Origin of the sequence: Gordonia sp. UCD-TK1, assembly GCF_001691435.1 — a bacterium.
Taxonomy (GTDB): Bacteria; Actinomycetota; Actinomycetes; order Mycobacteriales; family Mycobacteriaceae; genus Gordonia; species Gordonia hongkongensis.
Genome location: NZ_LZMP01000004.1, coordinates 1 through 57,671 on the forward strand (window position 1 = coordinate 1; position 57,671 = coordinate 57,671).

51 protein-coding genes and 1 pseudogene (1 of these 52 running past the window's edge) are annotated in these 57,671 nt (G+C 67.8%); 20 read left to right on the forward strand and 32 right to left on the reverse strand.

Going from position 1 to position 57,671, the window contains the following annotated elements:
• Window positions 1–297 precede the first annotated feature (297 nt).
• On the reverse strand, window positions 298–870 hold the full coding sequence (locus tag A9310_RS03705) for a YdeI family protein (protein WP_065629427.1): 573 nt from the start codon (window positions 868–870) through the stop codon (window positions 298–300).
• 45 nt (window positions 871–915) lie between these two features.
• Here A9310_RS03705 and A9310_RS03710 point away from each other — a divergent pair, with 45 nt between their 5' ends.
• Entirely contained in the window at window positions 916–1,614 is a 699-nt protein-coding gene (locus A9310_RS03710; protein WP_065629428.1) for a hypothetical protein, read from the forward strand.
• A gap of 14 nt (window positions 1,615–1,628) precedes the next feature.
• On the opposite strand, the gene A9310_RS03715 is transcribed toward A9310_RS03710, so the two are convergent.
• From A9310_RS03715 to rnhA, 3 genes are all read right to left on the reverse strand, one after another.
• A complete protein-coding gene (locus A9310_RS03715; protein WP_065629429.1) occupies window positions 1,629–2,420 on the reverse strand; it encodes an SDR family oxidoreductase in 792 nt (263 codons plus the stop codon).
• 76 nt (window positions 2,421–2,496) lie between these two features.
• Window positions 2,497–3,408 carry a D-isomer specific 2-hydroxyacid dehydrogenase family protein gene (locus tag A9310_RS03720; protein ID WP_065629430.1) on the reverse strand — a complete coding sequence of 304 codons (912 nt, stop codon included), beginning with the start codon at window positions 3,406–3,408 and terminating at the stop codon, window positions 2,497–2,499.
• Complete coding sequence (rnhA, locus tag A9310_RS03725) at window positions 3,405–3,899, reverse strand: ribonuclease HI (protein WP_065629431.1); 495 nt, start codon at window positions 3,897–3,899, stop codon at window positions 3,405–3,407. Before rnhA ends, A9310_RS03720 begins: the two co-directional genes overlap by 4 nt.
• Window positions 3,900–3,958: 59 nt before the next feature.
• On the opposite strand from rnhA, the gene A9310_RS03730 reads away from it, so the two are divergent.
• The 3 genes from A9310_RS03730 (at window position 3,959) to A9310_RS03740 (ending at window position 6,740) form a co-directional block, all read left to right on the forward strand.
• On the forward strand, window positions 3,959–4,726 hold the full coding sequence (locus A9310_RS03730; protein WP_065629432.1) for a methyltransferase domain-containing protein: 768 nt from the start codon (window positions 3,959–3,961) through the stop codon (window positions 4,724–4,726).
• A 200-nt stretch (window positions 4,727–4,926) separates the two neighbouring features.
• A complete protein-coding gene (locus A9310_RS03735) occupies window positions 4,927–6,216 on the forward strand; it encodes a DUF4185 domain-containing protein (protein ID WP_065629433.1) in 1,290 nt (429 codons plus the stop codon).
• A complete protein-coding gene (locus A9310_RS03740) occupies window positions 6,213–6,740 on the forward strand; it encodes a DUF1697 domain-containing protein (RefSeq protein ID WP_065629434.1) in 528 nt (175 codons plus the stop codon). The genes A9310_RS03735 and A9310_RS03740 overlap by 4 nt, the downstream gene beginning before the upstream one ends.
• A gap of 284 nt (window positions 6,741–7,024) precedes the next feature.
• Here A9310_RS03740 and A9310_RS03745 read toward each other — a convergent pair whose 3' ends face one another.
• The 4 genes from A9310_RS03745 to A9310_RS03760 form a co-directional block, all read right to left on the reverse strand.
• A complete protein-coding gene (locus tag A9310_RS03745; protein WP_065629435.1) occupies window positions 7,025–7,501 on the reverse strand; it encodes a hypothetical protein in 477 nt (158 codons plus the stop codon).
• A gap of 13 nt (window positions 7,502–7,514) precedes the next feature.
• Window positions 7,515–8,786 (reverse strand): acyl-CoA dehydrogenase family protein, encoded by a 1,272-nt coding sequence (locus tag A9310_RS03750; protein WP_065629436.1) that lies wholly within the window; start codon window positions 8,784–8,786, stop codon window positions 7,515–7,517.
• Window positions 8,787–8,823: 37 nt separating this feature from the next.
• Window positions 8,824–10,224, reverse strand: a complete 1,401-nt coding sequence (locus A9310_RS03755) for a phosphotransferase family protein (RefSeq protein WP_065629437.1) — start codon at window positions 10,222–10,224, stop codon at window positions 8,824–8,826.
• A gap of 103 nt (window positions 10,225–10,327) precedes the next feature.
• Window positions 10,328–10,696, reverse strand: coding sequence for a nuclear transport factor 2 family protein (locus tag A9310_RS03760; RefSeq protein ID WP_065629438.1), 369 nt, complete (start codon window positions 10,694–10,696; stop codon window positions 10,328–10,330).
• Between the two features lie 93 nt (window positions 10,697–10,789).
• On the opposite strand from A9310_RS03760, the gene A9310_RS03765 reads away from it, so the two are divergent.
• Entirely contained in the window at window positions 10,790–11,668 is an 879-nt protein-coding gene (locus tag A9310_RS03765; protein WP_065629439.1) for a LysR family transcriptional regulator, read from the forward strand.
• Between the two features lie 194 nt (window positions 11,669–11,862).
• Here the strand turns inward: A9310_RS03765 and A9310_RS03770 are convergent, their stop codons facing one another.
• From A9310_RS03770 to A9310_RS03780, 3 genes are read right to left on the reverse strand one after another with little or no spacing between them, the layout of a single operon-like run.
• On the reverse strand, window positions 11,863–12,648 hold the full coding sequence (locus tag A9310_RS03770; RefSeq protein WP_065629440.1) for a hypothetical protein: 786 nt from the start codon (window positions 12,646–12,648) through the stop codon (window positions 11,863–11,865).
• A 16-nt stretch (window positions 12,649–12,664) separates the two neighbouring features.
• Window positions 12,665–13,090: a CoA-binding protein gene (locus A9310_RS03775; RefSeq protein ID WP_058252786.1), complete on the reverse strand. Its 426-nt coding sequence runs from the start codon at window positions 13,088–13,090 to the stop codon at window positions 12,665–12,667.
• A gap of 28 nt (window positions 13,091–13,118) precedes the next feature.
• Window positions 13,119–13,706 (reverse strand): TetR/AcrR family transcriptional regulator, encoded by a 588-nt coding sequence (locus tag A9310_RS03780; RefSeq protein ID WP_065629441.1) that lies wholly within the window; start codon window positions 13,704–13,706, stop codon window positions 13,119–13,121.
• A 117-nt stretch (window positions 13,707–13,823) separates the two neighbouring features.
• On the opposite strand from A9310_RS03780, the gene A9310_RS03785 reads away from it, so the two are divergent.
• Together A9310_RS03785 and A9310_RS03790 are read left to right on the forward strand one after the other, a co-directional pair.
• Window positions 13,824–14,957, forward strand: a complete 1,134-nt coding sequence (locus A9310_RS03785) for a phosphotransferase family protein (protein WP_065629442.1) — start codon at window positions 13,824–13,826, stop codon at window positions 14,955–14,957.
• 4 nt (window positions 14,958–14,961) lie between these two features.
• The gene (locus A9310_RS03790; RefSeq protein ID WP_065629443.1) at window positions 14,962–16,107 is read left to right on the forward strand and encodes a hypothetical protein; all 1,146 of its coding nucleotides are present in this window, start codon (window positions 14,962–14,964) and stop codon (window positions 16,105–16,107) included.
• 7 nt (window positions 16,108–16,114) lie between these two features.
• Here A9310_RS03790 and A9310_RS03795 read toward each other — a convergent pair whose 3' ends face one another.
• The 4 genes from A9310_RS03795 to A9310_RS03810 are packed head-to-tail and all read right to left on the reverse strand — an operon-like array spanning window position 16,115 to window position 19,879.
• Window positions 16,115–16,783: a response regulator transcription factor gene (locus A9310_RS03795; protein WP_065629444.1), complete on the reverse strand. Its 669-nt coding sequence runs from the start codon at window positions 16,781–16,783 to the stop codon at window positions 16,115–16,117.
• Window positions 16,780–18,276 carry a cell wall metabolism sensor histidine kinase WalK gene (locus A9310_RS03800; RefSeq protein WP_254661167.1) on the reverse strand — a complete coding sequence of 499 codons (1,497 nt, stop codon included), beginning with the start codon at window positions 18,274–18,276 and terminating at the stop codon, window positions 16,780–16,782. The genes A9310_RS03795 and A9310_RS03800 overlap by 4 nt, the downstream gene beginning before the upstream one ends.
• A 34-nt stretch (window positions 18,277–18,310) precedes the next feature.
• Entirely contained in the window at window positions 18,311–18,718 is a 408-nt protein-coding gene (locus tag A9310_RS03805; protein ID WP_254661168.1) for a hypothetical protein, read from the reverse strand.
• A 57-nt stretch (window positions 18,719–18,775) separates the two neighbouring features.
• Complete coding sequence (locus A9310_RS03810; protein WP_083207253.1) at window positions 18,776–19,879, reverse strand: alpha/beta hydrolase; 1,104 nt, start codon at window positions 19,877–19,879, stop codon at window positions 18,776–18,778.
• A 153-nt stretch (window positions 19,880–20,032) separates the two neighbouring features.
• On the opposite strand from A9310_RS03810, the gene A9310_RS03815 reads away from it, so the two are divergent.
• Window positions 20,033–20,602 (forward strand): type 1 glutamine amidotransferase domain-containing protein, encoded by a 570-nt coding sequence (locus tag A9310_RS03815; RefSeq protein ID WP_058252794.1) that lies wholly within the window; start codon window positions 20,033–20,035, stop codon window positions 20,600–20,602.
• A 17-nt stretch (window positions 20,603–20,619) separates the two neighbouring features.
• On the opposite strand, the gene A9310_RS03820 is transcribed toward A9310_RS03815, so the two are convergent.
• Window positions 20,620–21,231, reverse strand: coding sequence for a maleylpyruvate isomerase family mycothiol-dependent enzyme (locus A9310_RS03820; RefSeq protein WP_065629448.1), 612 nt, complete (start codon window positions 21,229–21,231; stop codon window positions 20,620–20,622).
• A gap of 1 nt (window position 21,232) precedes the next feature.
• Entirely contained in the window at window positions 21,233–23,227 is a 1,995-nt protein-coding gene (locus tag A9310_RS03825) for an OPT family oligopeptide transporter (protein ID WP_065629512.1), read from the reverse strand.
• 247 nt (window positions 23,228–23,474) lie between these two features.
• On the opposite strand from A9310_RS03825, the gene A9310_RS03830 reads away from it, so the two are divergent.
• Window positions 23,475–24,113 carry a TetR/AcrR family transcriptional regulator gene (locus tag A9310_RS03830; protein WP_058252797.1) on the forward strand — a complete coding sequence of 213 codons (639 nt, stop codon included), beginning with the start codon at window positions 23,475–23,477 and terminating at the stop codon, window positions 24,111–24,113.
• Here the strand turns inward: A9310_RS03830 and A9310_RS03835 are convergent, their stop codons facing one another.
• Complete coding sequence (locus A9310_RS03835) at window positions 24,114–25,715, reverse strand: GMC oxidoreductase (protein WP_065629449.1); 1,602 nt, start codon at window positions 25,713–25,715, stop codon at window positions 24,114–24,116.
• 433 nt (window positions 25,716–26,148) lie between these two features.
• On the opposite strand from A9310_RS03835, the gene A9310_RS03840 reads away from it, so the two are divergent.
• Complete coding sequence (locus A9310_RS03840; protein ID WP_065629450.1) at window positions 26,149–26,985, forward strand: SDR family oxidoreductase; 837 nt, start codon at window positions 26,149–26,151, stop codon at window positions 26,983–26,985.
• Between the two features lie 19 nt (window positions 26,986–27,004).
• Here the strand turns inward: A9310_RS03840 and A9310_RS03845 are convergent, their stop codons facing one another.
• Window positions 27,005–27,427 (reverse strand): DUF5313 domain-containing protein, encoded by a 423-nt coding sequence (locus A9310_RS03845; protein WP_065629513.1) that lies wholly within the window; start codon window positions 27,425–27,427, stop codon window positions 27,005–27,007.
• A gap of 55 nt (window positions 27,428–27,482) precedes the next feature.
• Between A9310_RS03845 and A9310_RS03850 the strand changes: the two genes are divergently transcribed.
• The 4 genes from A9310_RS03850 (at window position 27,483) to A9310_RS03865 (ending at window position 32,162) form a co-directional block, all read left to right on the forward strand.
• The gene (locus tag A9310_RS03850) at window positions 27,483–27,977 is read left to right on the forward strand and encodes a MarR family winged helix-turn-helix transcriptional regulator (RefSeq protein ID WP_065629451.1); all 495 of its coding nucleotides are present in this window, start codon (window positions 27,483–27,485) and stop codon (window positions 27,975–27,977) included.
• A 32-nt stretch (window positions 27,978–28,009) separates the two neighbouring features.
• Window positions 28,010–29,188, forward strand: coding sequence for a CaiB/BaiF CoA-transferase family protein (locus A9310_RS03855; RefSeq protein ID WP_065629514.1), 1,179 nt, complete (start codon window positions 28,010–28,012; stop codon window positions 29,186–29,188).
• A gap of 73 nt (window positions 29,189–29,261) precedes the next feature.
• Window positions 29,262–30,794 (forward strand): catalase, encoded by a 1,533-nt coding sequence (locus A9310_RS03860; RefSeq protein ID WP_065629452.1) that lies wholly within the window; start codon window positions 29,262–29,264, stop codon window positions 30,792–30,794.
• Window positions 30,795–30,881: 87 nt separating this feature from the next.
• On the forward strand, window positions 30,882–32,162 hold the full coding sequence (locus A9310_RS03865; protein ID WP_065629453.1) for a competence/damage-inducible protein A: 1,281 nt from the start codon (window positions 30,882–30,884) through the stop codon (window positions 32,160–32,162).
• Between the two features lie 59 nt (window positions 32,163–32,221).
• Here the strand turns inward: A9310_RS03865 and A9310_RS03870 are convergent, their stop codons facing one another.
• The 5 genes from A9310_RS03870 to A9310_RS03890 all read right to left on the reverse strand — a co-directional run bounded on the left by A9310_RS03870 (window position 32,222) and on the right by A9310_RS03890 (window position 40,258).
• Window positions 32,222–33,868 (reverse strand): acyl-CoA synthetase, encoded by a 1,647-nt coding sequence (locus A9310_RS03870; RefSeq protein WP_065629515.1) that lies wholly within the window; start codon window positions 33,866–33,868, stop codon window positions 32,222–32,224.
• Between the two features lie 296 nt (window positions 33,869–34,164).
• Window positions 34,165–35,838, reverse strand: a complete 1,674-nt coding sequence (locus tag A9310_RS03875) for an HNH endonuclease signature motif containing protein (protein ID WP_065629516.1) — start codon at window positions 35,836–35,838, stop codon at window positions 34,165–34,167.
• 406 nt (window positions 35,839–36,244) lie between these two features.
• Window positions 36,245–37,321: an acyl-CoA dehydrogenase family protein gene (locus A9310_RS03880; protein WP_065629454.1), complete on the reverse strand. Its 1,077-nt coding sequence runs from the start codon at window positions 37,319–37,321 to the stop codon at window positions 36,245–36,247.
• A gap of 8 nt (window positions 37,322–37,329) precedes the next feature.
• Complete coding sequence (locus tag A9310_RS03885; protein WP_065629455.1) at window positions 37,330–38,535, reverse strand: acyl-CoA dehydrogenase family protein; 1,206 nt, start codon at window positions 38,533–38,535, stop codon at window positions 37,330–37,332.
• 46 nt (window positions 38,536–38,581) lie between these two features.
• The gene (locus A9310_RS03890) at window positions 38,582–40,258 is read right to left on the reverse strand and encodes an AMP-binding protein (RefSeq protein ID WP_065629456.1); all 1,677 of its coding nucleotides are present in this window, start codon (window positions 40,256–40,258) and stop codon (window positions 38,582–38,584) included.
• A 115-nt stretch (window positions 40,259–40,373) separates the two neighbouring features.
• Between A9310_RS03890 and A9310_RS03895 the strand changes: the two genes are divergently transcribed.
• Complete coding sequence (locus tag A9310_RS03895) at window positions 40,374–41,693, forward strand: MFS transporter (RefSeq protein WP_065629457.1); 1,320 nt, start codon at window positions 40,374–40,376, stop codon at window positions 41,691–41,693.
• A gap of 133 nt (window positions 41,694–41,826) precedes the next feature.
• Window positions 41,827–42,780 (forward strand): DUF808 domain-containing protein, encoded by a 954-nt coding sequence (locus tag A9310_RS03900; RefSeq protein ID WP_065629517.1) that lies wholly within the window; start codon window positions 41,827–41,829, stop codon window positions 42,778–42,780.
• 51 nt (window positions 42,781–42,831) lie between these two features.
• Here the strand turns inward: A9310_RS03900 and A9310_RS03905 are convergent, their stop codons facing one another.
• From A9310_RS03905 to A9310_RS03930, 6 genes are all read right to left on the reverse strand, one after another.
• The gene (locus A9310_RS03905) at window positions 42,832–43,614 is read right to left on the reverse strand and encodes a sulfite exporter TauE/SafE family protein (protein WP_058252811.1); all 783 of its coding nucleotides are present in this window, start codon (window positions 43,612–43,614) and stop codon (window positions 42,832–42,834) included.
• Window positions 43,615–43,768: 154 nt separating this feature from the next.
• Window positions 43,769–44,875 (reverse strand): ABC transporter ATP-binding protein, encoded by a 1,107-nt coding sequence (locus tag A9310_RS03910; RefSeq protein WP_058252812.1) that lies wholly within the window; start codon window positions 44,873–44,875, stop codon window positions 43,769–43,771.
• 106 nt (window positions 44,876–44,981) lie between these two features.
• Entirely contained in the window at window positions 44,982–45,869 is an 888-nt protein-coding gene (locus A9310_RS03915) for a carbohydrate ABC transporter permease (protein ID WP_065629458.1), read from the reverse strand.
• Window positions 45,869–46,822 (reverse strand): carbohydrate ABC transporter permease, encoded by a 954-nt coding sequence (locus A9310_RS03920; RefSeq protein WP_065629518.1) that lies wholly within the window; start codon window positions 46,820–46,822, stop codon window positions 45,869–45,871. Before A9310_RS03920 ends, A9310_RS03915 begins: the two co-directional genes overlap by 1 nt.
• A 2-nt stretch (window positions 46,823–46,824) precedes the next feature.
• Complete coding sequence (locus A9310_RS03925) at window positions 46,825–48,183, reverse strand: sugar ABC transporter substrate-binding protein (protein WP_065629459.1); 1,359 nt, start codon at window positions 48,181–48,183, stop codon at window positions 46,825–46,827.
• Window positions 48,180–49,220, reverse strand: coding sequence for a sugar-binding transcriptional regulator (locus tag A9310_RS03930; protein ID WP_065629460.1), 1,041 nt, complete (start codon window positions 49,218–49,220; stop codon window positions 48,180–48,182). The genes A9310_RS03925 and A9310_RS03930 overlap by 4 nt, the downstream gene beginning before the upstream one ends.
• A 150-nt stretch (window positions 49,221–49,370) precedes the next feature.
• On the opposite strand from A9310_RS03930, the gene A9310_RS03935 reads away from it, so the two are divergent.
• From A9310_RS03935 to A9310_RS03950, 4 genes are all read left to right on the forward strand, one after another.
• Complete coding sequence (locus A9310_RS03935; protein WP_065629461.1) at window positions 49,371–50,426, forward strand: NAD(P)-dependent alcohol dehydrogenase; 1,056 nt, start codon at window positions 49,371–49,373, stop codon at window positions 50,424–50,426.
• The gene (locus A9310_RS03940; RefSeq protein WP_065629462.1) at window positions 50,423–51,898 is read left to right on the forward strand and encodes a mannitol dehydrogenase family protein; all 1,476 of its coding nucleotides are present in this window, start codon (window positions 50,423–50,425) and stop codon (window positions 51,896–51,898) included. Before A9310_RS03935 ends, A9310_RS03940 begins: the two co-directional genes overlap by 4 nt.
• Window positions 51,895–53,295: a xylulokinase gene (gene xylB, locus A9310_RS03945; protein ID WP_065629463.1), complete on the forward strand. Its 1,401-nt coding sequence runs from the start codon at window positions 51,895–51,897 to the stop codon at window positions 53,293–53,295. The genes A9310_RS03940 and xylB overlap by 4 nt, the downstream gene beginning before the upstream one ends.
• A 93-nt stretch (window positions 53,296–53,388) precedes the next feature.
• Window positions 53,389–54,183 (forward strand): trans-aconitate 2-methyltransferase, encoded by a 795-nt coding sequence (locus A9310_RS03950; protein WP_065629464.1) that lies wholly within the window; start codon window positions 53,389–53,391, stop codon window positions 54,181–54,183.
• Between the two features lie 440 nt (window positions 54,184–54,623).
• Here A9310_RS03950 and A9310_RS03955 read toward each other — a convergent pair whose 3' ends face one another.
• Together A9310_RS03955 and A9310_RS03960 are read right to left on the reverse strand one after the other, a co-directional pair.
• Entirely contained in the window at window positions 54,624–55,457 is an 834-nt protein-coding gene (locus A9310_RS03955; RefSeq protein WP_065629465.1) for an aldo/keto reductase, read from the reverse strand.
• Window positions 55,458–55,572: 115 nt separating this feature from the next.
• Window positions 55,573–57,671 (reverse strand): annotated as a pseudogene (locus A9310_RS03960) (protein kinase) (it continues 1,346 nt past the right edge of the window).

Sequence of the window (57,671 nt, forward strand, 5' to 3'; positions counted from 1 at the left end):
TTCTGCGCGCCACGATGCGGGAGTCGTGATCGACCACAGCGACAACTTGCTTTTTCGACGCCAGATCAATCGCTGCGACCGCGTAGTCACGGCGCACGATGCCCCGGAACTTGCTCAACCGATCGTTGCGACGCTTGTCTCCACGACTCAAACGACTAGCCTTAGACATTGACATCCTCCTTTTGTGGTTGGGATAACCAAGCCCCTTATGACCACATCAGGAGGATGTCCCAGTTACCAGCCCTTCCAGCTATTACTAGGAGCGCCCGGAGCTTGCGGAGGGCGCGTCACGAAGGGTCACGCCGGCCGCTCGTTGCGCGCCGCCCGTTCGACGATGGTGGCGATGCGTTTGGTCTTGGTCTCCGGCCGCTTCGCCAGGGCGAGCTGCGACAGTCCGAACTTGCGCGCGCTGGGCGGGAACGCGTCCCAGTTGGCACGCGCGACGGGATCGGCGTCGAGGGCGGCGGTGAGTTCGGGGGACTCGATGAGCGCCTCGGCGTCGTCGAACAGCGTCCACAGGCCGCGGGCCTGGGCGTCGTCGATGACGGCCTGCCCGGCGGGCTGAATGCGGCCGGCGGCCGCGAGGTCGGCGACCCGCGCCTTGTTCGACGCCGACCATCCGCTGTTGCGACCGCGCCGGGTGAACCACATGCCGCGGCGGTCGGAGTCGATGACGCGGGTGTGACCGTCTATCCACCCCCAGCACAGCGCTTCGCGCACGCACTCGTCGTAGTCGAGCGGTTCCCGGCCCGAACCCTTGCGCCAGAACACAAGCCACACCCCCGGCGAGGTCTCATGGTTGTCGCGCAACCACTCTCGCCAGGCCTCGACGGTGTCGAGGCTGAGCTTCGGCGCGTCCGGGTCGGCCATGTGTTCACCCTAATGACCTCGACCTTCTCTCGGTACAGTTGAGCCGTGAACGAGATCGTCGACTTCGCCGAGAGCTACTGGTGGCTGATCTTCCCGGTCGGCGCGGTCGTCGGCGGGTGGGCCGGTTCGATCGGCAAGTACAACGAGAAGCGACGCAAGGACAAGATCGAGCTCGCCCGGATCAAGGCGAACGCCCAGACCGAGCAGCTGAAGCTCACGACGACCTCGGCAGACCAGTTACGCCGGGTCCGCAAGCAGCACGACGCGCTCAACGAGAAGTGGTTCGCCTACGAACTCGATCTCGCGACTCTGATCGAGTTCCCGCTGATGACCGACATGCGCGAACCGTTGACGCTGGCCTTCCACCGGGCCCGGGTCCGCGCGGATGATCTACGGCCCGAATCGGATTCCGCCGCCGTCGGCACGGCCGAGACCTCCATGTCGCCAGCCGACTTCGCCGAGTACCGCGATGCGGTCGGCGACTACGCCGCCGCCTTCGACGCCGCCGAGCGAGAGGCGCGGCGTCGCAAGCAGACCGGGTTCTCCCCAATCGAACGCGAGGCGCTCGATCGGGCGCGCAAACTCATCAACGTCGCCGCCGACACCGGCGCCACGCCGGCCGAGAGGCAGGCCGCCTACAAGAAGGTCCGTGCCGAGCTCGACGGCATCATCGACGTTCCCCGGGTGGCGGCCGCACATCTCGAACAGCAGATCGCCGGCGCGCTGGAGCGCGGCTCGGACTGAACGTTCCGGGTCGATCAGAGGTCCGGGATCGGGAGATCCAGGTTGGGCGCGATGATTCCGCCGTCGACCTCGAGGATCTTGCCGGTGACGTACGCACCGGCGGGCGACGCCAGGTAGAGCGCCGCCGCGGCGATGTCCTCCGGATCACCGAGGCGGTGCAACGGCGTGGAGGTCTCGACCTCGGTGCGCATCCCTTCGTCGCCGGCGACGATCTCCAAAGCCGAGGTCAGGATGGCACCCGGCGCGATGCCGTTGACCCTGATCTTCGGGTTCAGATCCATCGCCGCGATGCGGGTGTAGTGCGCGAGAGCGGCTTTCGCGGTGCCGTAGGCGGCATAGGCGCGTCCGGGCACGCGGCCGACCGCGGAGGTGATGTTGATGATCGACCCTTGGCCCGTGGTCGCGAGGATCTGCTTGGCGCCGGCGACGACCAGCGCGTGCGCGTTGCCGACGTTGAAGTCGAAGGCGTCCCGGAGGTGTTTGGGACTGGTGTCGAACAGCGGCCGCGGCATGGCACCGCCGACGTTGTTGACCACGGTGTCGAGGCGGCCGAACGCGTCGACGGCGGTCTGGGCGAGTGCCGCCGCGGCGTCGGGATCGGCGAGGTCGACGGCGACGGCGTGCGCCCGTCGGCCGGCCGCACGGATCCGGTCGGCGACCTGCGCGAGGTCGGACTCACTGCGGGCCGCGATCACCACGTCGCCGCCTGCCTCGGCGAAGGCGACCGCGATCGCCGCCCCGAGTCCCCGGCTCGCGCCGGTCACGATGGCCACCTGGTCGTCTATCCGGAATCTATCGAGAATCACCCGTTGACCATGCCACGGCGAGGCACGAAACGAGAACGTGTTCTAGAAATCGGCTGAAACCGGCAGGTCACCGGGCTCAGTAGTCGCGGTTCGTGGTCACCACGGACAGGAGTTCCTCATTCGCGACGAATCGGCGCAGGTTCTCGGCGACCCACGGCGCGAGCTCGCGCGTCAGCCCCGATGCCGGGTTGGCGACGTGCGGGGTGATGATCACGTTCGGAAGCGACCAGAGTGGATGGTCGTCGGCGGGCGGTTCCGGATCGGTCACGTCGAGCGCCGCCCCCGCGATCTGCCCGTCGACCAGCGCGCGGTGCAGCGCCTCCTCGTCGACAAGGGGCCCGCGCGCGACGTTCACCACCCACGCGTGTGCGGGTAGTGCGGCGAGGCTCTCGGCGTTGATCATGTGCCGCGTCTCCGGCGTCGACGGCGCGGCCAGCACGACGTGGTCGAACGTCCCCCACAGCTGATCCAACTCATTCGACTGCCGGACCTCGTGCGCGCCGGGCACCTCGCGCCCGGACCGGTTCACCGCGACGACGCGAGCGCCACATGTCCGAAGACGCGGAGCGAGGGAGGCGCCGATCCCGCCGGCTCCGACGATGGCGACCGTGGAACCGTGCAGCGACCGGACCGCGGTGTCGATCCGCTCCTTGTCCCAGTGGCGGAGGACGGCGGTGTTGATCTGCCGGAGCCCGGCGAGGAGCAGAGCCAGTGCGTGTTCGGCGACGTTCTCGGCATAGAAGCCGGACGCATTGGTCCAGATCCGACGGTCGTCGAGTACGTCGGCGGCGACGAAATCCTCGATCCCCGCGGTCTTGAGGGCCACCCATTCGACGGCGTCCGGCAGTTCCGGGAACTCCCCGGGCGGCCCGATCCACACCAGCACCCGGGCGTCGTCGAGACCGACGATCCGGCCGCCCGCACCTTCGATCGCGGCGACCAGATGCTCGTCGCGGACGGGTTCGACGGCCACCGCCACCGGCGTCATCGGGCCACCGATCGAGCCGCGGTGGTCGCGAGTTCGTCGGCGATCTCGTTGAAGTGATCGCCGGCATGCCCCTTGACCCAGCGCCACTCCACCTTGTGACGCTTCTCTTCCTCGACCAGACGACGCCAGAGATCGGCGTTCTTGACCGGCTTGCGATCCTTGGTCTTCCAGCCGTTGGCCTGCCAGCCGTTGACCCACTTCATGATGCCGTTGCGCACGTAGGTCGAATCGGTGTAGATGATGACGGTCGACGGCCTGGTCAGTGCCGCCAGACCCTCGATGGCGGCCGTGAGCTCCATCTTGTTGTTCGTCGTGTCCGGCTCGGACCCGGAGATCCGCTTCTCGGTGCCCTTGTAGCGGAGCACCGCGCCCCAGCCACCCGGGCCCGGGTTGCCCAGGCAGGCACCGTCGGTCGAGATCTCGACGACGGCCGAGCCGGCCGCCGGATCTGCGGAGGAGCCATCGGTTGCCTGGTTCGCGGAAGCTGTCACGCAGGGAAGCCTACGGCAGCCGCGACCCCCGATCGCAGGCTCACGGTTAGGGTGGAGTCATGGTTGTGTGGGACCCGACACGCTATCTGCAGTTCGCCGACGTCCGTGCGCGTCCGTTTCTCGACCTCATCGCACAGATCCCGACCAACCCGCTGTCGGTGATCGACCTGGGTTGCGGACCGGGTCATCTCACCAAGCACCTGCGGGCACGCTGGCCGTCGGCGGAGATCCTGGGCATCGACGATTCGGCGGAGATGGTCGATCGCGCGATCCGCGACAACACCGATCCGCATGCCAACTACGACGCCGCCGACGTCTCGCAGTGGACGCCTCACCGGCCGGTCGACCTGATGATCTCCAACGCGATGTTCCAGTGGGTGCCCGACCACCTCGACGTCATCGACCGACTGCTCGACCACCTCACCGACGGAGGCGCGTTCGCTCTGCAGGTACCCAACAACACGGACTCCCCCACCCACTCCGCCCTCGCCGATCTCGCCGCGACCGAGCCGTACCTGGGGGCCTTCGGCGACCTGCGGGCGCTCCCTCGACTCGACGCCGAGATGTACCTCGAGTTCTTCGCCGACCGCGGTTACCACGCCGACGCCTGGGAAACGACCTACTTCCACGTGCTCGACGGCCAGGACCCGGTGTTCGACTGGATGTCCGGCACCGGCGCCCGCCCGTACATGCAGGCGCTGTCCGACGAACTCCGGGTGCAGTTCGTCGCCGATCTCAAGCAACGCCTCGCCGAGGCCTATCCCCGACGCGAATGGGGCACGGTCCTGCCCTTCCGCCGCACGTTCGCGGTGGCCACCCGCCGCTGATTCGCTGGGCGCCGCGATCCAGATCCCAGAGAAACAACTCCCCCACTACTCCCTTCAGTGTCAGGCTTGTGGAGCCGGAGGATGGCTCGCAAGCTCGCTCCTCCCGGGTCACGCACCGGCTTCGGTTCGGCATCGACGCTTCTCCCAGCTGACACTTCTGCAACACTGACACCACCTGTCATCTCCCAGGGGGTACATCCATGCCTCGACGCAGCCGGATTCGTCTGCGCCCGGTCCGCCGCGTGCTCGCAGCCGTCGCGATCGTCGCCCTCACGGGCGGCCTGCTCGCCGCTGTGTCCGCACCCGCCGAAGCCGCGGTCTGCAACGCCACCGGCATCACCGGGGGCGATGTCGGCAGCACCGGCAGTTCGGGGTCCAGCGAGCTCGGCTGGGGCAGTCTCGACTTCGGCAGCTATCGGGCGGATGGGAAGAAGCCGCAGGGCCCGCTCCCGAAGCTCACCGGCGCCAGCAAGGCCATCTCCTGGGTGACCGGTCCCCGAAGTCCCGCCCGCACCGACACCCGTTTCGGCATCACCGCGACCGACGTCGGCGTGCCGTGGGACAACGGCTCCGGTCAGATCCTGATGGCCTTCGGCGACACCTGGGGCCGATGCGCGGGGCAGATGGCCTGGAAGCACAACACGATGCTGCGCAGTGACGCGGCTTCGGACCTCGCCAAGGGAATCCGATTCCCGAACGCCGTACCCGGATCGGTCCGGTCGGGCGCCTCGGTGACACCGGCCCACCCGACGTGGGCGCAACCCATGTTCAACGCGGTCGGGGTGCGCAACATCGAGGTCGGGCGGATTCCCACCGGCGGGATCTCGATCAACGGCACGCAGTTCGTCAGTTTCATGTCGATCCACCGGTGGCTTGGCCCAGGCCGCTGGAACACCAACTATTCGGGAATCGCCGTGTCGCACAACAACGGTCAGACCTGGACCGTCGACAACAACACCCTTCGCTGGAATGCCGACCTGACAATCCCGGGCGTCCCCCAGGTGACGCGTGGCCACAACCGGTTCCAGATGGGCGCCTTCCTGCGCAGTGGCGAGTACATCTACCAGTACGGCACTCCGAACGGGCGTTTCGGCTCTGCTCACGTGGCCCGTTTCCGCCCCGCCGACATCCTGAACCTCGACCGGTACCAGTACTTTCGCGGCGGCACGGGCTGGTCGTCGAATCCGGCTGAGGCCACGCCGATCGTCGCCGGCCCGGTCAGCGAGATGTCCGTGGCGTACAACGCATTCCTCGGCCGGTTCATCATGCTGACCGAGCGGTCGGGGACGATCGTGATGCGCACGTCGCCGTCACCCGTGGGTCCGTGGAGCGGCGAGCGGGTGCTCGTCTCGCACAAGCAGTCCAGCGGTCTGTACACGCCCTACATCCACCCTCGATCGTCGGGCAAGGACCTCTACTTCGTCGTCTCCCGGTGGGACGACTACAACGTGATGCTGGTTCGGACCGACCTGTCGAAGGTACGTTCGTGAGCCGGCGCATCGTGCTGATCCGCGCGGTGAACGTCGGCGGCGCGAAACTACCCATGGCCGAATTACGTAATATGGCAGCCGATCTCGGGGCAACGGAAATCTCTACCTACATCGCGTCGGGGAACTTGATCTGTTCGCCGCCCGCCGACCCCGAGCGGTTCGACCGCGCGCTCGAGACCGCGCTGCAGGATCGCTACGGCTGGTTCCGGGAGGTCATCAGCCGCTCGCCCGAACAGGTCCGGGCCGCGCTCGAGGCGCATCCGTTCGACGTCGTCGACGACAAATACTCCTACGTCTACTTCCTGACCGGCGAACCGGCGCGCGACAAGGTGGCCGCGTTCGAACGCAAGGACTTCGGCGACGATGTGGTCCGCGTCCTCGGGTCCGACCTGCACATCCGCTACGCCGACGGGGCCGGACGATCGACCCTGACCGCACCGGTCATCGCGCGCGGCCTGGGTGTACAGGGCACCGGCCGCAACCTGCGGACCGTGCGTACACTGCTGGAACTCGCCGGCCCCTGAGTGTCGCTCGGTGGCCGGGCTCCCGGCACGGGCGTAGCGTCGGAGAAGTCTTCAGGACGAACCAAGCGAACCGCGAACGAGACATTCGCGTCGAGAGGAGTCCGCACATGAGTCAACCGGTCCCGCCGCCCCCACCTCCGCCCGAGCCCGTGCCGGCGCCCGAGCCCATCCCGGAGCCGCCACCGGAGCCGCCGATTCCCGTTCCCACCCCACCGCCGGCTCCCGACCCACAGCCGGCTCCCCCGCAGCCGGACCCGCCGCCACGGCCGACGGTGATCTGATCGTCAGCCGCGCGACAGCACTCGGGCGACGCGGTCCAGGTCGGCGAGCTGTTCCTCGCGGGGGGCCTCCCACAGCTTCTTCGGCAGCTTCTCGAGGTCCTTGATCCCGGCTTCGGCTCGGTCGAGGGTTTCGGTCGCCTCCTCGCCACCGAGGTCCACCGATGCGATGAGCCGGTCGTCGAGTTCGAAGACCGCGTCGTCGAGGCGGTTGCGTGCCGCGACGAGTTCGTCGTCGTGCGGGATCGCCGGGTTGGCATGCACGTCGGCGATCGCGTACCGAATGCGCCGATGCAGCAGTGCTTCCCGGGTGTTGTCGGTGGCCCAGCTCTCCGGCGCCCGACCCGGTCGGCCGGGAATCAGGTCGGTGGATCGGGCGAAGGTGCGCACCCGTTTGTCCGAGTCGTACGCGAACCAGGCGGCACCGCCGAGGATGAACAGGGCAACCACCACGGTGGCCACGATGATGATGACCGCGATCATGTGGTCAGCCTACTCAGGACGACTGCACTCCCTTGGGCGCCTTTCCCGACATGAAACCGAACAGGTATCCGGCGACGCGTCGCATCTGGATCTCGTCGGCACCTTCGGTGATCCGGTAGCGCCGATGGTGCCGGTAGATGTGCTCGAACGGCTCGTGCCGCGAGTATCCGCGTCCGCCGAACACCTGCATCGCCTGGTCGGCGGCATCGCAGCACAGCCGGTTCGCCTGGTAGTTGCACATGGAGACCTCGGCCGACGCGGCGAACGGCCCGTAGGTGTCCATCTTCCAGGCGGTTTCGCGGATCAGCGCCCGGATCATCGCGCACCGGGTGTGCAGGTCGACGAGCGGGAACTGGATCGCCTGGTTCGTCGAGAGCTTCTTGCCGAACGGCGCGCGCTCGTTGGCGTAGGCCACCGCACGGTCGACGCAGTACTGGGCGGCACCGAGACTGGAGGCCGCCTGCCGGATGCGGTTCTCGTTGAAGAAGTGCTGCACGACCTGCAGGCCGGCTCCCTCCGCCCCGAACACCGCGGAGTTCGGCACCCGGACGTCCCGCAGCGTGATGTGCGCGTGGTCGGTGGGCATGTTGAACGTCCAGAGATATTCCTCCACGGCGAAACCCGGATCCTGCGGGTCGACGAGGAACGCCGTGATGCCGCGGGCCTCGCCCGGTTCGCCGCTGGTGCGCGCGAAGATGATGTCGCGATGGGCGGCGTGGATACCGGTGTTCCACGTCTTCTCGCCGTTGATGATCCAGTCGTCGCCGTCGCGGACGGCGGTCGTCTCCATCCACGTGGCGTCGGAGCCGTGGTCGGGTTCGGTGATGCCGAAGGCGAAGAACTTCGTACCCGCGGCCAGGCCCTCCACCCATCCCTCCCGCTGCTCGGGTGTGCCGTACTCGAGCATGAGGAGCAGCCCGATGTTGTTGCCGACGATGGCGTGCTCGTTCTGCAGATCGCAGTGCAGCCCCAGACCTTTCGACGCCAGGTGCTCGCGGATGATCGCCATCGCCAGGTTCGATCCGTCCCGGCCACCGAACTCGGACGGGAAGGGGTAGCGGAAGTGGCCGGCCGCATCCGCGCGTCGTCTCGCTTCTCCCAGAAGAGCTTCCCACTCCTTGTTCGGCAAACCACCACGCTCCCAGTCTGTTCGGGAGTCCTCGCGCCGATGGTCGAAGAAGCGGATGTTGTCGTCGGTCTGCTCGAGGGGAATGATCTCCGCCTCGATGAAGGCATCGAGTTCGGCGAGATAGTCGGTCAGCGACTCGGGCAGTGCGAAGTCCACGATGAACCCCTCTCGGTTGGGATCGGATGTCCGGCGGTCACGGGTGAGGGACCGCGAAGTACTTGGGGTTGGCGACCAGGAGTCGCGCCCGCACGTCGGCGACAACGGCGTCACGGACCTTCGGGTCGGTGCCGTCGAGTTCGCCGGAACGCAGGGCCTCGCACAGCGCGTGCTGATCAGCGACGCCGAGCGCGCTCAGCCGTTGCGCGCTCGCTTCGGCGTCCCGTGCACCGGTGAGCATCTGTCGACGCACGACGTCGACGACGTTGCCGGCCACTCTCGTATGGAAACGCACCTGCGGCGACAGGTCTGCCTGTACCGCGTCGGACCGCAGGAATTCGGTGAGCGCCTCGAGTAGTTCGACTGCAGTCGGTGAACCGTAGAGATCGTTGTCCGGTTCCTCGCCCGGCGCCTCGGCCAGCGGATCGGGTACCGGTCCCGGCGACACGAGACCCAGGTCGAGCAGTGCGTCGAACTCCTGCTCGGCACTTCGGCGTCCGATCGCGGCCAGTTCGACGGATCGTTCGACGCCATCGAGGTGCCGGGCGGCCTGCACCGCGCAGATCAGTCCCCACTTGACGGTGGCGTAGAGCTCCCACCACCGCAGGGCTTGTTCGGTGGGACGCCAACCCGCCTCACGCGCATAGGCGTCGAGGAGCGAGGTCCGGTCACCCATCCCGGCCACGGGCGTCGACCCTCCGAAACGCCACGCCTTGGCACATAGCCAACCGAGGTCCTCGACGGGATCGCCGAGGTGCACCAGTTCCCAATCCAGAACCGCCGCAACTCCTTCGGCGTCGACGAGCAGATTGCCCAGACGGAAGTCGCCATGCACGAGCGTGTGCCGTGGTGACGGTTCGGGCCGGTTGTCCGTGAGCCACTGGGTGGCCAGCACCAGGCCGGCCGGCATCGCATCGAACTCGCGTGGGAACAGGTCCCGCAAACCGTCGATCGGATCGCCGAGATCACCGAGACCGGGCGTCTGTGCGACGTCTATCCGGTGTATACGTGCGAGGATCTCGCCGCACTGATCGACGAATCCGGCGCGCGCACCCTCGTAGGCATCGTCTCGCAGAATGCGCCGCGGGATGGATTCTCCGTCGATGAAATTCATTGCCAGATAGGGGAATCCCAGCGCGTTGTCGTCCTCGTCGAATCCGGCGTCGAGGATCTCCGGCACCGGCACCCCGGCGTCGGCGGCGGCACGCAGGACCTGCGCCTCGGCCCGCAGTCCGCCGTCGTCGGTTGCAGCGGGAACCGCGCGGATGATGATCGGCTCGACCTGGCCGGTTCCGTCGACGAGGGTGGCCGCGTACGTCGCCCTGCTCGCGCCCGCCGGCAGGAGTCTCGCGCCCTCGACCGAGAGCGTGCCGCCACGCTTGTCGGCGAGGCGGGACGCGATCTTCGCGGCGACGCCGTCCGCTTCCGGTACTCCCACGCCCGATCCGTCCCTTCGCACCGTCGCCCGGCGGATGTAACCGCCACCACAGCGAAGCTAGCACGGGATCTGAATCCGGCCTCAGAAATCCGGGCCCGGAGTCTCAGGACTTCGGTGCCTGGAACTCCGGTTGGTCGATGATCCGCACCCACGATCCGTCGGCCTGCCGCGCCACCACCTGCGCGCGGGCACCTGCACCATCACGGGGTGGAGTCGACGTCAGTGCGAGATCGTCCCCGAATACCAGGGTCGGCAACGGCGGTTCCGGCGCGAAGGTCGGCCGGTGCGCCAAGACCGATGCCCAGAGATCCCGGATCGCGGCCCGTCCGCGCGTGACCTCACCGGGCGGATACGCCATCACCGCGTTCTCGTCGTACAGCGAGGCCACGGCCTCGGCGTCCCCGGCGTTGGAGAACTCGACGAAGAGTCTCGTCAGGTCCTCGGGCGTTCGCGCGGTCTCGTAAGTGGTCATTGTCGCTCCTCTCGATGTCGTCTGGGTCCATGCTGCTGCCGGGGAACAAATAAGTCCAAGTGATGCTTTATATCGTCGGTATCATTCTGCGTTATGGAACTCCGCCAACTCGAGTACTTCGCGGCCGTCGCCGAACAGGGCAGCTTCACCGCGGCAGCGGCGCATGTCCACACGACCCAGCCGAACATCAGCGCCCAGATCCGCACCCTCGAGCGGCAACTCGGCTCCGTGCTGTTCGATCGCACCGGGCGTACGGTCCGATTGACCGAGGCGGGACGTGCAGCGCTCCCGGCCGCGCGCGACACCCTGGACGCCGCCGCGCGGGTAGCCGCCGCCGTCGCCGAGGTCGACGGGCTGCTGCGTGGGAGTCTGTCGATCGGAATGGTGGAGGGTTGCACGATCGCACCCTTGTTCGCCGCCCTGGGTACCTTCCGGTCAACCCACCCGCAGATCGAGATGAGCCTTCGCGAGTCGCCCTCCGCGGACCTCATCACCTCGGTCGACCGCGGACACCTCGACATCGCGCTCGCCGGTTACGGAGACGACCTCCCGCCCGGGGTCGAGCCGCTGACGATCATCGCCGAGCGGGTCGTCGCAGTGTTTCCGACGAGGAGCCGGCCCCGGGGCCGCACCGTCGATCTCGCCTCACTCCGCGACCGATCGCTCATCTGCCTGCCCCGCGGCGCGGGTACCCGAAGCGTGTTCGACGCTGCGGTGTCAGTGCAGGGGGGACCGATCCGGCCCGCGATCGAGGCCTCCTCACCGGACGCGATCATCGAGTTGGTCTGCAGCGGAATGGGAGTCGGCATCCTCAGCGAGTCGATTGCCGCGGCCGACGACCGCGTGGTCGGGGTGCCGATCCGGGATGTCGATGCCACCGCACATCTGGGATTGCTCTGGAGGTCGAGAACCTCCGCTGCCGCAGCACGGTTCGTCGAGATTGCCCGAGACGCGTTCGGGAAGAATGATTGACCTTGTTGCTCGGGGAGCGGTGGCTCAGCATATCCCCCGCTCCCTGAGGTGCGAGCGAAGCGAGCCCGACCTCTGCTCCCTGAGGTGCGAGCGAAGCGAGCCACGAAGGGCTTCGCAACGTGTCTCACCAGACCCTTCGTGGCTCGTCGCTATCGCTCCTCACACCTCAGGAAGCGATGGGTCGCTTCTTTCGATCAGGGAGCAGGCGGCGGCGTACCCGGAGCCGCGGCCGTCGTCTTGTCTCCCGGCGCACCGGCCACCAGACTGGCGGGATCGGTGGGCTTGCCCGCGATGAGGTCACCGATGCTCAGACCCCAACGGCCCCAACGGTCGTCGAAGCTCTTCGCGCGGGCCCGCGCTTTCTCCGTCTTCGCCGGTGCGTACCGCCGGCGCGCCCACGCCGAGTGTGGCCGGGCCAGCCGGATGGCACCGGCCCAGGCGAACACCGGGATGAAGACGCCGACAATGGCGGTGGAGAACTTGCCCTTGAGCACGCACAGGATCGCGCACGCGACATTGACCGGCACGGTGGCCACCAGCGCGACGGGACCGATCTCCACGTCCGCGTCGTCGAGTGGGTTGAACCCGAGCACCGCCATGCCCAGCGCGGCGACCGTCAGCGCCACCACCTGTACCGAGAGCTGGCCTTCCGGTGACCAATACACGTCCTGAAGGCGCAGGATCAGGGCGAACTCGTCGAGCACGAGCGAGGCGCCGACACCGATCAACACCGCACTGATCTCCGCACCGGGCGACGCCCCGTTGACACCCACCGAGAGGAAGGCGCCGACGATCGTCAGGATCAGACCGGGCACCATGTGGTGCACGTGCACGCCGTCTGAGACGTTGTTGCGGAAGGGGCCCTTGCCCGCCCGGATGAGTCGGGTGATCACCCGCGTGACGATGAACGTGATGACGAACGACGCGAACAGCAGGAACAGCGGCAGTCGCTGATGCGTGAGCTCGTCGAGGAAGTTCACCGGGTCACCGTCGGCGTCAGCCGGGGACGATACCGGTGCGGCGCTGCTCGATGATCAGGCAGCGGTCCTCGACGTACAGCAGACCCGCATCCTCGGCGATCGCCCGCGCCTCCGCCGAAATGATCCCGAGCTGCAGCCAGAGCGCGGTCGCGCCGGCGGCGACGGCCGCCCGGGCGACGTCGGCGCACTCGGGTCCCGGGCGGAACACGTCGACGAGGCCGACCTGTTCCGGGATGTCGGCCAGGGTGCGGTACACCTTCTCCCCGACGATCTCGTCGGCCGCGGGGTTCACCGGGATGATCCGCCAGCCACGGTTCTTCATGTACGCCGGTACCTCGTTGGCGGCCTTCGACGGATTGGCGCTGGCACCGACCACGGTGATCGCGTCGTAGGTGGACAGGATCTGCTCGACGACATCGTCGGTGTTGCTCGGGGCGGTCATCCCACGAGTGTAGGTGGATGCGGGCGAGTCATCGGAGAACTCCGTGCACGACGATCGCGCTCAGCTGATCGGCCCACGCGGTCTCGAAGTCGCGATTGTCGAGCAACAGCGCATGCAGCATCGCCGCCCCGCCGACGACCTCGATGAGCCGATCCGGATCGACATCGGGATGCACCTCGCCGCGATCGACGGCGACCACCAACCGATCACGCAACGCGCCGAACACCTCCGCGAACCCGGAGTGCACACGCGCCGCCAGCTCGGGTTCGGCAGCCATGTCCGAGATGAGACCGGGCAACGCCGCGCGGGTCACGGGACTGGCGAACAGGTCACGCGCCGCCGCGACCATGGTGCGGATGTCGGCGGCGACCTCACCGCTGGACGGTGGCAGCCGCATCATCCGGGAGAACGCGACGTCATGCACCAGCTCTGCCTTACCCGTCCAGCGACGGTAGAGCGCGGTCTTCGTGGTGCCCGCGCGTTCCGCGATCGCGGCCATGGTGAGCTTGCGGTATCCGACATCGACGAGCAGTTCGGCGGCGGCATCGAGCACCGCGGAGTCGATCCGCAGGTCGCGCGGCCGTCCCGAGACCGACTCCCCCGTCCCAGCACTCATCACTCGCCGGCTTCCCTTCGAAGATTTTCGCCAAGTCGCTGCGGGCCGCCCGACCGTTCTGCTGTCATAACGCTACTCACCGTAGCGAATCTCTCGCTGCCGAACACAGGGGGTGCCATGGCCACCGAGCCCGCCGTCGAGCAGGTCGACCATCTGCAGCGTTCGAGCCGGGACAACACCTCTGTCCCGGACACGCTCGCGCGTTGGCTCACCGAGCAGGACGACACTCCCGACGACACCCCCGCCGTCACGGTCGCGGCGGGCGGCGACAGCAACGGCATGTCGTCGGAGACCATCCCCGTCTCCGTGTCGTGGCCCGGCGAGCCCACCCGGCACTGGGTGATGCGGATGGCGCCGTCGACCACCGACGTCCCCGTGTTCCGTTCCTACCGAATGGATTACCAGTACGAGACGATGCGCTTGATCGCCCGGCTCAGCGACGTCCCGGTCCCGGCCGTGCACCACCTCGAACCGACCGGCTCGCTGCTGGGAGCCCCGTTCTTCCTCATGGACCGGTGCGAGGGCGAAGTCCCACCCGATGTCATGCCGTACACGTTCGGCGACAACTGGTTCGGGGACGCCGCCGAGTACGATCGCCGGCGGGCCCAGGAGTCCGCGGTCGGCGTGATCGCCGCCCTGCACTCGATCCCCGACGCGGCCCGGCAGTTCGACTTCCTCTCCGACGACCTACCCGCCGGTGACACTCCCCTCGCTCGTCTGCTCGCCTGGTTGCGGGACTGGTACGACTTCTCGGTCGAGGGGATCGGCCGCTCGCCTCTCGTCGAGCGGGCGCTCGCCTGGCTCGCCGACAACTTCCCCGACGATGCCGCGAACGCCGAACCGGTGCTGTCCTGGGGAGATTCGCGCATCGGGAACATGATGTTCGTCGACTTCACCCCGACGGCGGTGCTCGACTGGGAGATGGCGCGCACCGGTCCCCGCGAACTGGACATCGCCTGGGTGATCTTCGCACACCGGGTCTTCCAAGAGCTCGCGACGATGGCCGGCCTTCCCGGACTGCCGGACCTGCTCCGCGAGAACGACGTCCGCGACACCTACCGCGAGCTCACCGGAGTCGAGTTGGGCGACCTGCGCTGGTTCTACGTCCATGCCGCGGTCCAGTGGTGCTGTGTCTTCATGCGGACCGGCGCCCGCCGCGTGCACTTCGGCGAACTCGAACGTCCCGATGACGTCGACGGCACCCTGTTCTACCACCGACCACTGCTCGAACGACTCCTCGAGGAGGACTGACCACATGAGCCGACGCGGCCTGGGGCCGATGGACGAGTATCCCATTCACCAACTGCCACAGCCGATCGCCTGGCCGGGCAACAGCGATCGCAACTTCTACGACCGCGCGTACCTCAACGCCCACGACCGCAGCGGCACCATCTTCCTCATCACCGGCATCGGTTACTACCCCAACCTGGGTGTGAAGGACGCGTTCGTGCTGATCCGGCGGCGCAACCCGGACGGCACCGACACCCAGACCGCGGTGCACCTCAGCGACGCGATCGACGACAACCGGCTCGAGCAGCGCGTCGGCAACTATCGGCTGAGCATCGAGAACCCGCTGCGCGCGCTGCACCTGACGCTGGAGGAGACCGAGGGCATCGCCCTGGATCTCCACTGGGAGGGCCTGTTCGACGCACTGCTCGAGCAGCCGCACGTGATGAGGCAAGGCGCGAAGGTCACCCTCGACGCGCAGCGGTTCGCGCAGGTCGGCAGCTGGCGTGGTTCGATCACCGTCGATGGCGAGCACATCGTCGTCGACCCGTCGACCTGGATCGGCACCCGCGACCGTTCGTGGGGAATCCGGCCGGTCGGCGAGCCCGAGCCGGCGGGGCGGCCGGCGGATCCACCGTTCGAGGGCATGTGGTGGCTGTACGTCCCCATCGCCTTCGACGACTTCCAGCTCGTCCTCATCATCCAGGAGGACCCCGACGGTTACCGCACACTCAACGACTGCTCGCGCGTGTGGAAAGACGGCCGCGTCGAACAGCTGGGCTGGCCGAACGTCTCGATCCATTACGCCGCGGGCACCCGGGTACCCACCGGTGCAACGATTTCCACGACCGGGGCAGGGGGTTCCTCGGTGACGCTGCAGGTGGAGTCCCTGCTGCCCGTTCCCATTCATGTGGGCGGCGGTTACGGCGGTGACCCCGACTGGACCCACGGCGTCTGGCGCGGAACGGACTTCACCGAACGCCGCACCTACGACATGACCAGTGCCGAGATCGTCGGTCGCATGCCGTTCGGCGTGATCGACCACGTCGGACGCGCCGAATGCCAGGAGTCCGACGGCACCACCCGCACCGGCTGGGGACTCTTCGAGCACGGGGCACTCGGCCGGCACGACCCCTCCGGGTTCGCCGACTGGCTCAGTGTCGCACCAGGGTGAGAAGCGGCTAGTTCGACGCGCGCAGCCGATACCCCATGCCGCGCACCGTCTCCAACCGGTGAGAACCGATCTTGTTCCGCAGGGCGCGCACGTAGACGTCGACCACATTCGAGGCCGGGTCGAAGTCGTAACCCCAGACATGGCCGAGGATCTGTTCGCGCGAGAGCACCTGATCGGGGTGACGCAGGAACACCTCCAGTAGTGCGAACTCACGCGCGGTGAGGTCGAACGTCTCCGCACCCACCCGGGCGCGCCTGGACTTCAGATCCAACCGAAGATCCCCGGCGGACAACAGGTTCTCCGACGCGACGGCCGAGTCGTCGACGAGTCGTAGCCGGATGCGGGCGAGCAGTTCGGCGAATTGGAAGGGCTTGGTCATGTAGTCGTTGGCACCGCCCTCGAGGCCGTTGACCGTGTCGCTCACGCTGTCCCGGGCGGTGAGTACCACGACCGGCGTCGTGATCCCCTCGCCGCGCATGGAATACAGGACATCGAAGCCATCCATCGCCGGGAGACCGATGTCGAGGACGACCATGTCGAAACCACCGCTGCGCACAGCCTCGAGCGCGGACAAGCCGTCGGACACGTGCTCGGTGCTGTAACCGGCCGCACGCAGTCCGTTGCCGATGAACGAGGCGATCCGCGCGTCGTCCTCGGCGATCAGAACCCGGCTCATCGCCGCTCTCCTTCTGCTGGCACCGACGGCGCTGCATCGGCGTAGGGGGTCGTGTCGGGAACCGGGACGTCGATGCCGAACGTGGCGCCGTGCCCGGGAATGCTACGTACCCAGGCGATTCCGTGATGGGCGTCGGCGATGGCCCGCACGATCGCCAGTCCCAGCCCGGCGCCGGCCGCGTGCTGAGGCGCCGACGCCGACTGCCCGCGCTGGAACCGCTCGAAGATCCGCGCCGCGTCCTCCTGCTCGACCCCCGGACCGTCGTCGGTGATCCAGATCGACAGGTGTCGCTGCGCTCCGACGCCGGCGAAGCGTGAGCCCAGCTGGATGACCGAACCGGCACGGGTGTGCCGRACCGCGTTGGAGGCGTACTGCAGCATCGCCTGGGTGATCCGGTCGTGATCCACCTCGCACGGGCCCTCGGCGACCTCCATGAGCAACCACTGCCGGTCACCGAGCGGTTGCACCTTGGACTCGATGTCGAGCATCAGCTGAGCCGCGTCGGTCGGCCTGGCCACCACGAAGTCGGGTTGCTCCGACTTCGCCAGCATGAGCAGATCGCCGACGATGCGGCCCATCCGCCCCAGCTCGCTGTCCACGAGATCGAGGGTCTTGCGCCTCTCCTCCGGATCGTCGGGCAACAACTCGAGATGGCCGCGCACGACCGTGATCGGGGTCCGCAGTTCATGTCCGGCGTCGTCGACGAACTGCCGCTGCGTCGTGTAGGCATCCTCGATACGGTCCAGCATCGCGTTGAAGGTCTGGGCCAGCGCGGCCACGTCGTCGCGGCCGATGACCGGGACCCGTGCGGTGAGATCGTTCTCGCTGATCTCCGCGGCGACCATCCGCACACTGCGGACCGGCGCCAGGATCCGGCCCGCGACCAGATACGCCACGCCGGTGGTGACGATCATCCCGGCCAGCCCGACGATCGCCAGCACCCGCATCGTGCGGTCGACCAGTTCCCGGCCCGGGTCGGTGTAGATGCCGACGATGAAGGTCCCCGGCTGCGACGCGCCCGACGCCGGGTCGGCCGAGCCACCGACGGGCGTCAGATCCACCTTGCCCCAGCGGATCTCACCATGCGCAGTCAACAAGACCCCGGCCGCCCCGCTCTGCGCCCGCAGTTCGTCGAGGACGCGACGCCCCTCGCCCGGGGCCGGCCAGGCGTTGCCCGGCAGTTCGAGGATCTCGGTGTCGCCGACGACGCCGGCCATGACCTCGCCCTCACCGGCCGACTGCCGCGACAGGAACACCTCGAGCAGTCGCGACACCGAGGTGAACGGTTCCGTCGTCGTCGGATCGACCCCCTCGGACGCGAACGTCCGGAACTCGCTCGCCTCCTGCGCGACGTAGTTGTTCACCCGGGTGTCGACGTCACGGAGCAACAGGTTGCGCGTCACCACGAACACCACCACCAGCAGCAGGAACGTGGTGAGCATGATCCAGGCCGTGATACGCCAGCGCGCCGAGAGCGCGGGGCGCTGACGCACACCCGCACTCTCGGCTAATTTCGCTGTCGCGTCGTCAGTCGTCCTGGCCGTCATCGATGTCATCGTCCCAGTCGTCGTCCTGGTCGTCCCAGTCGTCGTTGTCGTCCCGGCCGTTGTCGTCCCAGTCGTCATCACAGTCGTCGTCGCGATGGGCCGCGTTGACGTCGCACCAGTCGTCGTCGTCCGAACCCAGGTTCGGTGGGACGGCCCGCTGCACCGGTGCGCCGGCCGGGACCTGGGGAACCGGGGCCGCGGCCGGGGTCTGCACCTGCGGCGACTGCGCGGGAGCAGTCTTGGCCTCCGGCGTCTGGGACACGTCCACGGAGACGGCGTCGGAGGCCAGGCTGGGCTCGGGTGAACGGATGAGGAAGAAGCTGGCGGTCACGACGGCAACCGCGAGCGCACCGAGGGCGATGGTGGCGAGTACTCGTGAGAAGTTCATGTCAACGACTCTGACGGACGCCGGTGAGCCGTCCATGAGTCGAAGATGAAGGTTTTTTCATCTACGAACTGCGTGCACCGACGTCAGGAACTCGTCGATGCGTGGCCACGTCTGCTCGACCGCAGCGGACCCGGCGATCAAACCCAGATGGCTGGTCTCCACCGTGGTGAACTCGACGCGCGGCGCCCCGGAAAGCAGCCCCACCCCATGGTGGGCGGCGGCCCAGCTGACGATCGCGTCGCGGTGACTGCCGAACAGCGCGACCGGTACCGCGACCTCGGCGAGGTCGACGACCCGTCCGCCGAAGTCGAGCACCCCGTCGGCGAGTTCGCCGCGCATGATGAAGTTCTCCCACATCTGCTCGGACACCTTGCCCGGATAGCCGGGCATCGTCTCCTGGAAACGGTCGATGGCCTTCATCCGGGTCAGCGCGTCGGTGTCGTCGGCGTTGCGCAGGATGTAGCCCGGCTTCTTGAGTTCGCGCTGCCAGGCCGTGCCTCGATAGGCGAGGCGGACCAGCGGCGCGGGGATCCCGCCGAGCGCTCGCAGCGCCAGTGTCACCGGCGCGGTGCCGACCGGTTTCATCAGCGTCTTGACCAGCGGATACGGCGGGACTTTGGAGTAATCGAGAGGCGTGCCGACCGCGACGACCGACGCCACCGGCAGGTCCGGGTTCGCGGCAGCGGTCAACAGGCTGATGGTCCCGCCGATACTCCACGCGAGGAGGTCGATCTCCGCGGAATCCCGCGACGTTCCGGCGGCCGGGTCATCGGCGTTGCCGTAGAAGTCTGCGACGGTCGCGGCGACGGCCCCGGGGACGATGTCGTCGAAGAAGTCGGCGAACCCGAGGTGTCGGTCGGCGCGGGTCATGTCGCCGAAGTCGAGTACGTACGGAACCCGGCCGGTCGACAGGAGGAACTGCACCACCGACAGCCCGTCGGCGAGGTCGTAGCACGATGTGGACACCGCGAGCGGCGGGATCAGCAGCACCGGTCGCCGTCCCGTGCCGACGGCTGCGATCACCTCGTCGTCGGTGCCGTACCGCCGCAGCGTGCGGTGCGGTCCGTCGGCGACCACCGTGTGCGGCGTCTCGTGGGACTCGCCGATCTGTCCACCACGTGCCAGATGGACCAGCGTCGCGACGCCGTCGAAACCACCCACCACTACCTCCCAGTCGTCGTCCGGGGACATTCAACACACCCCGCCCGGGTCATGCCCGGGCGGGGTGTGACCGTTTGGTGCACGACGCCCGCGGGTACCGGATCCGACGAGGCGCCGATGCCGTAGTCGGCGCGTACAAGGAGGTACACGGCCATGGCCGAAGAACTGAACGGCACCACCATCGCTTTCCTCGTCGCCCAGGAGGGCGCCGAGCAGGTCGAACTCACCGAACCGTGGAAGTCGGTCGAGGCGTGCGGCGGCAAGCCCGTCCTGGTGTCCACCGACTCCGGCACGGTGCAGGCGTTCAACCACCTCGACAAGGCCGACACCTTCCCCGTCGACACCCCTCTCGAGGACGCCCGCGTGATGGACTTCGACGCGCTGGTCCTGCCGGGCGGTGTCGCGAACCCGGATTTCCTGCGAACCTCGGAGCCCGCCGTCCGCTTCGTGCGCAGCTTCTTCGATGCCGGCAAGCCGGTCGCGGCCATCTGCCACGCGCCCTGGACCCTGATCGAGGCCGACGTTGTCCGCGGCCGCACCCTCACGTCGTTCCCGAGTGTGCGCACCGACGTCATCAACGCCGGCGGCACCTGGGTCGACGAGGAGGTCGTGACATGCCGCGACGGGGACAACGTGCTGATCACCAGCCGCAAGCCCGACGACCTCGCCGCCTTCAACGCCGCGATCGTCGCCGAGTTCGCGCGCACGAATGTCGCGAGCTGACCGCCCCGTCGGGGACGTCAGACGACGGACAACGGTGCAGATTCCCTGCCGGTCAGGGTGAGCAACGCCTGCTCGCCCTGACCGGTGAGCAGTGCGGTGGCGGCCGCCGTCGACAGCGCTGACGCCAGCACCTCGGCCGGCAGCGGGAGATCGGAACCGATCGCCCGCGAGATGTCGAGACCGTGCACCGCGAGTTCGAAGGTCCGGGTGGGCAGGTAATCGGACAGCATGATGCCGCCGAACGGCGTCGTCAGGGGCCGGTCCCCCGTTCCCGCAAGGGCGTCGACGGCCTGTGCGCGCCGCTCCCGGACCCCGGCGCGCGGATCGTTCCCCAGGGACAGCCCGGCGTCCACTCCTCGCTGTCGGACCGACGCGGGGTCTCCGTAACCGCGGATCGATGCGAAATAGGCCGCGGTCGAGGTCAATTCGACATCACCACCGGGCTCGGCCAGGTAGGTGACGACCGTCGTCAGCGATCTGCTCGCGTGTCCGACGAGCGATCGCAACGACCATTCGCCGAGACCGGGTCCGTCCCAGCGATCGTCGGCGATCAGGTCCACCAACCGCGTCAGATGCTCGGCACCGGCCGTGAAGTCGTCGATCGCACGTGCCAGTATTCCCTCTGCCATCTCAGTCCTTCGGAGTGCCGGCGGTCGTCGACGACGTCCCGCTCGCGGTCGCTATCTTGCGGACACGGTCGTAGAGGAGGGCGATGGTCGCGGCGAACACGATGACGCCGAGGATCTGTGCCCAGGTCCCGAAGCCGTCGCCGACGATCGCCAGCGCCGAGTCGTCGCCCGTGGCCGCCACGATGCCGGCGAAGACCACGCCGAAGAGCGCCTCGCCGACGATCAGGCCGGTGGCCAGCAGGACACCCATCCTCTTCTTGTGTTCCACTGCGCCGCCGCTGCGTTCGGCCCAGCGGTTGTAGTAGTGACCGATGAAGGCGCCGATCGGGATGATCAGGACCACCGACATCGGCAGGTACATGCCCATCCCGACAGCCAGCGGCGGCAGCCGGAAACGCCCTGCGCGACCGAGGAGTTCGTCGATAACGATCACCACCGCGCCGATCAGGGCGCCGATTCCGACGAGTCCCCAGTTCAGGTCCGCCCCGAGGACACCTTGCGCGAGGGTCGTCAGCAGCCCGGCCTGCGGTGCCGCGAGCGCGTCCTCGGTGGCACCCGGCGCGCCGACGAACCCGAAGGCCTCGTACATCAGCTGCAGGATCGGCGGGATCACGGCCGACCCGAACAGCACGCCGATGATCAGCGCCACCTGCTGTTTCCACGGTGTCGCCCCGACGAGCTGACCGGTCTTGAGGTCCTGCAGGTTGTCATTGGAGATGGTCGCGACGCCGAAGACGACCGCGGCGGTGAACAGCGTGTAGGCGATGAGCGCGTCGGTCTGCGAGTCGTCCGCCGGCCCGAAGGTCAGCTTCACGAGCAGTGCGGCGATGAGAACCACCAGGATGCCCACGCCGGAGATGGGGCTGTTCGACGACCCGATCAGGCCCGCCATGTACCCGCACACCGACGCGACCGCCAGTCCGATGACGAACACGAAGACGATGCTGACCACGATGATCCCGGTGGCACTGCCCTCCAGAACCGTGTCGCGCACGAAGTCCCACAACAGGATTCCGATCGGGATGAGCAGCACGAGGATGCTGCCGCCGACGATGTTGATCGGCATGTCCCGCTCGGTGATGTCGACCGTGACCCCCTCCCGACGCGATCGCGAGGAGACCATGGCCGCCCGGATTCCCCGCACGATCGGACCGATGACCTTGATCAGCGTCCAGACGGCCGCGATGGCGATCGCCCCGGCCCCGATGAGTCGCACGTCGTTGGCGAAGATCGAGCTGACGGCGTCGCCGAAATCCTCCCCCGCCGTGCGCCCCTGGGTCTCGATGGGCAGCAGTACGACGTAGGAGATCACCACCCCGACGAGCATGGCGATGCCCACGGTGATCCCGACGAGATGGCCGATGCCGATCAGCGACATCGACAACCCGGCACTGAACAACGTTCCGCCCGTGCCGATCCTGATCGTCGTCGAGATCGAATCGCTGAGGACCTGGAGTTTGGTGAGCAGGGCGAAACCGGCCGACGCGAGCGAACCGATGACGATCGTGCGCAGGCCGGCCTTGTTCTCCGCGGCACCGCCCGCGGAATCGCCGACCTTTAGTACCTCTGCTGCCGCAACGCCTTCCGGGTAGGGCAGGTCGGAGCCGGTGACCAGCGCGCGTCGTAGCGGGATCGAGTACATGACGCCGAGGATTCCGCCGATCGCGCACACCGCCACCGTGATCCAGTACGGGAAGCCCGTCCACCATCCGATGATGACCAGACCGGGTATGACGAAGATGATCGCCGACAGCGTGCCGGCGGCGGACGCGATCGTCTGGACGATGTTGTTCTCGACCACCGAGTGGTTGGCGAAGTACCGCAGAATGCTCATCGAGATGACGGCGGCCGGGATCGCGGTGGCGAACGTGAGGCCCACCTTGAGTCCGAGGTACACGTTGGCGGCCGTGAAGACCAGCGTGATGATGCCACCGAGGACGGCACCTCGGAGCGTCAGTTCTCGCAGGTTCGCCGTGGCCGGAGGCGCAGTCGCCATCTGGTCCCTCCCAACAGTCGGGTCCTGCGACCGGCGGTCGGTCGGACGGTGGATCATCCGGGCATTCGTCGATCCACCTTAGGCCCGGATGACCACTCGCGCTGCGACTTCCCGCGCAGCCGGGGTCGGTTCGCGTGTCGCGTCGACGCACCTCCGTACGGCACTGACCGCTTTGCGGTGTTTCGGCGAGTCGGACACGGCCACCATCCCGGCGTCTCGATCGGCGACGGTAGGGCATCATCGATCCATGAGCGAAGGGAAGACGGAGCAGTCTGCCCGCACCCGTGCGCTGCTCATCGAGGCGGCCGAGAAACTGATCGCCCTGAACGGGGTCGCGGCCGTGTCCAGTCGCCAGATCAGCAAGGCGGCCGGTCAGGGCAACAACTATGCCGTCGGCCATCACTTCGGTTCCAAGGACGATCTCCTCCGCGCCACCCTGACGTCGCACAACGTCCCGATCGAGCGGCTTCGCCAGAAATGCCTGTCGGAGGTCGGACCCGACCCCGGGGTCCGCGACTGGCTCCGCTGCCTCGTCGGGCCCGAGGTCGAGTACCTCGCACAGATCGGTGCGCCGAGCTACTTCGCCCGGTTCTTCGCCCAGGTGTCGAGCGATCCGTCCGCGACCGCCCTGCTCTACGAGGAGACCGCGCGATCGGAGGTCCTCATGACAATCCTCGACCGGTTCTACGCCACCCTGCCGACCTTTCCCGACGACGTGCTCGAAGTGCGCAACAACCTGACGCGCCACATGATCGTCAACGCGCTCGCCGACATCGAACGGGCCGCCGAGGACGGCGGGACTCGAACAGCCCCATGGGAGCACGAGCGCGACCTGGTCGTCGATGCGCTGACCGGGATGTGGCTCGCGCCGGCCGCCTCCCGGTGATCAGATGACCGTGCCGACATCCCGGGCGACGATCCGGTCGAGAGCGCGCTCGGCGACCGCCGCGATGGTCATCGACGGATTGCAGGCCGCGGTGTTGCCCGGCATGAGTGCGCCGTCGATGACGTAGAGCCCGCGCTGGCCGTGGACGCGTCCCTCGAGGTCGCACACCGCACCCATGTTGGCCCCGCCGAGCGCGTGCCAGGTCGAGGGGAACACCGCATTGGTGTCCGTCAGGACGGCGTCGGGTCCGGCGATCCGGCGCACGGTCCGGTCGATGTGCTTGGTCTGGATCTCCGAATCGCCCTCGTGTGGCCAGCGGATCACCGAATCTCCGATCGCCGAGTCGTAGGAGATGACGCCGCGGCCCGAGCTCACCCCGAAACCGACCATCATCGTGGTGCCGGCGTACACGGGTAGTGGCGGCAGCGATGCCTGGATGACGGTGAACGCGCTCTTCGGATCGCTCCAGTTGGGGCTGCCGAAGACCACCGGTCCGCCCTGTACCGTCCCGAAGTCGATACTGGGGCTGGTCCAGGTGTAGATCCGGTCGGCGTTGGTGCCCCATCCGTGCCCCACCCCGTCGGGCAGGCCCGGCACGGTTCCGGTCGCGCGCGCCTTCACCAACAGCTTGGTCGTGTTCACGCTGCCCGCCGACAGGATGAGTGTCCCTGCGATCAGTTCGTTGTGCTCCAACACTTTCCCGGACTCGTCGGTGCGTTCGACCTCGAGGGACCATCGGCCGTCGGGTCGGCGGGCGACCTGCCGCACGGTGTGCAGGGTTCGGACCTGAACCCGCCCGGTCGCCTCGGCCTCGCGGATATAGGTGACGTCGACACTGTGCTTGCCACCGTTGTTCACGCCGATGGCGCCGTCGCCGTTGGTGTAGGCGGGCTTCATCTCGCCACGCAGCTCGGCCGCGGCATACCCCCAGTCGATCGGCATCGGGATCTTCTGCAGCGGAAGGCCCTCGGCCCGAACTCGTTTCGCGAACTGTCGCGGTGCCAGGTATTGCGGGGAACGCACCACCGAGTCGGGCGCCACCGCGACCTTCAGCATCCGCGCGACCCGCGGGTAGTGCACACGGTTCATCAGTTGCCAGTCGAGTGCGTTCGGGAAGTGCTCGTTGAACACCGACTCGCTCGGTTGCAGTGTCATGCCCTGGTAGACAAGGGAACCACCGCCGAGGCCGGCCGGGCAGAGTGCGGTCATGTTGACGCCCGCGACCGACTCGAACAGTCCCACATAGGGTTCGACGCTCAGCGGCTTGCCGAAGAGGTTCGGGGTCGACTCGTGCCACAGGATCCGCTTGTCCGGACTCGACGCACGCGGGAAGGTCTCCGAGTTCGGACCCGTCGGCCACCGCCGGCCCCGCTCGAGCAACAGGACCGGCACGCCGGCCTGCGCGAGCCGGAGCGCCGCGACGCCACCGCCGAATCCCGAGCCGACGATCACCACCCGATGCTCTTCGCGTGTCCGCCGGATCCGTCGCGATGGATCTCCTGACGCCGGTCCGGCTCCGGTGACGGCCGCGGCCGCCGAACCCGCCGCGGTCATCGCCGCCGCTCGCAGGAAGGTACGTCTGGTCGGTGATACCCCGGTCATGGTTCTCCTGTCGTTCGGCGCGAGATGGCGCCGGGTGCTTGGTGATTCGGCAGCTCGAGAGACGGTGGAGACCGTGGTCGCGGGTCGAGGACGCCGCGTGGGACGGACCGGGGCGTGGCCGTCGCGACACAGGATTTGTCATGGACGACCTGTGTGTCAAGGGCCACTTCGGTGACCAGTGGTGATCGGGGACATCGCCGACGCAACCCTTGACAAGCCCTTCAGTCATGTGACTGAATCGTCGCGGGCGTGGGTAGGGCCGCCATCGGTGTACGGCCGATGCGCGGGCGTGAGTGCGGCGCGCCGCGCTCGCGTGGACCTGGTCGGGATCGTGGCCGAGTGCCGAAGAGCGAAGAGAGGACGGGGAGTTCGCCGAGCAGGCGGCAACGGAACGCTAGGATGACGCGACCATTTGTCGCGGGCGGGGAGTTGCATGTCTGATCATCTGCAGGGCAAGACCATCATCATCACCGGCGCCGGAGGCGGTTTCGGCAAGGTGATCGCGGAGATGTGCGCGGCACAGGGCGCTCACATCGTCGGTGTGGACATCGACGCCGACGGGCTCACCGCGGTCGCCGACGGCATCACCGCCACCGGCGGGTCGGCTGTCGCACACGTCGCCGACGTCACCGACATGGACCAGATGAAGGGCGCCGCGGCGGCGGCCGTCGACCGGTTCGGTGCGATCGACGTGATCGTCAACAACGCCGGGGTGATGCCGCTGGCGTTCTTCGCCGACCACGAGCGGGCCTGGGAGAAGTGGCACCGGGCCATCGACATCAACATCAAGGGCGTCGTGAACGGCATCTCGGCGGTGTACGACCAGATGATCGCGCAGGGCCGGGGTCAGGTGGTCAACATCGCGTCGATCTACGGCAACGGCGGCTTCGAGGGCTCGGGTGTCTACAGCGCGACCAAGGCCGCCGTGACGATGCTGTCGGACTCCTTACGCATCGAGGCCAAGGGCAAGATCAAGGTGACGACGGTCAAACCGACCGGCGTGGCCGGCACCAACCTGGCGAGCTGGATCGTCAACGACCGCGCGATCCGCGGGATCGTCGGGCAACGTGCGGCGTCGTACCGCGAGCACATCACGGAGCTGATGCAGGGCACGCTGCCCGACGAGCTCGTCGACGTCGACTCGGTGAAGTACTGGCTGATCACCCCGGAGGATCTCGCCCGGGCGGTCGTGCATGTCATCGACCAGCCGTGGGGCATCAGTCTGTCCGACGTGACGGTCCGGGCCAGCGGCGAGGACTACCTGTACTGAACGTCGGCGCCGTCTCGGCCTAGTTCGACGGGCGGCGTCGTTCACCGCGGTACTTGCGGTGGTACTCGTCGTAGAGGTCCGAGTTCTTCTCTCGTTCGAGCTTGTTCACCAGGTCGGGATCGAGTCCGTGCTGGACGAGCCGGTGACGGCGGTAGACCCGGTTCAACGCGATCGAGAAGAAGAGGTAGGCCAGCAGGATCGGCATGGTCATCGTGATCCGGACGCCCCAGTCGGCCGGGACGAACAGCATCGGGGTCAGCACGATGATGCATGGCACCGCCCAGCGGACCACCATGCGTACCGACGCACCCGGGCCGGCCAGGTCGTTGGTCACCCAGCCGAGCATCGATTTCGGCAGACGCGCCCAGTAGACGTACTTCACGTACTCCCAGGCATTCGGCTTGGTGCGCGGTGCGGAGGTCACCTGTCGATCGTGCACCACGTGCGGGAGTCGTCCGACGTCGCCTCCCCCACCCCGGCTGGGTAACCTGACCGGCATGGGTTCGGAGATGACCGCGTCGGCCGACGACCCCACCGGCCCGGATCCGATCAGCGGCCTCGAGGCCGAACTCACCGATTTCTGGCGACGGGGCCGGGTGCGCACCCGGTTGCGCGCCCGCGCCATCGACCCGCGGCTGGACCCGTCGTGCTACCCGCTCATCACCGTGCTGGCCCGGCACCATTCGATGCCGATGTCGGATCTGGTCACCGCCGTCGGCATGGAGAAGTCGACGGTGACGCGGCAGATCGACGCGATCGTGCGGCTCGGGCTCGCCGAGCGGCACCCGGACCCGCGCGATGCCCGCGCCCGCGTGGTCACCCTCACCGATCACGGTCGCGAACGTGTCGACGCCGTGCTCGCCTCGGCGGTCACCGATTGGCGTGCACGGCTGGCCCAATGGGACCCCGACGACATCCGGACGCTCACGTATCTGCTGCACCGCCTCACCGAGGCCACCAACGATCCCGAGGCCGGCGAGGGGTCTCGTTGACCGGGCGCGGCACCGTCGGCGATCCTTGGCCGGTGACTCCGGACGAAGGACTTCTGCCCCTCGAGGGCATCACCGTGGTGGCGCTCGAGCAGGCCGTCGCCGCACCGCTGGCCACCCGACACCTCGCGGATCTCGGCGCCCGGGTCATCAAGGTGGAACGGGTCGGGGACGGGGACTTCGCGAGGCAGTACGACGCGGCGGTGCGCGGCGGCGCCGCCTCGCACTTCGTGTGGCTCAACCGCGGCAAGGAGTCGGTCGCGCTCGACCTCAAGAGCGAGGACGGACGCCAGGCGATCCGAACCCTGATCGCCGGCGCGGACGTCTTCGTCCAGAATCTCGCTCCCGGGGCGGCCGCCCGGCTCGGCCTTGCCGCCGACGATCTGCGCGCCGACCATCCCGAGCTCGTCGTCGTCGACATGTCCGGATACGGCGACGCCGGACCGTACCGCGACCGCAAGGCCTACGACATGCTGGTGCAGGCCGAGGCCGGGCTGATCTCGGTGACCGGGACGCCCGACGAGATGTCCAAGACGGGTATCCCGACCTCCGACATCGCAGCCGGTATGTACGCACTGACCTCCGTACTGTCGGCGCTGTTCCGACGCGCCACCACCGGAGTCGGCGCGCGCGTCTCGGTGGCCATGTTCGACGCCACGGTCGAATGGATGGGCCACCCGATGTACATGCGCCTGTACGGCGGCCGGCAGATCGCCCGTGCCGGGCTCGGCCATGCGGCCATCGTGCCCTACGACAAGTACCCGACCGCCGACGGCGACATCCTCATCGGCGTCCAGAACGACCGCGGCTGGGACACGCTCACCCGCGTGGCCCTCGAGCGCCCGGATCTGGCCGACGACCCCCGCTATCGCACCAACATCGAGCGGGTCGCCCGGCGAGCCGAGGTCGACGCCGCGATCGGCGCCGAGACCAAACGCTTCACCACCGACGAGCTCGACCGTCGCCTCGCCGACGCGGGCATTCCCGCGGCCGAGATCCGCGACCTCGAAGGCGTCGTCGCGCATCCGCAGCTGAGTGAGCGCGACCGCTGGCGCGAGGTGGACACCGAGGTCGGCCCGGTACGGGCGCTGCTTCCGCCGCTGACCTTCGACGACGTCGAACTCGCGATGGGTCCGGTACCGGCACTCGGACAGCACACCGAGGCGGTGTTGCGGGAATTCGGGATCGGCGTCCCGCCGACCCCGTCGGCGTAGGATCGGCGGAACGGACCTGCAGCCCTCGGGTCCCGTTGTTCATGCCCGGATACGACGACCTCTCGGAGGCGATATGTCCGACGATTCTCTGTTCACCACCCGGGATTCGGGAGCACCCGCGGGGAGTGACGAACACTCCTTGACGGTCGGCGCCGGCGGCCCGATCGTCCTGCACGATCACTACCTGATCGAGCAGATGGCCCAGTTCAATCGCGAGCGGATCCCTGAACGCCAGCCACATGCCAAGGGCAGCGGCGCGTTCGGCACCTTCGAGACCACGCAAGACATTTCGGCTTACACGTGCGCGGCGCTGTTCCAGCCCGGCGTGAAAACCGAGATGGTGGCGCGGTTCTCGACGGTCGCGGGCGAGCGCGGTAGCCCAGACACCTGGCGCGACCCGCGCGGTTTCGCACTGAAGTTCTATACGTCCGAAGGCATCTACGACATGGTCGGCAACAACACGCCGGTCTTCTTCGTCAAGGACCCGATGAAGTTCCAGCACTTCATCCGTTCGCAGAAACGCCGTCAGGACAACAACCTTCGCGACCACGACATGCAGTGGGACTTCTGGACGCTCTCGCCGGAGTCGGCGCATCAGGTGACCTGGCTGATGGGCGATCGGGGGATTCCCAAGACCTGGCGCCACATGAACGGATACAGCTCGCACACCTACCTGTGGGTCAATGCCGAAGGTGTCAAGCACTGGGTCAAGTACCATTTCAAGTCCGACCAGGGAGTCGAGCACCTCACCCAGCACGAGGCCGACCAGATGGCTTCTGCGGACACCGATTTCCACACTCGGGACCTGTTCGAGAACATCGCGGCGGGCAACCATCCGAGCTGGACTCTCAAGGTGCAGCTGATGCCCTTCGACGACGCGGTGAGCTACCGGTTCAACCCGTTCGACCTGACGAAGGTGTGGCCGCACGGCGACTACCCGCTCATCGAGGTCGGCAAGATGACCCTGCACACCAATCCGGTCGATCACCACACGCAGATCGAGCAGGCCGCGTTCGAGCCGAACAACGTCGTGCCGGGTATCGGTTTCAGTCCCGACCGCATGCTGCTCGCGCGCGTGTTCTCCTATGCCGACGCCCATCGCCACCGGATCGGCGGCAACTACAAGCAGATCCCGGTGAACGCGCCCAAGAACGAAGTGCATTCGTACTCCAAGGACGGGGCGATGCGCATCCACAACGTCTCCGACCCGGTCTACGCACCCAATTCCAAGGGCGGCCCGTCGGCGCTGTATCCCGGCCAGGGCGAACCGCAGTGGGCGGCGAACGGGGAGATCCTGCGCAGCGCCTACGTCGACCATCCCGAGGACGACGACTGGGGTCAAGCGGGGACGATGGTCCGGGAGGTCTTCGACGACGAGCAGCGTGAACGTTTCGTGGACAACGTCGTCGGGCACCTCCTCAACGGTGTCTCCGAACCGATCCTCCAGCGGGCGTTCGAATACTGGCATCGCGTCGACCCCGACATCGGTGCGCGGATCAAGTCCGGTGTGACCGAGAAGCAGGACGAATCCGATCCGAAGGCCGATGACCAGGCCAACCCCGCCCGGTCGTCCGCCCAGGAGAAGGCCAAGGCCGAGAAGGCCTGACATTCTCCGCGCAGTTCGCACCGAACCGTGGAACGCGCCCTCTGACGGGGGCGCGTTCTGCGTCGGTGGCCTACTAGGCTCGATGGCGTGAGTGTGCGCGCAGGCATCGTGGTCACCGGAACCGAAGTCCTCACCGGCCGGATCACTGACCAGAACGGGCCCTGGCTGTCCGAGGAACTCCTCGAACTCGGGGTGGACGTCGCCCACATCACGATCTGTGGCGACCGGCCCGCCGACCTCACCGCGCAACTGCGCTTCCTCGCCGAGCAGCAGGTGGATCTGATCGTCACCAGCGGCGGGCTCGGCCCCACCGCCGACGACCTCACCGTCGCCACCGTCGCCGAGTTCTGCGGCCGCGAACTACTCCTCGATCCCGGACTCGAGGAGCACATCGCCGCGATCATCCAGCGCTGGCGCGGGATCGGATTCGACGTCGATTCCGGCCCGACGAGGGCGGGTATCCGCAAGCAGGCCCTGGTACCGGTCGGGGCAGTTCCGGTACCACCGACCGGCACCGCGCCGGGTGTCGTCATCCCCGCTGCCGCCGGCGTGCCGACGATCGTCGTCCTGCCCGGCCCGCCCTCGGAGCTCCAGGCGATGTGGCCGACCGCGATCGCCACGGCTGCCGTCGCCGACGTCCTGTCACGCGCCGACGATCTGCGTCAGGCGACCATCCGCGCCTACGGTCTCCTCGAAGCGGAACTCGCCGAGACGCTGCGATCGGCGGAGACCGCGATCCCCGCCTTCGGGCAACTCGAGATCACCACCTGCCTGCGGCGAGGCGAACTCGACATGGTCACCCGATTCGCCGCAGCTGATGCGTCGGTCTACGACTCCCTCCTCGACCTCCTCGTCGAACATCATGGGCGGCAGATCTTCTCGACCGACGGTTCCACGATCGACGATCTCCTGGTCGCCGCCTTGGACGGGCGACTGATCGCGACCGCCGAGTCGTGCACCGGCGGACTCGTCGCGGCGCGGCTCACCGACCGGCCCGGCTCGTCGGCCTATGTGATGGGTGGCGTCGTGTCGTACTCCAACGACGCCAAGTCGGATCTGCTCGACGTCCCGGCCGAGCTCATCGCCACGCACGGAGCCGTCAGCGAGCAGGTCGCCGCCGCGATGGCCGAGGGTGCGCTCGCACGGTTCGGTACCGATGTCGCGGTGTCGACCACCGGAGTGGCCGGCCCCGGTGGCGGCACCGAGACGAAACCGGTCGGCACCGTGTGCTTCGGTGTGGCTCTACGCGACCGGCCCACGGTCACCGTCACGCGCAAGTTCCCCGGTGACCGCGAGCGTGTCCGGTCGCTGACCACCACTGCCGCACTGCATCTCGTCGTACGCGCGCTGACCTCGGGCACTTCCTGACGCGAGCCAACCCCCTGCTCCCTGAGGTGCGAGGAGCGCAAACGACGAGCCTCGAAGGGTCAGAGCGGGCCGGTCGGGAGGTGCCGGCGGACGAGCTTGCCGGTGGGGTTGCGGGGCAGGTCATCGACGAAGACGACGTCGCGGGGCACCTTGTACCGGGCGAGGTGCTTCTTGACGTGCGCCTTGATGTCCTCAGGCGTGGGGTTCGCATGTTCGGCGGCGACGATGAAGGCGCGCAGGCGTTTTCCGTACTCGTCGTCGTCGACGCCGATGACCGCCACGTCGTCGATGTCGGGATGCTCACCGAGCAGATTCTCCACCTCGAGCGGGTAGACGTTCTCGCCTCCGGAGACGATCATGTCGTCGTCGCGGCCGTCGATGTGGAGGAGCCCGTGCTCGTCGAACCGGGCCATGTCGCCGGTGGACATGTAACCGTCGATGATCTCCTTGTTGCGGCCGTCGGTGTAGCCCTCGAACGGGGCGCCGTTGCGCACGAACAGCCTGCCGCGCACGTTGGTCCCGGAGATCCGGTTGCCCTTGTCGTCGAAGAGCGCGAGTCGGCTGGTGACCGGTGCGCGGCCCACCGTCCCCGGTGCCAGGCGCAGCTCCTTCGGTTGCGCGACCGTGGCGATCGCAACCTCGGTGGAGCCGTAGAGGTTGTAGAGCACGTCACCGAACGTGTCCTGAATGGCTTCCGAAAGTGTCGGCGACAGAGCCGAACCCGCGAGCACGACGATCTTCAGCGATGACAGGTCGTACTTGCCGATGACGTCGGGACCCAGGGCGACCATGCGGTGCAGCATGGTCGGGACGGCGACCAGCACCTCCGCCTTGTGCTCGGCGATCGCGGCGAGGGTCTTCTCCGCGTCGAACCGACGCATCACCACGGTCTTGTTGCCCAGCGCAGTCCCCACCCCCCACAACGCAAAACCGGTGGAGTGGAAGATCGGCGAGACGATCACCATGGCGCTGCGCTGCGGCAACGGGATCCGGTCCAGCAGAAGCGCACTGGCGAACGGCGACATCTTGGATCGCTGGGCGCCCTTGGGCAGTCCGGTCGTGCCGCTGGTGAGGATGACGAGTCCGCCCCACGCGGCGGGTTCGGGCGGAGTCGACGTATCGCCGGTGGCTGCGATGTCGTCGAGGGTCTGGACGCCGTCGCCGACGGGGCGGTTGCCGTCGATCCAGGTGACGATGCGCAGGGTGTCGGCGGGGAGGGCGTCGGCGAGATCGGTGAACTCCTCGTCGTAGAGCATCGCCACGATCTTCTCGCGTTCGGCGACCTCGGCGAACTGCGTCTTGCCGAAGCCGGTGTTCATCATGGCCAGACGAAACCCGGCCTTGCCCGCGGCGCTCATGGTGGTCAGCAGACCCCGATGGTCCCGCGCGATGACGCCGATGACCGATCCCGGCTTGATGCCGGACGCGAGCAGGTGGTTGGCGAGAGCGTTGGCGTGCGCATTGAGTTCACCGAAGGTGAGTTCGCCGTGCTCGTCGGCGACGGCTCCGGCCTCGGGATACTCGTCGGCACCGTGTGCCACAGCCGCCGCACACGGACCGATGATCTTGGCCCGCTTGACCGTGGTCAGCAGCTCCTTGGGTTTCGTGGGATCCACCAGGCCCGACCGCCGCAGCACCTGGAACGCACCGAACGCGTCCTGCGCCGATTCGATCACCGTGCCGACTGCACCGGTCACCGAGACCATGTCCACCCCACCTTCCGCGGCTGGGCCGCGTCGTCGCTCTCTTCAGGTTCACTACGCGCCCGACGCACTCTGGTCACCGTCGTCACCAGCCGTGCCACAGGTGCAGGATATGCCGACCATGCCGACCGATGTCCGTTTCACCCGAATCGGTTGTCACACAACTCAGTTCACCGTATTTCGCACTCAGGCCACCGTTCGCCGTCCCGATGGGGTCGACCGAACGGCGATCTCGTGGCGACAGGCTACCAAGTCTGACAACTCGCGTCATCAGATTGGAGGCCCCACGTGCTCTCGGGTCAGTACGGCGGTGGGTCGATGCGGTCGAGTTCTTCGCGGGCTCGTTTGTTGCGGGCGCGTTCGTGTCGCCGGCGGGCCAGTTTGGCGTCCAGTCGGCTGGTGGTGCGCTCCGGGTTGTCGGAGGCGATGACGCGTGGGGTGGGTGGGGCTTGGGCGGCTTGTTCGAACCGGATACGCCGCAGGTTCGGGAAGGTGTCTTCCAGCGTTTCGGCGTCGCCGGGCAGGGTGACCCCTTCGGGGGTTTCGTATTCGGTGACCAGGCGTCCGTCGTCGTCGCGGTACTGCACATCGACCCAGTCCCCGTGGGTCTCCATCAGGTGACCGGGACGGCATTTGGCGTTGAGGTTCTCACTCGACGTCGCCCCACCCCGGGCGGGGTCGGTGTGGTCGTACTCGGTGACATGGTCGAGATCGCACGCGAATGCCGAACGGATACAGCCGGGTTCGGTGCAATAGCCGTCCCGCACCCGCACGAAATCAGCACACGAGGTGGTGGGCCGGTACCCGTTGCCGGGATGGGTCGCCGGATACACCACTGCTACGCCCGAGGCGAGGCCACCGGTTCCGCGGACGTCACCGGGTTCGGCTGCGTCGACATCAGTGCCGCCGTGGGCGGTCGAATTGGGTGCACCGGCAGGCGCGGGGCGATGGGCGGTTCGCTGCGCTGCATCGTCGGCGGTATCGGCGACGTAGGTGGGTTGGGTGCGGGCGGGGGTGACCGGGGTGAGGGTGGCGTCGGGGCGGGCGGCGAGGTCACGGACATGCTCATCGCTGATGATGCCGTGCTCGTCGAGAAACCCCACCCCGGGCGCCCCGGCCAGGGTCGCGGCATCAGTCACCACATGAATCACGACCTCAGCGCGGACCGCGTTGAGGACGCTCTGCGGGTCGGGGATGTCGGCGGTGCACGGCTGTTCATCGTCGCACTGGCAGTCGAAGCTGGTGCGGGTCAACAGCGCGAACATCGCATCGGATCGTCGTATCCCCTGGGTGCGGCCATCCCGCTTGCAGACGGAGTCGGCGAGGATGGCGACGGCTTTGGCCGAGATCCGCACGTTTTCCGCCGACATCACGGCGGTGAGTTCGGCGGTGCCGTCGGGCAGTTCGTGGGTCCACACCCCACGCTGGTCCATGGCGTCTTTGCGGCGTTGGCGTACCGCGTCGGGGTCGTGGCGGAAGACGAGGCGGTCGACCATGTCGCGCAACCGGGCCCGATCCCACACGCCTTTTCGGCGGCGCACGGTGTCGGCGATCTCGGCATCCAACGCGGGGGTGATGGGGTCATCGGTGGGGATCAGTTCGGTGCGGGAGATGACCAACCGGATCTGCCACTGCGACAGGACCCCGTCACGCAGCGTGTCCGCTACCTCGGGTAGCCGATCGCGCAGTGCGATGGCCTCGTCGATCAGGGTTTCGGCGTGCCGGCGCGACACCCCGGCTTGGCGGGCGATGCGGGCGGCGCAGTCGGCGTGGCCGTCCATCACGAACCCGGACGCGCTGGTGGTGATCAGGCGGTCGGTCATCGCCGTGATCGTCTGATAGCGGTGCCAGGCGAGGTATGACTCGCCGCGCCGGGTGGCGTCGAGGCCGGCCATCAACAACACCATGTCGGTCTCGGCGGCGTGGGCAGGATCGACCCCGGCGACGAACTCGCTCGGTAGATCGGTCCACACCCGCACAACGCCCCCCGACGCCTGATTTTCATCACCCGCCCCGAGCTGGGTGATCTGATACGACCAATGTAAACCCGACCACCGACAAAACCTGGATGAGTCTCCACAGCAGATGACGCGTCGTAGACGAAATAGGTTCTGGGCGTTGCGGTATGGTTCCGTCCGGGTTGGCGGCGGATGAGATCGTCGGGTCGCCAGGTGGTTTCGACACGGCGACTCGCCTAGCGGCTCGTTGCCGGCTCAACCGGCGGAGGTGTGCCAGCTCAACCAGCGCGGGGAGGGGCGCCTCGCTCCGCTCGGGGCCGGCTCGACCAGCGACGGATTTCGCGGCTGCGCGACGAGCGCTCCGCAGGTCAGCGACGGCGGGTAGGTCGAACGCGCCGATCCGGAACCACTCCGCCGGCGCTCACACCGACGCCGCGCGGGCCCGTCCGAGCATGGCGCGCGCGACGGTGTCGAGGTGCACGTCGTCGTCCTGGAACAACAACTGGTCGGTCTTGGCCCGCCGGAAGTGGTGATGCAGCGGGTGCTCCCACGTGAACCCGATCCCGCCGTGGATCTGGATGGCCTCCTCCGCGGCGTACATGGCGGCCCGCGAGGCCAGCACGCGAGCCGATGCGGCCCGCTCGGCCAGATCCGCGTCGTCGAAGCGTTCGACATCCGCGGCGTCGAGGACCGTCGCCTCGGCGAGCTCGGTGGCAACGAGCATGTCGACGAGGCGGTGTTTGAGCGCCTGGAAGGATCCGATCGTGCGACCGAACTGCTGACGCGTCTTCGCGTAGTCCACCGTCATCTCGAGGCACCGGCGGGCGATACCCACCTGCTCGGCGGCCAGGGCGATCATCAGCAGCGACCGAACCCGGCGCAGCCGCTCCTCGAGATACGGGCCCGACACCCGGGTCGCCTCGACACCGGTGAACTCGACAGTCGCGAACTCTCGTGTGAGATCCAGGCTTTCACGCTGGTGGCGGCCGACACCGGCAGAGCTGCCGTCGACGACGGCGAGTTCCACACCGGACGCGGTATGCGCGACGACCACGAGCACGTCGGCCGACGCCGCGTCGAGGACGACGTCCTGCCGTCCGTTCAGGACGAGCGTTCCCTCATCGGTGACCTCCGCACCGATCGACGAGGAGACCACGGCGGGGCCGCAGACGAGTGCGGCGCGCCGCTCCCCGGACGCGATGGCCGGCAGGTGTGCCCGTTGCCCCTCGTCGTCGGCGGCATGGAGCAGGGTGAGGCCGGCCATGATCACCGACGAGAGGTACGGCGAGGAACCGAGACAGCGACCGTGGGCGGTCATCACGACCGACGCGTCCTTCACCCCGTACCCGGCCCCGCCCAGATCCTCCGGAAACGGGATCTCGGTCAGTCCGAGTTCCCGAATCGACGGCCAGACATCCTGCGCCGGAGCGTGTTCCGACCATGCATCGGTGAGGGCGGCCTGCAGATCGCGCTGCTCCACGGTGAGTTCGATGGGCATGTGTACTCCTAGCGGGGTTCGCGCGGCAGTCCGAGGCCGCGTTCGCCGATGATGTTCCGTTGGATCTCGTCCGAGCCGCCCGCGATGCGGTACCCGGGTGCGCCGAGCAGATGCTCCGACCATGCGAACGTGTCGGGCTGGCCGGTGTCGGCCACGATCCGGTCGCCGAGGAACGACGCCGCAGCGTCGCCGACGCGCTTCAGGTTCTGCGTCCACACGAGTTTGCCGATGGAGCCCTCGACACCCGGGACGGCACCGGCCCGTTCACGTTCGGCGTAGCGCGCCACCATGAGGGCCGCCGCCCGTTCATAGATCGCGGCGTCGCCGAGCTGCTGGCGGGCCAACGGGTCGTCGGACAGTCCGAGACGGTCGGCGAGGCGGGCGAGGTCGACACTGTTACCGCCGGCACTGACGATCCCGGCGCTGGAGTTCCGCTCGAAACCGAGTGTGGTGAGCGCGACCTTCCATCCGTCGCTTTCGGCACCGACCCGCAGGGAGTCCGGGAGTTCGACGTCGGAGAGGAAGACCTCGTTGAACGTCGACCCACCGGACATCTGCCGGATCGGCCGCACCTCCACGCCGGGCGTGTCCATCGGGACCATGAATGCGGTCATGCCCTTGTGTTTCGGCGCCGACCGGTCGGACCGGGCGATGAGCAGACCCCACTCGGAGAACTGCGCGCCGGAACTCCACACCTTCTGGCCGTTGATCCGCCAGGTGTCCCCACTCCGAACGGCTTTCGTCGACAAGCCGGCCAGGTCCGAACCCGCCCCGGGCTCGGAGAACAGTTGGCAGCACAGCTCGTCCGCGCGCAGGAAGGGGCGGACGAACCGCTCCCGCTGCTCGTCGGTCCCGAGTGCGTGCAGGGTCGGCGCCACCAGTTCGACTGTCACCAAAACGTTCTCGTGCCGGTCGGGGGCCTGGTACCCGCGTTCGAGGTTCACGTAGACGCGTTCGTGGCCCGCGGTGAGACCCGGTCCGCCCCAGTCCGGGCCCCAGGTGATCGCGCCGAAGCCTGCGTCCACGCGTCGGGCCTGCCACGCTCGCGCCGCGTCGATCAGCGCACGTTCCTCGTCGTGTGTCCGATTGTGGAAGATGGCGTAGGTCGGGTCGTGCTCCTGTGCAGCCCGGGCCGGGAGTTCGGCGTCGAGCCAGGCCCGCGCCTGCTCTTCGTAGTCATCGAGCGTGATCGCGCCCGGTGCGGTCGTCGTCATTCTCGTCGTTCCTGTCCTGCTCGGTCTTGCTGTCCTGCTGGGTTTCTCACCGTTCGTGCGCCGCGGAGATGGTCACGGCCTGCATCTGCGGCGGTGTGGTCGTGCGGTCGCGGGTCCAGTCGCGGAGGGCGAACTTCTGGATCTTCCCGCTGGCCGTCTTCGGCAGGGAGTCGACGACGAACACGCTCTCCGGGACCTTCTGCATCGCGATTCCTCTCGCGGAGAGGAACTCTCGAACCTCTTCGAGGGTGAGGTCGACGGCGTCCCGGGTGACCACGAAGGCGCAGCCCCGCTCCCCGGTTCGGGCGTCCGGCCCGGCGACGACCGCGATCTCGGAGACCGCGGGATGCTCACTCAGTTCGTTCTCGACGTCGTGGGTGCTGATCTTCTCGCCGGACCGATTGATGATGTCCTTGATCCGGCCGACGATGTGGATTCCACCGTCGGCGTCGAAGTAGGCGAGATCACCGCTGCGGAAGAACCCGTCGGCGGTGAAGGCCTCGTCGTTGAGCGATGCGTCGAGGTATCCGAGGAAGGTGTCGGGCCCGCGCCACAGCACCTCACCGACGACGCCGGTCGCGGCGATGCCCCCGGCGCCGTCGGACACGATGACCTCGGTCGGGGCGAGCACGCGCCCGTCCGTTCCGGTCCGCAGACCGGGATCGTCGAACCTGTTCGCCGACGTCACCGACGGCCCCTCGGTGGCGCCGTACATCCGCGTCACGGTGCCCAGCACCTCGGTGGATCTGGTCACCAGCGAGTCCGGGATGTCGGCGCCCCCGCAGATGATGTAGCGCACCGACGGTGTGCGTACGCCACGGGCGACGGCCGCGTCCACGAGGCCACGCAGGAACGGAGTCGCGAAGATCATGAAGCTGGCGCGCTCTTCGAGCACCCTCGCCAGCGCAACCTCCGGGTCCCACGCGTCCTGGAGCACCACCGGTGCACCGAGGAGGAACGGCAGCATGAGGGCGCAGTTCACGCCCGTCACATGTGTCACCGGCGACGGGTTGAACACGACGTCGCGCTCGTTGAGCCCGAACGTGTCGATCATCGACATGTTCTCGAACACGAGGGTGTTGTGACTGTGCAACGCGCCCTTCGGGTCCGCGGTGGTTCCCGATGTGTACAGCAGCAGGCACACGTCGTCGGGATCGGCGGGCGGCAGCGCGCGCACCGCCTCGATCATCTCCGGTGTCGCGACGGCGATGAGATCGGCGAGTCCGACGGTCTGGTCGTCGGCTGCTGGACCGCCGGTCGTGACGACCAGGTCCAGTTCCGGAAGTCGTTGTCGGAGAGTTGCGTACATCGCGACGTGATCGAATCCTCGGTGTGTTCCGGGAACGAAGGCGACCTTGGTGCCCGCCTGGCCGAGGATGAACCCGACCTCCCGTTCCCGGTAGATCGGCACGATCGGGTTGGCGACACCACGGACCCGATGGATCGCATGGAAGACGACGACCGCCTCGGCCGAGTTGGGGAGCTGGAACGACACCACGTCGCCCGGCTGCACACCGAGGTCGTGGAGCGCCGCGGCCAGGCGCAAGGATTGCTGTTCCACATCGGCGAAGGTCAGCCGCCGGTCGCCGTCGATGACCGCGACCGTGTCGGGATACCGCGCGGCGGCCCGCTCGAGGAAGTGATCGACCGTCTGGTCGCGCCAATGCCCCGCCGCCCGGTAGCGCACGGCGAGATCGGGACGTGGAGAGTGCGTGGGACGCATGGTGATTCCTCCGGATGCTCTTGCCGATTGCTCGTGACGCGTTCTACAGTAACCCACGTCTCACTAAATATGTACATATTAGTGCCCCCAGAGTCCATTCCCAGAAAGAGACCTCATGGCATCCCAGGATCGACGGAGTCGGCGAGCGGTCGTCGCGGCCGGCATCGGAACGGTGGTCGAGTACTACGACCTGACGGTGTACGCGTACCTCGCGGTCGTGGTCAGCCCGCTGTTCTTCCCCAGCGATGACCCGACCGCCTCGCTGCTGTCCAGCCTCGCCGTCTTCGCGTCGGCATATCTGATGCGGCCGATCGGCGGCATCTTCTTCGGACGTCTCGGCGACCGCTTCGGCCGCAAGCGTGCGCTCCTGGTGTCGGTGATCCTGATGGGTGTGGGCACCACGCTCATGGCCCTGCTGCCCACTTACGCCGCGGTCGGGGTCCTCGCGCCGATCCTGCTGGTCATCGCCCGGTTGCTCCAGGGCTTCTCGGCGGGCGGCGAGCTCGGCGGCGCGCTGACCTACGTCTACGAGATCGTCGGACCGAAGCGTCGCGGTCTGGGCGGATCGATCGTCGCACTGGGCTCGAACAGTGGCTTCGCCCTGGCTGCGATCGTCGTCGCGACCACCTCGGCACTGACCTCCGAGGCCCAGATGGACAGTTGGGGCTGGCGCATCCCGTTCGTCGCCGGCCTGCCGCTGCTGGTGCTCTGCCTGTGGCTGCGAACCCGCATCGAGGACTCGCCCGAGTTCACCAAGACCGCCGAACGGCGCGAACTGCCGAAGGCGCCGCTCCGAGAGCTGTTGCGCAGTCAGCCCGCCCAGGTACTGCAGGTCCTCGGGTTGGGTATCGCCCAGAACGCGACCGGGTACATGGTGCTCACCTACATCGGCATCCACCTCGTCCGCGAGGGTGGATACAGTCAGACCGCGGTCACCTGGACCGCCGCCGGCGTGATCGTCTTCATCGCATCGTGTATGCCATTGGCGGGAATCCTGGTGGACCGCTTCGGAAGTCGGCCCGTCCTCATCGCCGGCCTGCTCACCGCCGCCACCCTCGCCTACCCCGCGATGGCTCTGATGACCGGTCACGGCCTGGCGGTGGCCGCCATCGCCTTCGCGGTGTTCGCACTGTGCACCCCGCTGATCCAGGTCGCCACGGCGCCGCTGTTCCCGTCGCTGTTCGACACGAAGGTTCGTCTGACCGGTGTCGCCCTCGGCTTCAACCTGTCGACGGTCCTGGCCGGCGGGACCGCCGCCTACATCGCCACGTGGCTCATCGACCGCACGGACAACTCGCTCTCCCCCGCCTACTTCCTCATCGGTTCGAGCGCGATCGGTCTGCTGACGCTGTTGACGATCCGGCGGAAGCGCCGCGGACTCGGCGAGGCCGGTGACGCTGCCGACGACACCCCGGCCGTTCCCGCGCGTACCTGACCCAACCCGGCGTCATCCGGCGCCCGACAACCGAATCCGACGAAACGGACGCGGACCGCCTCTGCACGGTGTGGTCCGCGTCCGTTTCGGCATACTGTTCGAGAACTCAGTTCCTCGAATCCCGGAGGTTCACGTGGCCAGTGGTCTCGTCGCCCTGCTCGATGACATCGTGACCCTCACCCGGGCGGCCGCCGCATCTCTCGACGACATCGGCGCGGCGGCCGGTAAGGCCAGCGTCAAGGCGGCGGGAGTCGTGGTCGACGACACCGCGGTCACACCTCGCTATGTCCACGGGTTCACGCCCGACCGCGAGTTGCCGATCGTGCGCAAGATCGCCCTGGGCTCGATCCGCAACAAGTTGCTGATCATCCTGCCGGTGGCGATGATTCTCAGCCAGTTCCTCCCACAGGCGCTTCCCTACCTGCTGATCGCCGGCGGCCTGTTCCTCTGCTTCGAGGGCGCCGAGAAGGTCTGGGAGGCGGTCGGCGGCGGCCACCACGCCGAGGAGCAGACCGCCGGTCAAGCCGGTCCGGAGTTCGAGAAGACGATGGTCAGCGGCGCGATCCGCACCGACCTGATCCTGTCCGCCGAGATCATGGTCATCTCGTTGTCCTCCGTCGAGTCCGAACCGTTCTGGACCCGTCTCGCGGTCCTCGTGGTCGTCGCCTTCCTGATCACCGCGCTCGTCTACGGCGTCGTCGCCGTCATCGTGAAGATGGACGACGTCGGGCTGGCACTGGCGCAGCGCGAGTCGCCGACGGTGCAGAAGATCGGCCGCGGTCTGGTCCGCGCCATGCCCAAGATCATGTCGACGCTGACGGTCGTCGGTATCGCGGCCATGCTCTGGGTGGGCGGCCACATCCTGATCGTCAACGTCGGCGAGGCCGGCTTCCATTGGCCCGCCGATCGGCTCCACGACGTCGAGCACTGGTTCGAAGAGCTGGTCCACGGCGGCTTCGGCGCCGTGCTGTCCTGGACGGCCGGCACCGTGCTCTCCGCCGTCGTCGGCCTCGTGGTCGGTGCCATCATCGTGGCGATCCTGCACGTCATCCCGCGGCGCAAGAGGGACACCGCCGCCGCGCACTGACCCGAGGCCCGTCGACTGGGCGTCGATTCACGTCGACCGTGCACCCCGGGATCACGCGAGCAGTCGCCAGAGGCCGATGAGCCCGACGACGACGATCACCCCGCGAAGCGCGCGGGGGGAGAGGCGCCGCCCGTACCTGGCGCCGAGGAAACCGCCGATGAGCGAGCCGACGGCGATGGCCGCCGCGGCCCACCAATCGATCCGGTCGAACGCGACCAGCGTGTACGTGACGGCGGCGACGACGTTGACCACCAGGGACAGCAGGTTCTTGGCCGCGTTCAGCCGTTGCAGGTGGTCGGGGACGACCACCCCCAGGATGCCCATCAAGAGGATGCCCTGCGCGGCGGTGAAGTAGCCGCCGTAGACACCGACGGCGAATGTCCCGAGGGTCATCGCCGCGATCCGCAGGGGACCGAGGTGCGATGGCGTGAGGTCTCCGCCGGGGGACGTGCGAGTGCCCACCCATCTCTGGATGTAGGGCTGCGCGACGACGAGGATCAGCGCGGCGACGAGCAGAATCGGGACCACGGTCTCGAACACCGTCTCCGGCAGATGGAGCAGAAGCCAGCAGCCGGCGATCGCGCCGGTGAACGACGCCGGAATCTGCCACCGGAGGCGCGGCCACTGGCCCTCGAGTTCACGCCGGTATCCCCACGTTCCGGACACCCCGCCGGCGACGAGGCCGATCGCGTTGGACATCGTCGCGGTGACGGGCGGGACGCCGAACGCGACCAGCGTCGGGAACGTGATGAGGGTTCCGCTGCCCACGAGGGCGTTGATCGCGCCCGCCCCGACGCCGGCGACGAGTACGACGACTAGTTCCCAGATGGTCACAGTCTCCGAGGGTGCCCTCCGAGATCTACAGCGGCTGCACCGGGGTGGTTTCGACAGGGCTCAACCAGCGGAGAACAGGGCTCAACCAGCGGAGAACAGGGCTCGACCAGCGGAGAATCTCGCGTCGCGAGACGACGCCCAGTCGACGGGTCGATCAGTTGATGCGGTCTCCGGTGGACGGGTCGAAGAGGTGCACCGCACTGTCGGACTGGCGCAGGCGGATGCCCTCACCGCGCTTGGCCGGGGCCCGGTCGGCAGACCGCGCGACCATCACCATCGGATCGCCGTCGAGGTTGCGGACCGAGTCGTCGGCGAGGTTGGCGTAGATGTAGGTCTCGCTGCCGAGTTCCTCGAGGAGGGCGACGTCGGCGTTGAGTCCGGTGCCACCGTCGGACAACGCGAGGTGTTCCGGACGGATGCCCACGACCACGGACTCCAGACCGGAACGACGCAGCGCGGCCTGCGCTTCGGCGTCGATGTCCACGGCGGCGCCCGACACGGTGATCACACCGTCGACGACCGGCGCCACGAAGAGGTTCATCCCCGGCGAGCCGATGAACCCGGCGACGAATGCGTTGACCGGGCGGTCGTACAGTTCCGTCGGCGTGGAGAACTGCTGGAGCACACCGTTCTTGAGGACAGCGACACGATCCCCCATCGTCATCGCCTCGACCTGGTCGTGGGTGACGTAGACGGTCGTGGTGCCCAGACGCCGCTGCAGGGCCGCGATCTGGGTACGGGTCTGGACGCGGAGTTTGGCGTCGAGGTTCGACAGCGGTTCGTCCATGCAGAAGACCTGCGGTTCGCGAACGATGGCTCGCCCCATGGCGACACGCTGCCGCTGGCCACCCGACAGCTTCGCCGGCTTGCGGTCGAGGAAGTCGGTCAGGTCGAGCAACCGCGCGGCCTCGGCGACCTTGCGCTTGCGCTCGTCGGCGGGCACGCCGCGCATCTTCAACGCGAAACCCATGTTCTCCCCGACCGTCTTGTTGGGGTACAGCGCGTAGTTCTGGAAGACCATCGCGATGTCGCGGTCCTTGGGCGCGACGCCGACCATGTTGTCGCCACCGATCCGGATCTGACCCGAGTCGATCTCTTCGAGCCCGGCGAGCATGCGCAGGGCGGTGGACTTGCCCGAGCCCGACGGTCCGACGAGGACCACGAACTCACCGTCGTCGATGTCCAGGTTCAGTGAGTCGACGGCGAGTTTGTCCGCGCCGGGGTAGACGCAGCAGGCCTTGTCGTAGGTGATGGAAGCCATGATGTTCTCCGGTTTCTACAAAGGTGTTGTGCGAGTGCGTGTCAGAGGGAATGGATCACTTGATCGCGCCGCGCTGGGACCGGTGGCGCGGCACCGAACTGTGCTGTCACTTGATCGCGCCGAACGAGAGGCCGCGGACGAGCTTGTTCTGGGCGATCCAGCCGCAGATGACGACCGGCAGCGCGGCGAGCACGGATGCGGCGGACAGCTGCGCCCAGTACAGGCCCTGGCCGGACATGAAACCGGTCAGGAACACCGGCATCGTCTGCGCGTTGACCGCGGTCATGTTGACGGCGAAGAAGAACTCGTTCCACGAGAAGATCACGCAGATCAGTGCTGTCGCTGCGATTCCCGGCGAGATGAGCGGGAGGATCACTTCACGCACCGAGGTCCACAGGCTAGCGCCGTCGATGCTGGCGGCCTCGAGGAGTTCCCCGGGGACCTCGAGGAAGAACGACCGCATCATCCACACCGCGATCGGTAGGTTCATCGCGGTGTAGAGGATTACCAGCGTCCAGATGTTGTCGAGCATCCCGATCTCGCCGACGATCACATAGAGCGGGATGATTGCGGCGACGATCGGCAGCATCTTGGTGCTGATGAAGAAGAACAGCGCATCCTTGGTCTTGCGTACCGGGCGCAGCGACAGCGCGAACGCAGCCGGCACGCCGAGCAACAGCACCAGGATCGTCGACACGATCGTCGCGAACAAGGAATTCAACAGGGGCGTGGCGATTCCCGCGTCGAAGACGTCTCGGAACTGCTGCAGCGTGGGCTCGAAGAAGAAGGTCGGCGGGTTCGTCGCGGCGTCGCTCTCCTGCTTGAACGCCGTCAGCACCATCCAGAGCACCGGGAAGAAGAACCCGATGGCCAGGATCCAGGTGACGGCGGTGAGGGCTGCCTGGCGCGGTTGTCGCCGACGGCGGATCTCGGTGCCGGACTGCTCGTCTGCCTGCCCGGCCGGCGTGCGGTCGGAGCGAATGTCGGTGGTCATCAGGCCGGCTCCTCTGTTCCGGAGAATGATTTGAAGATCAGTCGCAGGGCGAGCGTGGCGACGACGATCGTGCCGATCACCGTCACGACACCCATCGCCGCGGCCTGGCCGATGTCGAAGCCGAGGAACGCGCGCTGGTAGATGTAGTACGACAGATTCGAACTGGAGACGCCCGGACCACCGGAGGTCATCATGTACACCGCGTCGAAGGTGTTCACCAGGTAGATGGCCCCGAGCACCGCACCGAGTTCGATGAACCGGCGCAGATGCGGGAGGGTGAGTTCCCGGAAGAGCCGGAAGCTCGTGGCGCCGTCGACGCGTGCCGCTTCCTGGATGTCACGGGGCACCGATTGCAGGCCCGCGAGGATCAGCAGCATCATGAACGGCGTCCACTGCCAGACCAATTCGGCCATCACGCTCATCAGCGGGAACTCCGACAGCCAGTCGGTCTCGACACCGAACGGACTCAGAGCCCAGTTGACGAGTCCGTTGGTCGGCGACAGCAAGCTCGTCTTCCACAGCAGCGCAGCCGCCACCGGGGTCACCAGGAACGGCGTGATGAGCAGTGTCCGAACCACGCCTCGGCCCAGGAACTTCCGGTCGAGCAGAAGGGCGAACATCAGACCGAGGAGCACCGAGATGAGCACGGTGCCGACGATCAGCAGGATCGTGTTGACCGTCACCCGCCAGAACTGACTGTCGCCGAAGACCGCGACATAGTTGTCGAGACCGACGAACGCACGCGAATCCGGACGCACCAGGTTCCATGACTGGGTGGAGTAGTACAGCGTGAACACGAACGGGATCTGCGTGACCACGATCAAGAAGATCAGGGCCGGCAGTAGCGGGCCGCGACGCCGCCAGCCCTCGGCGCGCGTGACGTGATCACGCGAGGACGTCAGCGGCGCCTTCGGGGTCGTGTCGGGTGGTGGAGTGGAGACTGCGGTGGCCATGATCACTGCTCCCTCTGGTAGGACTTGCCGACGACCTGGGCGTACTCCTGTGCCTGGGCGAGCGCGTCGTCGACACTGATCTGACCGGCGATGGCTGCCGAGATCTGTTGACTCACCCGGGTTCCGAGGTCCTGGAACTCCGGGATCGCGAGGAACTGGACGCCGGTGTAGGGCACCGGCTCGAGGGTCGGCTTCAACTGGTTCGCGGCGCGCATCGCGCTCAGTGTCTGCTCGGCGAACGGCGCGGCGAGTTCCTTGTAGGCCGGCAGTTCATACGTGGACAGGCGGCTGCCCGGTGGGACGTGACTGGGCCCCAGGGTCTCCGAGACGTACTCGATGTAGCTCTTGCTGGTCATCCACCGGATGAACTTCCACGCCTCGTCCTGGTGCTCGCTGCTGGTGGGGATGCCCAGCGACCAGGTGTACAGCCAGCCGTTGTCTCCCTTGGCCATACTGGGCGCCGGCAGGTAGCCGACGTCCCCGGCGATCGACGAGGTGTCCGGGCTCTCGAGCACCGACACCGCCGAGGTCGCGTCGTACCACATCGCGACCTGGCCCTGCGACAACAGGTTTCCGCACTCCTGGAAGCCCGACGACGCGGCGCCGGCCTCGCCGTGGTTCCGGACGGTGTCGACGTAGAACTTCACCGCCGCGGCGACCTCCGGACTGTTGAGCTGCGCGTTCCAGTCCTCGTCGTACCAGCGGCCGCCGAAGGCGTTGATCACCGTGTTGAGCGGGGCGAGCACCTCGCCCCAGCCGGGCTTGCCGCGCAAGCAGATGCCCGCGGTGCGCTCGTTGTCGAGCTCGGCCGCCGCCTCCGCGACCTGTGGCCACGTCGGTTGGGCCGGCAACGACACCCCCGCCTCGGCGAAGAGCTTCTTGTTGTACATCAGGAACGACGACTCGCCGTAGAAGGGCGCCGAGTACATCGAACCATCGTGAGACAGAGCCGTTTTCAGCGTCGGGATGAAGTCGTCGGCGTCGTACTCGGGATCCGCATCCATGTACGGGCTCAGATTCACGAGCCAGCCGTACTCGCCCCACATCGGGGTCTCGTAGTTGCTGATCATCACGACGTCGAACTCACCGCCGCCGGTGGCCACCGATGCGGTGATCTTGGCCCGCGCCTCGTTCTCGGAGAGGGTCACGAATCGCACCGTGACGCCGGGATTCTGCTCCTCGAACTGCGTGGACAGCTTGACCGCGTCCTGCATCTGCGAGTTGGAGACCATCGCGACGGTGATCTCATGACCACCGCCGCCGGTGAGTGAACCGGCGCCGGAACAACCGGTCAGCACCAGCGTCACGGTCGCGATGATCGCACCCAGCGCCCATCGCACTCGGTGTCGGGAGAACATCATTGTTCGCCTTTCTCTTGCACCACAAGCCATTCGGCGGTGGCGAGGTCGGTGACGAGAATGGTGGCGTAGCCACCGCGCAGTGCACCGAGGATGGATTCGCGACGGTGTGTGCCACCGGACACGAGGATCGATGTCGGGCAGGCCCGTACCGCGTCGAGGGACACCGAGACGGTCCGATCGACGAGACTGGAGGGCACCGCGGCGCCGTGCGCGTCGTAGAACCGTCCGCCGATCTCTCCGACCGCGCCGAGTTCCAGGAGCTCGTCGAGGACGACGGCATCGATGAACGATCCCTCGAACAATGTGGTCGACGTCGACACCGACCCGACGCCGAAGAGCATCACCTGCGCACCGCGTGCCGCCGAGAGCGCTTGCGACAGAATCGAATCACGGTTCACGGCGGTGACCGTCTCCGGGTCGACATAGAGCGGTGCGACCAGCCGCAGCGGACGGGCATGAAGACGTTCGGAGAACCGGGACAGTGCATGGTCGACGCCGGTGTGGTACTCCACCGAGGTCATCGAGCCGTCCATCTGCACGACCCGCTGACACGACGCCGATGCGGCCATGGCGTCGGCGACAGCCACCTGCTCCGGCCCCCAGGTGAATCCGAAGGTGTCGGTCGCCTGGATGCGGCGGGTGAGCACCGAGGCCCCGGCGCGGCCGAGCGCGGCGTTGCCGGTGGTGGTGCCGTCGGCCACCTCGTCGATGATGAGCACCTCGTCGAGGCCGAGGGTCTCCTCCACCGCGCGTTCGAGATCGGTGTGGATCGAGGCCGAGAGATGCGCCGGCGCAGCCACGGACACGCGGACGAGGCCCTGCGCCCGGGCTCGCGCCACCAGCCGACCGGCGGTCGGCCGCGAGACGCCCAGGCGTGATGCGATCTCGGCCTGGGTGAGCCCCTCGAGGTGGTACATGGTCGCGGYGCGGACGAGAAGACGCAGGTCCTGGCCGGAGTCGGGGGTTCCGCGCGAGGCCGCGCGAACTGTCGAGACGGACGGCTCGCCGTCGTCGCTCGTCGACTTCCGAGGTGCCATGGTCGCGTGCCCCGTCCCTGTCGTCGCCGTCGCCCGTTGAGCCAACGACGGTGAGCATCTGCTCACTGGCGGTCAATGTGCTCAATAAGCTAGCATCCTGGTGTGACCCACGCAACAGCCGATCGCCCCATAGCGGACGTTCCCGACGCCATGCGCGCCGCCGTCCTGCATCCCGATCTCTCGGTGACCACCGAAAGTCGCAGGTCGCCGCACCCGGAGCCCGGTGACGTCACGGTGGCCGTGCGCGCGGTGGGGGTCTGCGGGTCCGACACCCACTACTTCCGGCACGGACGGATCGGCGAGTACGTGGTCCGCGAACCGCTCGTCCTCGGTCACGAGGCGGCCGGGGTCGTCGTCGCCGTCGGGGAAGGGGTGGACCCGGGCCGGGTCGGCGAGCGGGTGTCCATCGAACCGCAGCGTCCCGACCCGACCACAGCGGAGAGCAGACGCGGTGACTACCACCTGTGCCCACACATGCGGTTCTACGCGACGCCTCCGGTGGACGGCGCCTTCGCCGAATTCGTGACCATCGGAGCCGATTTCGCGCATCCCGTGCCACCCGAGGTCTCCGACGAGGCCGCCGCCTTGTTCGAGCCGCTCTCCGTGGGCATCGCCGCGATGCGCAAAGCCGAGGTGTCGGTGGGCGGCTCGGTCCTGATCGCCGGCGCGGGTCCGATCGGCCTGATGGTGGCGCAGGTCGCCCGGGCGTCCGGTCTCGCGCGCATCGTCGTCAGTGAGCCCGATGAGCAGCGACGTTCTCGCGCACTCGAATTCGGTGCCACCACGGTGATCGAGCCCGGAACCGGGAGCGAACCCGTCGATGCCTTCGTCGATGCCAGCGGTGTCGCGGGTGCGGTCCGGGATGGACTGGCCCGGGTGCGTCCCGGCGGGCGCGTCGTCCTCGTCGGGATGGGCGCCGACTCGATGGAACTGCCGGTGTCGCTCATCCAGAACCGCGAACTGGTGCTGACCGGGGTGTTCCGCTATGCCAACACCTGGCCGACGGCTCTCGCGCTGGTCCGGAGCGGCGCCGTCGACCTCGATGCGATGGTCACCGCCCGGTTCGGACTCGACCAACTCGCCGACGCGCTCGACTCCGATCGCACACCCGGCACCATCAAAGCTGTGGTCTACCCGTCTATTTCGAGATACGTGCCCGGGCCCGCCGATACCGCCCCGAACGAGACGGAAGGAACTCGTCGATGAGCACACCCCTGAACAACGAGACGATGTCGGGCCTCGCCGGCGTGGACGTCCCGACCTACGACCGTTCGTGCGTCACCCCCGGGATCGTGCACTTCGGTGTGGGTGCGTTCCACCGTGCACACCAGGCGATGTACCTCGACCGTCTCCTCGCGACCGACGCGTCGGCGAGCGGGTGGGGCATCTGCGGGGTCGGCGTCCGTACGGCCGACGCCGCGATGCGCGACGCCCTGGGGCCGCAGGACGGACTGTTCACACTCACCCTCAAACACCCCGACGGCGCCGTCGAGACCTCGGTGATCGGATCGATCGTCGAATACCTCTACGCTCCTGATGATCCCGAGAAGGTCATCGAGCGGCTCAGCGACCCGGCGACACGCATCGTCTCGCTGACGGTGACCGAGGGCGGCTACAACTTCTCACCGTCGACCGGTGAGTTCGACGCCACGAACCCGGACATCGTCGCCGACCTCGAGGCCAGTGCGCCGCCACGCACCGTCTTCGGGCTGGTGACCGAGGCACTCGCGCGGCGCCGGGACCGCGGTGTCCCGTCGTTCACGGTCATGTCGTGCGACAACATCCAGGGCAACGGGCACATGGCACGATCGACCTTCCTCGCCTATGCGCAGCTGCGCGATCCGGAACTGGCCGCGTGGATCGAATCCAACACCCGGTTCCCGAACTCGATGGTGGACCGCATCACCCCGGCCACACCGCCCGAGTTGGCCGCCGAGGTCGCCGATCGCACCGGTGTCGACGACAACTGGCCGGTGGTCGCCGAGCCCTTCACGCAGTGGGTGCTCGAGGACGAGTTCTCGATGGGACGCCCCGCACTGGAGCAGGTGGGAGTCCAGGTCGTCGACGACGTCACCCCGTACGAGCTGATGAAGTTGCGACTGCTCAACGCCGGTCACCAGGCGCTGTGCTACTTCGGATATCTGCTCGGGTACCGCTACGTCCACGACGCGTCGTCCGACCCGGACATCCGGAACCTGCTGCACCGCTACATGACCGAAGAAGGCGCAACCACCCTCCGTCCGCTTCCCGGCGTCGACGTCGAGGAGTACATCGACACCCTCCTCGAACGTTTCGCCAACCCGGCGATCGGTGACACCATCGCGCGACTGTGCCAGGACTCCTCCGACCGCATCCCGAAGTGGCTGGTCCCGGTGATCCGCGAGCGCCTCGAACAGGGCCGGCGAAGCGACCTCGCCGCTGCGGTCGTGGCGAGCTGGACCCGCTACGCCGAGGGCACCGACGAGGCGGGGGAACCGATCGACGTCGTCGACCCCCTTGCGGCCGAACTCGTTCCGCGAGCGCAACGGTCCCGCACCGACCCGCTGGCCTTCGTCGCCGACCCCGAGCTGTTCGGTACCCTCGCCCAGGATCCGCTGTTCACCACTCCGTATCTGTCGGCGCTTGAGTCGTTGCGCAGCAAGGGAACCCGCGCGACACTGATCGACCTGCTCGCATGACGACGCTGGTCGCCGGGATCGATTCGTCGACCCAGTCATGCAAGGTGGTCGTCTGTGACGCCGACACCGGGCAGGTGGTGCGCACCGGGCACGCTGCGCACCCCGCCGGTACCGAGGTACACCCGGATCACTGGTGGGACGCACTGTGCACTGCGGTCGCCGCCGCGGGCGGCTTCGACGACGTCTCCGCGGTGTCCGTGGCGGGCCAGCAGCACGGCATGGTCTGTCTGGACGGGAACGGCCGGGTGGTCCGGGAAGCATTGCTGTGGAACGACACCCGATCCGCACCGAGCGCTGCTGCTCTCGTCGACGAGTTCGGCGGATCCGAGCAGTGGGCACGCTCTGTCGGGGTGGTGCCGGTGGCTTCCATCACCGCGACCAAACTCCGCTGGCTGGCCGACCACGAACCGGCGCACGCCGACGCCACGGCTGCGATCTGCCTTCCGCACGATTGGCTGACCTGGCGACTGCGCGACAGTCACGACCTCGCCGAGCTGACGACCGACCGCAGCGACGCCTCCGGCACCGGCTATTTCAGCGCGGCGACCGGCGAGTACCGAACCGATCTGCTCGAAGCCGCGTTCCGCGGCCGTCGACCACTTCTGCCCCGGGTCCTCGGCCCCGCGGAACGGGCCGGCGGCACGCCGACCGGCGTCGTCGTGGGCGCCGGCGCGGGCGACAACGCCGCAGCCGCACTGGGACTGCACGCCGGCCCCGGGGATGCCGTTGTCTCCCTGGGCACGTCGGGCGTGGTCAGCGCCGTCGGCGACGTGGCGCCGAATGATCCGTCGGGTCTGGTGGCCGGGTTCGCGGACGCGACCGGGCGTCACCTGCCTCTGGTCTGCACCCTGAACGGCGCCCCGGTGCTGGCGTCGACCGCGTCGATGCTCGGCGTGGACCTGGCCGAGTTCGCCCGGTTGGCCATGTCGGCTGAGCCCGGCGCGGGTGGCGTCACGATGGTGCCCTACTTCGCCGGCGAGCGCTCGCCGAACCTCCCCGACGCGACCGGCACGCTGACGGGGCTGACCGCGGCCAACTTCACCCCGGCCGCGATCGCCCGCGCGGCCGTCGAGGGCCTGGTCTCGTCGCTGGTGTTCTGCCGCGAACGGATCGAGCAGCAGGGCATCGACGTCGAGCGTGTGCTGCTCACCGGGGGTGGCGCGAAGTCGGCTGCGGTGCGCCACATCGCACCGGCTCTGTTCGGCGGCGAGGTCGTCGTCCCCGCCGACGGCGAACACGTGGCGCTCGGTGCGGCGCGACAGGCCGCGTGGGCCCTGACCGGTGAACTGCCCGCGTGGGAGACATCGACCCAGACGCTCACCGGGACGCCCACGCCCGAGGTGTACGCGCACTACCGGGAGGCCTCGCTCATGGTGGAACGCGCGGCGGGGCGGTAGGACTGCGGCGGCCCGGATACGCCGAACGTCGGGCGGCCGTGCGCACTTGCCGGGACAATGGCCCGGGGTCGGTACACAACCGAGGAGTGAGCGATGGTCGATTGGGACGGTGACCGGTACGCGGACGTGAGCGCCTTGCAGCGCATGGTCGCCGAGGAGTCGATCTGCGACCTCGAACTCACCGGGACCGAACGCCTGCTGGACATCGGGTGCGGCGACGGCTTCATCACGATGCTGCTCGCCGACCGGCTGCCGTCGGGCTCGGTCGTCGGCGTCGACGCCTCGCGTCGGATGATCGAACGCGCGCTGCTCCGGGTCCCGGCGGACCTGCTGCGCATCCAGTTCCACGTCGACGACGTGCTTGCCCTGCCCTTCGACGACGACTTCGACATCGTGGTGTCGTTCAACGCGCTGCACTGGGTGCACGACCAGGGGGCGGCGCTGCAAGGAATCGCTCGCAGTCTCGTCGACGGCGGTCGGGCGGTGCTGCAGATGGTGTGCGCCACCGAAAGACCGAGTATCGAAGACGTGGCGATGGAGGTCGCGGCGCAACCGGAGCGGAAGCGCTACTTCGACGGCTTCGACGCGCCCTACGTCCACGTGGAACCGTCGCGGTTCGGGGAACTCGCCACCGACGCCGGGTTCATCGTGGACGACCTGACGGTGAAGGATCTGAACTGGCAGTTCGATTCGGTCGACGACTTCCGAGCCTGGTTCGCCGTCGGGGCGTCGGATTGGACGAGCCGCCTACCGGACAGTGCAGTCGACGACTTCGTCGACACGGTCATCGACCGCTACACCGACGTGGTCGGCGAACCCGCACTGTTCCGGTTCAGTCAGTTGCGCGCCTCGTTGTCGAAACCTGCTCGCCCCGAGAACCTCTCCTGACCTCCGGTCACCCCCGTCCCATAACTCGAGAGAACGACATAACCATTGCTCCCTGAGGTGCGAGGAGCGATAGCGCCGCCACCCCCTGCTCCCTGAGGTGCGAGGAGCGATAGCGCCGCCACCCCCTGCTCCCTGAGGTGCGAGGAGCGATAGCGCCGCCACCCCCTGCTCCCTGAGGTGCGAGGAGCGATAGCGACGAGCCACGAAGGGCCTGGTGAGGCACCTTGTGAGGCCCTTCGAGGCTCGCTTCGCTCGCACCTCAGGGAACAGAAGGGTCACCGCTCGCACCTCAGGGAACAGAAGGGTCACCGCTCGCACCTCAGGGAACAGAAGGGTCACCGCTCGCACCTCAGGGAACAGAAGAGGTCACCGCTCGCACCTCAGGGAACAGAAGAGGTCACCGCTCGCACCTCAGGGGAGCACAGTCGACGGGGGGTGAATCACTCCGGCACGTAGTTGAAGGTGTCCGGATCGGGCCCGATGCGCTCGTCGCTGTTGAGGCGGTCGATCTGGGCGACCTCGTCGTCGGACAGTTCGAAGTCGAACAGTGCGAAGTTCTCCTCGACGCGCGAGCGGGTCACCGACTTCGGGAAGACGATGTCGCCGCGCTGGATGTGCCACCGCAGGGTGACCTGCGCGGGCGAGCGGTCCTTGGACTTGGAGATCTCGGTGATGACCGGGTCGTCGGTCACCTTGCCCTGGGCGATCGGGGACCATGCCTCGGTCGCGATGCCGTGCTCGGAGTTGAACGCGCGCAACGGGTTCTGCGACAGATACGGGTGCACCTCGATCTGGTTCACCGCGGGTACGACGTCGGTCTCGTCGAAGAGACGCTGTAGATGCGCCTGCTGGAAGTTCGACACGCCGATCGCTCGCGCCTTGCCGTCGGCGTAGGCCCTCTCGAGCGCCTTCCAGGTCTGGACGTAATCGCCCACCTCCGGCAGTGGCCAGTGGATCAGGAAGAGGTCGATCTGCTCGACGCCGAGGTCGGCAAGGGTCCCGTCGAGCGCCTTCAGGGCGTCGTCGTAGTCGTGGAAGCCGTTGTTCAGCTTGCTGGTGATGAAGATGTCGTCGCGCGGAATGCCCGAGTCGCGGACCGCTTCGCCGACGCCCTTCTCGTTGCCGTACATCTCCGCGGTGTCGATGTGGCGGTATCCGACCTCGAATGCGGTCAGAGTTGCTTCACGCGTGTCCTCCGGCGGAACCTGGAAGACTCCGAAACCCAACTGCGGGATGGTGATTCCGTTGTTCAGTGTGATGTTCGGGACTGCCATGAGCACTTGTCCTCTCTCTAGGGGTCGTCTACCTCTGCCCCGCACCCGCGCGGCGGGCGGTCTGGGGCCACGTTGTGGTTCAAGGCCACCGGCCCATCCGGGTATTCCCGGCCGGTCACGAACGGGTGCCGCCGGCGCCTAGCAACCGCTCGAGGAAATCCGGCGACAACGCTGCCGGCGCGGGACGGTCACCGGCACGAACACCGCGGGCGACGTCGTCGACGAGCCGGGTGAAGTCGTCGCCGCCATCCAGCGGGAACCGAACCATGCCCGACGCTGCGCACTGCGCCAGGACAGCCAGGGTCTGTGCACGTGCCTCGTCCGGCCGCCCGGCCGCGTCGAGACACATCGCCAGGAGTCGTCGCGCCCGCAGAATCGCTCGGTGGCGGCCGCTGCCGACCAACCTGTTCACCCACTCCTGCGCCCATCGACAGGCGACGTCAGGGGCTTCGGCGGACTCGCCGGCGTCGAGCATCAACCGGATCGCGGTCTCGGCATGGAGTTGCGCGACGATCGCCGCGATGCCGCGTGTCGGCACCTCGGCGTCGGCGTCGACACGCGCAGACACCCCTCGACGAGCCGGCAGGTGCCTCACCACCTGCTCGTTCTCGGCGACGGCACGCAGCCGCGGGGTGTCGAGCCGCTCGGCGATGTCCACGGCTTCGTCGAGGTAGGACCCCGCGACCGCCCGGTCACCGTGGCACAACGCCACGCGCGCCCCGACGAGATGCCGAGCCTCGATCATGTCGACGACGCCTTCGGCGGCCCCGATGATGAAGCTCTCGTCGAGCAGCCGTTCGGCTTCGTACAGATCACCGCGCTCGTACCGGACCGCCGCGAGAAGGGCGCTGGCGAGTTGCGCACCCTGCGACTGGGTCGACGAACCCTGTTCGCGCGACAACCGCAGTCCCGTACGGAAGCATGCTTCGGCACGATCGAGGTCGAGCTGTTCGACGTAGGCGAGCCCGTCGAGTCCGTAGCCGTACATGACCGCGTACGGACCGGTGTTGCGTCGGTGTGCCGGGATCGCGCGTTGTTGCCAGCGGTGAGCCTCGTCGAAGTCGAATCGCAAGGTGGCGCCGAGGGTCCCGACATTGTGGATGGCCGACACGAGGAACGGCGGCAACCCGTCGAGGTCGTCGGCCAGGCGCGCCACCAGTTCGTCGAGCCCGTCGAGCCGGTCGGAGATGGCGCGCACGCACGCCTCGGCGATGTCGGCCTCACGGCGAATTCCCAGGGCAGCATCTGACCTCGCCAGTCGCTCGAGTGCGACCCGCGCCCGTTCGAGGGAGGCTTCGGCGAGCGCGGCGCGGTGCAGGAGGAGGTTCGCCCACGCGAGTTGCATCTGCAGGATCGGGTTGGCCGCCACCGTCACAGGCGGCAACTTCTCCATCAATGTGATCAGGGTGGTCATTCGCGAGTGTTCGATGAGTGACCGGCCGTCGGTCTCGACGAGTTCGATGGCACGGTCCGCATCACCGGCGGCGAGCCCATGGTCGACAGCCTCGGTCAGCATTCCGTGCCCCGCGAACCACTCCGACGCCCTGCGGTGCAGTTGCGGAATGAGTTGCGGTTCATCGTGTTCCAGCCTGCGCCGGAGAAACTTGGCGAACAGGGAGTGGAATCGGAACCACTGTCCGGCCTGATCGACCCGGGTGAGGAACAGGTCACGGAGCTCGATCTCCTCGAGCATGGCCTGTCCTCGCTCCTCGCCGCTCAGCGTGGTCGCGAGATCGGCGCAGATCCGTTCCGGCAGCGAGACGGTGAGCAGGAAGTGCAGGACCTCCGGTTCCAGCACGCCCAGGACGTTCTCGGCGAGGAAGTCACCGATGGCATGGTGCCGGCCGGAGATGTCACCGATCAGCTCGCCGGGACGCCCGGATCGGCGCAGCGACACACACGCCAGTTGCAGCGCCGCGACCCAACCGTCGGTCGATGACCACAGTTCGGCGACCTCGTCGCCCCGCAGGTCCAGACCGGCGACATCAAGGAGGAACCGCCCGGCTTCCGCCTCGTCGAAACACAGTGCTTCCATGTCGATCTCGATGATCTCGTCGTGGACGTGCAGGCGACTGACCGGGAGGCCCCTCCGGGTGCGGCTGGTCACGATCACCTGCAGGTGATGACAACCGTGTTCGAGTAGATAGTCCATCACTCCGATGACCGCCGGGTCCGTCACCCGGTGCCAGTCGTCGACGATGAGCGCGATGCGCC

What these genes read in the sequence shown, in the direction of transcription:
- A9310_RS03705 (WP_065629427.1), bottom strand. Translation starts at nt 870, where the DNA reads ATGGCCGACCCGGACGCGCCGAAGCTCAGCCTCGACACCGTCGAGGCC.
- A9310_RS03720 (WP_065629430.1), bottom strand. Translation starts at nt 3,408, where the DNA reads ATGACGCCGGTGGCGGTGGCCGTCGAACCCGTCCGCGACGAGCATCTG.
- A9310_RS03730 (WP_065629432.1), top strand. Translation starts at nt 3,959, where the DNA reads ATGGTTGTGTGGGACCCGACACGCTATCTGCAGTTCGCCGACGTCCGT.
- A9310_RS03735 (WP_065629433.1), top strand. Translation starts at nt 4,927, where the DNA reads ATGCCTCGACGCAGCCGGATTCGTCTGCGCCCGGTCCGCCGCGTGCTC.
- A9310_RS03745 (WP_065629435.1), bottom strand. Translation starts at nt 7,501, where the DNA reads ATGATCGCGGTCATCATCATCGTGGCCACCGTGGTGGTTGCCCTGTTC.
- A9310_RS03760 (WP_065629438.1), bottom strand. Translation starts at nt 10,696, where the DNA reads ATGACCACTTACGAGACCGCGCGAACGCCCGAGGACCTGACGAGACTC.
- A9310_RS03765 (WP_065629439.1), top strand. Translation starts at nt 10,790, where the DNA reads ATGGAACTCCGCCAACTCGAGTACTTCGCGGCCGTCGCCGAACAGGGC.
- A9310_RS03775 (WP_058252786.1), bottom strand. Translation starts at nt 13,090, where the DNA reads ATGACCGCCCCGAGCAACACCGACGATGTCGTCGAGCAGATCCTGTCC.
- A9310_RS03780 (WP_065629441.1), bottom strand. Translation starts at nt 13,706, where the DNA reads ATGAGTGCTGGGACGGGGGAGTCGGTCTCGGGACGGCCGCGCGACCTG.
- A9310_RS03785 (WP_065629442.1), top strand. Translation starts at nt 13,824, where the DNA reads ATGGCCACCGAGCCCGCCGTCGAGCAGGTCGACCATCTGCAGCGTTCG.
- A9310_RS03790 (WP_065629443.1), top strand. Translation starts at nt 14,962, where the DNA reads ATGAGCCGACGCGGCCTGGGGCCGATGGACGAGTATCCCATTCACCAA.
- A9310_RS03795 (WP_065629444.1), bottom strand. Translation starts at nt 16,783, where the DNA reads ATGAGCCGGGTTCTGATCGCCGAGGACGACGCGCGGATCGCCTCGTTC.
- A9310_RS03805 (WP_254661168.1), bottom strand. Translation starts at nt 18,718, where the DNA reads ATGAACTTCTCACGAGTACTCGCCACCATCGCCCTCGGTGCGCTCGCG.
- A9310_RS03815 (WP_058252794.1), top strand. Translation starts at nt 20,033, where the DNA reads ATGGCCGAAGAACTGAACGGCACCACCATCGCTTTCCTCGTCGCCCAG.
- A9310_RS03820 (WP_065629448.1), bottom strand. Translation starts at nt 21,231, where the DNA reads ATGGCAGAGGGAATACTGGCACGTGCGATCGACGACTTCACGGCCGGT.
- A9310_RS03825 (WP_065629512.1), bottom strand. Translation starts at nt 23,227, where the DNA reads ATGGCGACTGCGCCTCCGGCCACGGCGAACCTGCGAGAACTGACGCTC.
- A9310_RS03830 (WP_058252797.1), top strand. Translation starts at nt 23,475, where the DNA reads ATGAGCGAAGGGAAGACGGAGCAGTCTGCCCGCACCCGTGCGCTGCTC.
- A9310_RS03835 (WP_065629449.1), bottom strand. Translation starts at nt 25,715, where the DNA reads ATGACCGGGGTATCACCGACCAGACGTACCTTCCTGCGAGCGGCGGCG.
- A9310_RS03840 (WP_065629450.1), top strand. Translation starts at nt 26,149, where the DNA reads ATGTCTGATCATCTGCAGGGCAAGACCATCATCATCACCGGCGCCGGA.
- A9310_RS03850 (WP_065629451.1), top strand. Translation starts at nt 27,483, where the DNA reads ATGGGTTCGGAGATGACCGCGTCGGCCGACGACCCCACCGGCCCGGAT.
- A9310_RS03860 (WP_065629452.1), top strand. Translation starts at nt 29,262, where the DNA reads ATGTCCGACGATTCTCTGTTCACCACCCGGGATTCGGGAGCACCCGCG.
- A9310_RS03870 (WP_065629515.1), bottom strand. Translation starts at nt 33,868, where the DNA reads ATGGTCTCGGTGACCGGTGCAGTCGGCACGGTGATCGAATCGGCGCAG.
- A9310_RS03880 (WP_065629454.1), bottom strand. Translation starts at nt 37,321, where the DNA reads ATGCCCATCGAACTCACCGTGGAGCAGCGCGATCTGCAGGCCGCCCTC.
- A9310_RS03885 (WP_065629455.1), bottom strand. Translation starts at nt 38,535, where the DNA reads ATGACGACGACCGCACCGGGCGCGATCACGCTCGATGACTACGAAGAG.
- A9310_RS03890 (WP_065629456.1), bottom strand. Translation starts at nt 40,258, where the DNA reads ATGCGTCCCACGCACTCTCCACGTCCCGATCTCGCCGTGCGCTACCGG.
- A9310_RS03895 (WP_065629457.1), top strand. Translation starts at nt 40,374, where the DNA reads ATGGCATCCCAGGATCGACGGAGTCGGCGAGCGGTCGTCGCGGCCGGC.
- A9310_RS03910 (WP_058252812.1), bottom strand. Translation starts at nt 44,875, where the DNA reads ATGGCTTCCATCACCTACGACAAGGCCTGCTGCGTCTACCCCGGCGCG.
- A9310_RS03915 (WP_065629458.1), bottom strand. Translation starts at nt 45,869, where the DNA reads ATGACCACCGACATTCGCTCCGACCGCACGCCGGCCGGGCAGGCAGAC.
- A9310_RS03920 (WP_065629518.1), bottom strand. Translation starts at nt 46,822, where the DNA reads ATGGCCACCGCAGTCTCCACTCCACCACCCGACACGACCCCGAAGGCG.
- A9310_RS03925 (WP_065629459.1), bottom strand. Translation starts at nt 48,183, where the DNA reads ATGATGTTCTCCCGACACCGAGTGCGATGGGCGCTGGGTGCGATCATC.
- A9310_RS03935 (WP_065629461.1), top strand. Translation starts at nt 49,371, where the DNA reads ATGCGCGCCGCCGTCCTGCATCCCGATCTCTCGGTGACCACCGAAAGT.
- A9310_RS03940 (WP_065629462.1), top strand. Translation starts at nt 50,423, where the DNA reads ATGAGCACACCCCTGAACAACGAGACGATGTCGGGCCTCGCCGGCGTG.
- xylB (WP_065629463.1), top strand. Translation starts at nt 51,895, where the DNA reads ATGACGACGCTGGTCGCCGGGATCGATTCGTCGACCCAGTCATGCAAG.
- A9310_RS03950 (WP_065629464.1), top strand. Translation starts at nt 53,389, where the DNA reads ATGGTCGATTGGGACGGTGACCGGTACGCGGACGTGAGCGCCTTGCAG.
- A9310_RS03955 (WP_065629465.1), bottom strand. Translation starts at nt 55,457, where the DNA reads ATGGCAGTCCCGAACATCACACTGAACAACGGAATCACCATCCCGCAG.